Genomic DNA, 51,602 nt, shown 5'->3' with positions numbered 1-51,602 from the left:
GCGGTGGTGAAGCGGCCCAGCACCTCGGTGGCATGCTGCAGCACCGCGGCGCGGGAGAAATCCGGCGGGCCGTCGGGCTGGCCGGTCAGCCAGGCCAATCCCGACGCACCCCAGGCGGCCCTGCCCATCAGGGCCTCCCGACCTCGTCGACGAGCCCCCACCGCAGCGCGGTCGACGCGTCGACGGTGCGCCCCGACAGGATCAGATAGCCGGTGCGCCATCGTCCGATTCGGCGGGTGACGCTGACGGTGCCCCCGGCGCCCGGAATCAGCCCGAGGTTGAGTTCGGGCAGGCCCAGCACCGCCTCGGGGTGTGCGCGCACCCGGCCGCAGAAGGCCGCCATCTCCAGTCCGCTGCCCAGCACCTGGCCGTGCACGTCGGCGCGGCAGCGCGCCCCGAGCCGGGCGGTCAGCGCGTCCAGCGCCAGCGCCGGGCTGTGACGGGTGCGGGCCAGGTGCGCGCTGGCCACATCGGTGAAGCCGCCGAACTCGGCCAGGTCGCCGCCGCTGCAGAAGGAGCGGCCGGCCCCCGACAGCACCACTTCGTCGATCGAGGTGTCGGCTTCGGCCACGGCCAGGCCGTCGAGCAGCGCGGCGCGCATCGCATTGCTGAAGGCGTTGTGGCGCTGCGGCCGGTTGAACCGAAGCAGCAGCGTGTCGCCGTCCCGGTCGATCAGCACCGGGTCGCTGGTGTCGGGCACGGTGGCCGGGCCGCGCTCGGCCAGCCAGCCGGCGAACTCCGGGCCGGCCTGCAGCACCGAGTAGGCCAGCGATTCGGTGAGCACCCCGTGTCGTGCGGGCGCGTTCGGGTCCACCGCGCGCAGCACGTCGTCGCAGATCGCGGCCGCATGCGGCCGGCGCCGGCAGTGATCGGCGATGTCGGCGAGTGCCTCGGCCACCGATCCGACGGTGATGATCCGGCGATCCGTGGCCTCGGCCTCCGAGAGGGTGAAGGTGGCGCGCTGCAGCCAGTGTTGCGCGTGCGCGGTGTCGAAGCGGCTGCCCGTCGCGATGATGATCCCGGCGCCGGGCTCGGCGTCGGGGTTGCCATCGAGGTCGACCACGCTGATCATGACGCACGTCAGCGTACCGATAGCGGTCCCCGGACCGACTCCGGCCGGTAGCGCAACTACCACAAAATGATAATGTCGTTCTCATCCACGACGGATTACGGGGAGCCGAGCGGTGAGCATTTCGTTATTGCTGGAAATGGCGGTTTCGGCCGACCCAGACCGGGTCGCTGTCGTCTCGGAGACCACCCGCTACACCACCGCCGAACTCAATGCCCTCGCCGACGCCGGCGCCGGGGTGATCAACGAGTCCGGCGCGAGCAGCGTGGCCTATATCGGGATGGGCGGCGACATGCTGCCGCTGCTGCTGTTCTCCGCGGCGCGGGCCGGGCGGCCCTTCGCCCCGCTCAACTACCGGCTCAGCGGTCCGGCGCTGCGCGAGCTGATCGGCCGGCTGCCGCAACCGCTCGTCGTCGTCGACAAGGAATACCTCGACCTGGTCGGCGACGTGGGTGACATCGGGATCGGCCCGATCGATTCGGCCACCTTCTGCGCCCGGGCCCGCACCACCACCCCGGAGGTGCAGTGGCCGGATCCCGACGACGTGGCAGTCGTACTGTTCACCTCGGGCACCACCTCGGCGCCCAAAGCCGTTGAGCTGACCCACAACAACCTGACCAGTTACATCACGCAGACCGTCGAGTTCGGTTCGGCGGCCCCGGCGGACGCGGCACTGATCTGCGTACCGCCGTATCACATCGCCGGTGTCGGAGCGGCGCTGAGCAACCTCTACGCCGGACGCAAGGCGGTCTATCTGCGTCGCTTCAGCCCCGCCGAGTGGATCCGGTTGGTCAAAGACGAGGCGGTGACCACCGCGACCGTCGTCCCGACGATGCTGGAGCGCATCGTGTCGGAACTGGAAGCCCACCCGGCCCCGCTGCCGACGCTGCGCAACCTGGCCTACGGTGGCTCCAAAGTAGCGCTGCCGCTGGTGCGCCGCGCGCTGGACCTGCTGCCCGACGTCGGCTTCGTCAACGCCTACGGCCTGACCGAGACCAGTTCGACGGTCGCGGTGCTCACCCCCGACGACCACCGCACGGCGTACGCGGCCACCGACGAAGCCGTCCGCAAGCGACTGGGGTCGGTCGGCCGCCCGGTCCCGGGCATCGAGGTGGTCATCCGCGACGACGAGGGCCGGCCGGTTGCGGCAGGAGAGCCGGGCGAGTTGTTCCTCCGGGGCGAGCAGGTCTCCGGCACCTACACCGGCATGGGGTCGGTGCTCGACGCCGACGGCTGGTTCCCGACCCGTGATCTCGCCGTGCTGGACGACGAGGGCTACCTGTTCATCGTCGGCCGCTCCGACGACACCATCATCCGCGGCGGCGAGAACATCGCGCCCGCCGAGATCGAGGACGTGCTGGTCGAGCACCCGCAGGTCCGCGAGGTCGCCGTCGTCGGCGCCCCGGATCCGGAGTGGGGCCAGATCATCGTCGCGTGCGTGGTTGCGGCGCCCGGTGCGTCACCGGAGCCGGAGGCGCTGCGCGAGTATGTTCGAGGACAGCTGCGAGGATCGCGCACCCCGGACCGGATCGTCTTCCGCTCGGAGCTGCCGACCACGCCGACCGGCAAGGTGCTGCGCCGAGAGCTCCTCGACGACCTGCAAGCCGCGAAGTAGTCCACATCGTTTCCCCCAAGCCGAAGGAACGCAATGATCAAGTCCGGTACCCGTCTGAAGAGCCAGGTGTGCGACACCCAGGTCATCGTGGTGAAGACCGCCGACAGCCTCGATGACCTGCGCGCCGGTGGGGCCCCGATGGTGCCCCTGGAGGACAGCGCGTCACCGGAGGCGACCCTGGATCCCGATTTCGCCGGCGGCGCGGTGATGGGTAAGCGCTACGTCGACGACGCCGGCGCCGAGGTGTTGGTGACCAAGGCCGGCGCCGGTGCCCTGAGCGTCGGCACCGTGCCGTTGGCCCTGAAGGAAGCCAAGCCGCTACCGGCCAGCGACTGACCGAGGGCGGTCAGGCCCGCTCGCGCACCGGCCGGTAGAACACCAGCAGTTGGCCGATGCCACCGGCGAGCCCGAGCCCGGCCGCGATCAGCAGCCCGGTCCACCCGTCGCACCAGTTCTGCCCGAACAGCAGGTGGTCCAGGCTGAGCGGCCCGGCGCCGAGCATGGCGATACCCACCGCGACGGCGGCCAGCACCAGGTTGTACTCCCAGCCGCTCTTGACGATGAAGAAGCCGTTGTCGCGGTGTACCGTCCAGGCCGCCACCAGCATCAGGGCGACGAAGCCCGCCGCGGGAATCGGCGTGAGCAGGCCGGCGGCCAGACCCAGCCCGGCGGCGATCTCGGTTCCGGCGGCCACCCGGGCGTGGAAGAGGCCGGGCCGCATACCGATGCTGTCGAACCACCGTGCGGTGCCGGGGATCCGGCCCCCGGAGAAAATCTTGTTGTAGCCGTGCGCGGCCATGGTCAGGCCCAGGCAGAGCCGCACGATCAACAGTCCCACGCCGTAAGCGGTCATCGAATGGGTTCTCCTTCTGCTCGATCTTCTTGGTCCTCTTGCTGATCCGCCACGCGCATCAGGTGCGCCAGCCGGCCGACGAAAACCGGCGGGTAGACGCCGACGCCGGCCCGGGTGACCCACTCGGCGGCGAACTCGGGCTGGCTGATCCACTGCCCGGCGCCGGCCTCGCCCACTTCTTCAGCGGCCTCCTGCAGCATGAACACCTCGCGCGGATTGTCGAAGGCTTGGAATATCAAGACCTTCCGGATTCCGGCCGCAGCAAAGGCGCCCGCGGTGTCGTGGACGTGGTCGATGAGCGCCTCGGCGTCCACGACTTCGGCCACCGCCGCGACCACTACCCCCGGCGGTTCGGCGAGGCTCGCCGGAGTCGGCCCCCGGGCCGGCGGTTCGGCGAGGCTCGCACTGTCGGCCAGCTCGATGCGCTCCACCAGCGAACCGGCGAAGACGGCGGGAATGTCGTCGACGCCGACCGCGTCGAACCAGGCCATGAACGCCTCGTCGCGGAGCAGATCGGTCACCGGCTGCGCGGCGCGGATCGACATCAGTGCCAGCACCCGGCCGGGATCGACCGACGAGGTGTAGACCAGCACGTGGCTGGCGCCCAGGTGAGCCAGGCTGTCGCGGTGGCGCTGCAATAGCGGCCAGACCCTGGCCGGATCCGGGACCCGATAATCCGTGACCAGCACCAGCGAACGCGACAGCGGCACGTTCTCGGTCAACGTGCGATCGCGCCGCTCAACTCGCCGGGCTCAGGTCTGCCGCGACCGACGCACACGCCGGCCCACAGCGGAACATCTCGATGTGACCCGATCCGGCGACACCCTTCGGGTCGAGGCCCGCCGCTCGCAGCGCCTGGGCCTTGAACGCGCGGGCTGCCGCGCTGAGCCGGTGCTGGCGGATGTCGACGTCGCGATCCAGCTCGGCCGGCACGTCGCCCCACAGCGTCACCTCGGTGCTGCTGTGTTCCAGCGCGTCGAGCACGCCCTGTCGCACGCGGGCGTGGCCGTCGAACATCTCGGCGCAGACGGCGATGGTCTGCGGGTTCGGCCACTGCTCCCATTGCGCGAGCACCGACTCCAGCTCCAGCACCTGCGCCCCGAGGATCTGCAGCGGCCGGGTGTCCTGCTCGTCCAGGATCATCACGGTGACGTCCCAGCCCGCCGTGGCGCGGTCGTAGAGCCAGCCACCGGCGGCCCTGACGACGTCTAGGACACCGCGGCCGACGATGTCGAACCGGTACCGCATGTCGGGGTCGGGGGTCATTGCAGGACGTCCTTTTCCAGTGGAGCGAAGTCGCGGGCCAGTGTTTCCGTGTAGGCCGTGAACACCTCGGCCAGCGGTATCGAGGGATCCAGTAGCCATGACATCTCCATTCCGTTGATAAAGGCGAGAATTTCCGCGGCCTTGATGGCCGCGTCGAAGTCGGTGCGGTAGCGGCCCGCGTCCTGCCCGCGCCGGATCAGGTCGGCGACGATGTCGACCGCGGCGTGGTAGCGCTTCAGCATCCGATCGTGCAGCGGCGCCTCGGGCAGTACGTTCTCGGCGAGCAGCACGGTGAAGGTTCCGACCAACTCGGGTGCCCGGGTGAATCGGTCGGCCACCCGCTGGATCTCCTCGATGAGGTCGCCGCTGCGGTCGGCGTGCGTGTCATCGTCGGCGTCGCGGGCGTCGAGCACCGCGTGCAGCAGCTGTTCCTTGGACGCGAAGTGGTGCAGCAGGCCCGCCGCGCTGACCCCGGCGTTGCGGGCGATCTGCGCCAGCGAGGTGTTGCGCCAGCCGTTGCGGGCCAACAGGTGCTCGGCTGCCAACAGAATCCGCTGCCTGCGGTCCTCGCCTTTGGCGAGCAGTGTGGCGTACGGCCGGGGTGAGGTCACCGGTCTCCTTCGATCAACCAACCAAGTGAACACACAGTAGGTTGGTTTGCGCGCTGTGACAAGGGTCTCATCGAAGAATCTTTGGTTACGGACTCACAACCGCGGCCGAGACCGCCTCACAGCCCCAGCGACTTGGCGATGATCATCTTCATCACCTCACTGGTCCCGGCATAGATCCGGGCCACCCGCGCGTCGGTGTAGAGCCGCGCGATCGGGTATTCCATCATGTAGCCGTAGCCACCGAACAACTGCAGACAGCGATCGATGACCCGGGCCTGCATCTCGGTGCAGAACAGTTTCACCCGAGCGGCGTCGGCGCCCGAGAGCGTGCCGTCGACGTGCTCGATGACCGCCCGGTCGAGCATGCATTGGGCGGCCTCGATCTCGGTGGAGACCGCCGCCAGCTCGAACTTGGTGTTCTGGAACGAGGCGACCGGTGAGCCGAACACGTTCCGGTTCTTCACATAATCGATGGTGGCGGCCAGCGCCGAGCGGGACTGCGCCACCGAGCCGACCGCCACGGTGAGCCGTTCCTGGGCCAGGTTGTGGCCCAGGTAGCTGAAGGCCTGGCCCTCGTCCCCCAGCCGGTTGGCCATCGGAACCCGCACATCGGTGAAGGACAACTCGGCGGTGTCCTGAACCTTGCAGCCCATCTTGTCCAGTTCGCGGCCCCGGGCGAAGCCGGGCATGCCGTCCTCGACCACCAGCAGCGTCAGCCCGGCGCGGCGGTTGTCGGGGTCGGTGGCGGTGCGGGCCACCACGATCACCAGATCCGCCTGAATGCCGCCGGTGATGAACGTCTTCGCCCCATTGAGGACGTAGTCGTCGCCGTCGCGCACTGCGGTGGTGCGCATCCCGGCCAGATCCGATCCGGTGCCCGGTTCGGTCATCGCGATCGCCGTCAGCAGCTTGCCGGCCGCCAGCCCGGGGAACCAGCGCGCCCGCTGTTCGTCGTTGGCGTAGTGCAGGAAGTACGGCAGGATCACTTCGAGCTGGGTGCGCACCGTGGAGAGCGTCACCAAAGCGCGCGCCGCCTCCTCCTGCAGCACCACGTTGTAGCGGTAGTCGTCGATGCCCGCGCCGCCGTACTCCTCGGGGATCGCCATGCCGAGCATCCCCAGCGAGCCCAGCTGCTCGAACACCTCGCGGGGCATCCGGCCGGCCTTCTCCCAGTTGGGGTACTCGGGCACCACGTGCTTCTCGACGAAGTCGCGGGCCAGAGCCCGGAACGCCTCGTGGTCTTCGGTGAACAGCACGCGCTGCATGACGGTGTCTCCTTAGCCGACCCGGCCGGCCTAGCCGACGAGTTCGACGATCGTGGCGTTGGCGGTTCCGCCGCCTTCACACATGGTCTGCAATCCGTAACGAATCCCGTTGTCGCGCATGTGGTTGATCATCCGGGTCATCAATACCGCGCCGGAGGCGCCGAGCGGATGGCCCAGTGCGATCGCCCCGCCCACCGGGTTGAGCAGCTTCTCGTCGGCGCCGGTCTCGGCCAGCCACGCCAGCGGCACCGGCGCGAACGCCTCGTTGACCTCGAACACACCGATGTCGTCGATGCCCAGCCCCGCGCGCTTGAGCACCTTCTCGGTGGCCGGAATGGGTCCGGTGAGCATCAGCACCGGGTCGGCGCCGGTCACCGCGCCGGCGGTGTAGCGCACCAGCGGGGTCAGCCCCCGGCGGGCAGCATCGTCCTCGCTCATCACCAAAAGTGCTGCGGCGCCGTCAGATATCTGCGAGGAGTTGCCGGCGTGGATCATTCCGTCGTCCCGGAAGGCCGGTTTGAGTCCGGCCAGTTTCTCGACGGTGGTGCCGCGGCGGATTCCTTCGTCGGCGTCCACCACCCCGCCTTCGGTGGTGACCGGAACAATCTGGTCGCGAAACGCCCCGGCGTCCTGCGCGGCGGCGGCCCGCTCATGCGAGCGCGCCGAGTACTCGTCGACCCGGGCGCGGTCGAACCCCCACCGCTGGCAGATCATCTCCGCGCCGATGCCCTGGTTGAACTGAAAACCGTCATAGCGCGCAAGAGCTTTGGGGCCGTAGGGCTCTCCGGTGGCCCGGGCCGCGCCGAGCGGGACCCGACTCATGACCTCGACACCGCCGGCGACGACGACGTCCTGCTGCCCCGACATCACCGCCTGTACGGCGAAGTCCAGCGCCTGCTGACTCGAGCCGCAGGCCCGGTTGACCGTGGTGCCCGGGATGGTCTCGGGCCAGCCCGCGGCCAGCACCGCGTACCGGCCGATGTTGGAGGACTGGTCGCCCACCTGCGACACACACCCCCACACCACGTCGTCGACGACGTCCGGGTCGACCCCGGTGCGGGTCATCAGCTCGTTGAGCACGATCGCGGACAGGTCCGCGGCGTGCGTGCCGGCCAGGCCGCCGTTGCGTTTGCCGACCGGGGTGCGCACCGCCCCGACGATCACTGTTGGTCGCATCTCTACTCCGATCTCACTTGGCGGGCCACCCGCCGGTGAAGCGCGGTGTGCGCTTCTCGGCGAAGGCCGCATAGGCTTCCGCGGCATCGGTGCCCGCGAAATTGACTAGCTGGGCTCGGGATTCGTTGAGCAGTGCCTCGGGCAGGGTGTAGTCGGCACCCTGATTGAGCAGCATCTTGGTCTGCGCCAGCGCCCGCGGCGGGCCGGCAGCCAGCCGGTCGGCGAGATCGTCGACGAACCCGTCGACCTCACCGGCGCCGATCACCCACGTCACCAGGTTCAGCGCCTGGGCCTCGGTGGCGTCGATGGTCTCGGCCAGCAGCGCCAACCGCTTGGCCTGCTGCAGGCCGACGATCTTGGGCAATAACCACGAGCCGGCCAGGTCGACCGACAGGCCTCGCTTCGAGAAGATCTGGCAGAACGTCGATTCCGGGGTGGCGACCACCAGATCGCAGCCCAGCGCCAGATTCCAGCCCGCCCCGACCGCCACCCCGGTCACCTTGGCGATGGTGGGCACTGACAGCTCGTGCAGCGCCAGCGCGACATCGGTGAGCCGCTGCAGCTTGTGCACCGGGTGGGTGTCGTCACCGGTGCCGATGTCCGCACCCGAACAGAACGCGCCGCCCGCGCCGGTGATGATCAGCGCGCGCAGGTCGCGGTCGTCGGCGGCATCGCGCAGCGCATCGCGCAGCGCCCGCCACAGCTGCGGGTTGATCGCGTTCTTGCGGGCGGGCCGGTTCAGGATGAGGGTCCGCACCCCGTCGCGATCGGTGCGCAGCAGAACGTCGGTCTCGGGCGCCATCAGCTGCCAGCCTGCCCGATCGCTCCCTGGCCGCGCAGCTCGGCGATCTCGGTGTCGGTGAAACCCAGTTCGCCCAGCACCACCTCGGTGTGCTCGCCGAGCGCGGGCACCGACCCCATCGGCGGCTCGAAGCCGGCGATCACCGGTGGCGGCAGCAACGACGGGATCGGCCCGGCCGGGGTGTCGATCGAGCGCCACCGGTCGCGCTCGGCCAGCTGCGGGTGTGCCAGCACGTCGCCGGCGGTGTTGTAGCGGGCGTTGCCGATTCCGGCGGCATCGGCCGCGTCCTGGATCTTGGCCAGGTCGTGCCGGGCGCACCACTGGCCGATCGCCTCGTCCAGGATCGCCCGGTTCGCCACCCGGTCGGCGTTGCCGGTGAAACGCGGATCGTCGGCCAGGTCGTCGCGGCCCAGTAACTCGCGGGCCAGCCGCTGCCACTCCCGGTCGTTGGTGGTGCCCAGCACCACGGTGTGGCCGTCGCCGGTCGCATACGCGCCGTAGGGCGCCACGGCCGGTGAGCTCATGCCCAGCGGCTGCTGTTCGATGCCGGAGTGTCGCGCATAGGTGAGGTGATAGCCCATCATCTCGGCCATGGTGTCGAACAGGCTGACGGTCACCGACGGCGCCGGCTCATCGCTGCCCGCACCCTTGCGGCCGATCAGCAGCGCCATGATCGACAACGCCGAGTACAGGCCGCTGGTCACATCGGCCACCGGCGGGCCGGGCTTGGCCGGCTCCCCAGCCCGGCCGGTCACCGAACACACCCCGGACTCGGCCTGCACCAGCAGGTCGTAGGCCCGCTTGTGCGACAGCGGTCCGCCACTGCCGTAGCCGTCGATCTCCACGGCGATCACGTTCGGGTGCCGGGCGGCCATGTCCTGCGCGGACAACCCCAGCCGCGCGGTGGCGCCGGGTGCGAGATTGGAGACCAGCACGTCGGCGGTGTCCAGCAGCCGGTGCAGAACCTCGCGTCCCGCCTCGCTTTTGAGATCCAGGGTGACCGACTGTTTGCCGCGGTTGACCCAGACGAAGTGCGCCGCCTGGCCGTTGACCACGTCGTCGTAGTAGCGGGCGAAATCGCCGCCGTCGGGGTTCTCCACCTTGATCACCCGCGCACCGAAGTCGGCCAGCGCGCGGGTGCACACCGGGGCGGACACCGCCTGCTCCAGGGCCACCACCGTGACACCGGCCAGCGGTGCGGTCATCAGTAGCTCCTCGGCATCCCGAGCACATGCGAGCCCAGGAAGTTCAGGATCATCTCCTGGCTGACCGGGGCGATCTTCATCAGCCGGGACTCCCGGAAGAACCGGGAGATGTGGTACTCCTCCGAGTAGCCCATCCCGCCGTGGGTCTGCAAAGCGCGGTCCGCCGCCGCGAAACCGGCGTCCGCGCACAGATACTTGGCCATGTTGGCTTCACGACCGCAGGACTTGCCGTTGTCATAGAGCCAGGTGGCCTTGCGCAGGATCAACTCGGCGGCGTCCAGCCGGGCCAGCGAGTCGGCGAGCGGGAACTGGATGCCCTGGTTCATGCCGATCGGCCGGTCGAACACCACGCGCTCGTTGGCGTAGCGGACCGCGCGGTCCAGCGCGACCCGGCCGATGCCGAGCGCCTCGGCGGCGATCAGCATGCGCTCCGGGTTGAGCCCGTGCAGGATGTAGGAGAAACCCTTGCCCTCTTCGCCGATCCGGTGCGCGGCCGGGACTCGCAGGTCATCGATGAAGACCTCGTTGGAGGACACCGCATTTCGGCCCATCTTGGGGATCGGCCGGATGTCGACGCGGTCGCGGTCGATGTCGGTGAGGAACAGCGTGAGGCCTTCGGTCGGCTTGCCTCCTCGCTTCTCCACGTCGTCGCGGGACTCGGTGCGGGTCAGCAGCAGGATCTTCTCGGACTCGAGGGCCTTGGAGATCCACACCTTGCGGCCGTTGACCAGGTAATCGCTGCCGTCCCGCTTGGCGAACGTGGTGATACGCGACGTGTCGAGTCCCGCGGTCGGTTCGGTGACGCCGAAGCACACGTGCAGGTCGCCATGGGCGATGCGGGGCAGGGTCTCGGCCTTCATCTCGTCGGAGCCGAACACCACCACCGGCTGCATCCCGAAGATCGACATGTGGATGGCGCTGGCGGCATTCATGCCGCCGCCGGAACGCGCCACCTCCTCGGCCAGGATGGTGGCCTCGGTGATGCCCAGCCCGTGGCCGCCGTAGGCCTCGGGGATGGTCATGCCCAGCCAGCCGCCGCCGGCGATGGCGTCGTAGAACTCCTGCGGGAACTCGTGCGCCAGGTCCTTGGACATCCAGTAGTGGTCGTCGAACTTGGACGCCAGCTCGGCGACCGACTGCCGGATCAGCTGCTGGTCCTCGGTCAGCTCGAAGCTCATTCCTTCGGGCATGGTCTCCTCCAGCTCGTCGCTGCACTCAGGGATAGGCGTTAGCCGAAAATGAGAATAACATTCTCACTCATTGGGTTCCCTCGGCGTACCAGGTGCGGAACTCGGCGTAATTGGGCATCTCCTCCGAGTTGGCCTTGGGGTCGATGCACACGTGGATCACCGCGGTCCCGCCCGCAGCATAGGCCCGCTTGATCGCCGGTCCGATCTCCGCCTCGTCCTGGACGTACTCGCCGTGGCAGCCCATGCCCTCGGCGATCTTGTCGAACCGGACGTCCTTGCTCCAGTGCACGCCCGGCTGCGGCGAGGGCTGGGAGAACGTGCGCTTGTACACCCCGACCTCCAGGCCCCACTGGTAGTCCACCCCGACCACGCAGACCAGCGGCAGCTTCAGCCGGGCGGCGGTCTCCAGCTCGGCGATGTGGAACAGGAACGCCGAGTCGCTGGTCAGCAGCATCACCGGCCGCTTGCCGCCCTCGGCGACCGAGGCGCCCACCGCGTACGGCAGGCCGGTGCCCAGGTGGCCGAAGTTCTGGTTCCACATCACGTCGTGCGGCTTGGCCTGCGAATAGGTCCAGCCGAAGATGACGGTGGCGCCGCCGTCGCGCACCATGATGCCGTCGGCGGGAAAAGCCCGAGTGGCCTCGACGACGAAGCGCGCCGGGTGCACCGGGCTGCGTCCGGCCGGCGCGGTCTCGGCCAGCTCGGCGAGCTGCTCGGCGTCTTGGCGGATCCAGCGGTCCAGCTCGGCCGACGGGGTGCGCGGTGTGTCTTTCAGAGCTTCGACCAACTGCGGGACGATGCCCCGCAGATCACCCACCAGCGGCACGTCGACGGGCCGGTTCACCCCGATCGCCATCGGGTCCTGTTCGACGTAGATCCATTTGCGCTCGGCGTTGCGCTCCGCCCAGTGCCGGGTGGTGCCGTAGTGCACCGGCTCGCCCAGTTCGGTGCCCAGCGCCACACAGACATCCGAGGCCACCACCGCCTCGACCGCCGATTGGGAGAACCCGTAGGGGAAGGTGCGGTCTTCCAGACCGGGGATGAACGCGGTGCCGCCGGAGGTCTGGATCACCGGGCATGCCATCAGTTCGGCCAGCTCACGCACCGCGGCCGCGCTGCGCGAGGTGTGTACGCCGTGACCCACCAGCAGAATCGGGCTGGCCGCGTTGCGGATGATCTCGGCGGCTTCGGCGACCTCGGCCGCCCCGGCCCGCTGGTTGACCAGCCGATAACGGTGCGGCTCCGGCGCACCGGCGACATCGAGCTCTTCGAGGATCACGTGCGACGGGTATTCGATGTAGGCCGGGCCGGGGGTGCCGGACATGGCCCGGCGGATCGCCTCGTGCACGATCTCATCGGTCTGGTCGGCGTACTCGATCGACGCGCTGTACTTCACCGACGGCGCGAAAAGTTCTTCCTGGCGGACGAATTGGATACGCCCGCGCCGCACTCGCCGCTCGGTGATGCGGGCCCGCTGCCCACCCAGGAACACCACCGGGGAGTTCTCCACCTTGGCGCACATCATCGCCCCGGCGATGTTGGCCACGCCGGGCCCCAGGGTGCCGATGCACAGCCCGGGCGCCCCGGTCATCCGCGACGCCGCCTCGGCCATGAACCCGGCGCTCTCCTCGTGGTGCGGTGCCACCACCGACCAACCGCGCTGTTCGGCCTCGACGAACATGTGCACGAAGTTGGGGTCGGGGATACCGAACAGCGTGTTGACGCCCTCGGCCTCGAACAATTCCAGGATCCGGCGATATACGGGAACACCCACTTCTCGAAACTCCTTGCTTGACTTGTTAATACCGTTGAGCGAGATGTCGGCGGTGCGCTGCCGGTGACCCGAACAGCGACCGGTTGAATACGGCGCGTTTCAGATAGACGTGGATGCCGCTCTCCCACGTGTAGCCGATCCCGCCGTGTAACTGCAGCGCCTTGCCGACCACGTCGACGGCGGCAGCGCAGGTGTAGGACTTCGCCATCGCGACCGCAGTATCGGCGTCTTCGGGGCCGCCGGCCACCAGCGCGTCGACAGCCTCGCGCACCAGGGCGCGAGCCACCGAGACCGTCACCAGCATGTCCGCGCAGGCGTGTTTGACGGCCTGGAAGGAGCCGATGGGACGGCCGAACTGGTGGCGGGTCTGCGCATACGACACGGTGGCGGCCAGCATTGCCTCGGCCAAACCGAGGCTGTCGCAGGCCACCGCGACGGCCGCCCGGTGCTGCACCGACCGGGGATTGCCGGTGAACCGCAACGGCTCGGCCACCTGCACCCCCTCGGCGAGCACGGTGGCGACCCGGCGAGTCTGGTCGAGCACCGGCTGCGCAGTGACGGCGAGCATGTCGGTGTCCACGGCGACCTCGGCGCCGGTGTGGTCGGTGGCCAGCACCAGCAGCCGATCGGCGCCGTCGGCGTCGGGAACGAAGTCGGCACGTCCGGACAGCCGCCCGTCGGCGGCCAGGGTGAAGTCACCCATCACCGTGGCGAGCCGTGTCGTGCCGGCGGCGACATCGGTCAGCAACCGGTCACGAACCGCACTGTGCTGCAGTGCGTTCAGCACGCCCACCGTCAGCACCGCGCTGCCCAGGTAGTCGGTCGCCGCGGCAGCCCTTCCCAGTTCTTCGCAGACCACGGCGACCTCGGCGAACGTCGCACCGGCCCCGCCGAAGGCCTCGGGTACCTCCAGCCCGACCCAGCCGGCGTCGGCCATGGTCGGCCAGTCGACGACGCGGCCGCGGGACAGCACGTCGGCGGCGACGGCCCGAAGGTCGTCGTGCAGTTCGGCGAAATCGGTTGTGGTCACCGCAGGCTCGGTTCTCGCGGCAATCCCAGGCCGCGTTCGCCGATGATGGTGCGCTGGATCTCGCTGGAGCCGCCGGGGATGGTCCACTCCCAGGAGCCGATGAAATCCAGCACCCAGGATCCCGACTCCCAGCCGCTGGACAGGGGTTTGGCCAGCGCCGTGTGCGCGGCCAAACCGCCGATCTCGGCGCCGAAGTCGGTGAGCCGCTGCAACAGCTCGCTGTAGTAGAGCTTCACGATCGAGGCGTCGGCGGGCCCGGCCGTGCCGGCCTCGACGTCTTCCACGAGTCGGCGGCACATCGCCCGCAGGCCGGTGATCTCGGTTTCCAGCTGCGCCAACCTGTCGGCCACCACCGGGTCGTCGGTCGGCGCGGCCTGCACCAGCCAGCGGAAACCCGCGCAGCCCAGCCGCTCGGCCAGCTCAAGCATGGTCATGCCGCGTTCGGCCCCGAGCGTCGCCTGCGCCACCTGCCAGCCGGTGTTCTCGGCCCCGATCAGGTTGGCCGCCGGGATCACCACGTCATCGAGGAAGATCTCGCAGAAATGCTCATCGCCGACGGCGTTGCGGATCGGCCGCACCTGCACCCCGGGGGTGGCCATGTCCAGCAGGAAGTACGAGATCCCTTTGCGCTTGGGGGCATCCGGGTCGGTGCGGGCCAGCAGCAGACACCATTGGGCGTGGCTCGCGCCGCTGGCCCACAGCTTCTGGCCATTGATCACATAGGTGTCGCCCACCCGGCGCGCGGTGGTGCGCAGCGACGCCAGGTCCGAGCCGGCCTCGGGTTCGGAGAAGCCCTGCACCCAGATCTCGCCGTCGAGGATCCCCGGCAGGTGCCGGCGGCGCTGCTCCTCGGTGCCGGCGGCCAGCAGGGTGGCCGCCGCGTGGTGGATGCCGACGAAGGCCAGCACCAGCCGCGGCGCGTCGTGGGCGGCCAGCTCCTGATACAGCACGGCCTGTTCGGCCACCGACATGCCGCCGCCCCATTCGCGCGGCCAGTGCGGCACGGCGAACCCGGCACTGTGCAGCGTGGCGAACCAGCGGCGCTGGAAGTCGACGAACTCGGCCTCGCTGATCCCGGTCTGGGTGCGGCGCCAGTCTGCCGGGATGTTGTCGGCGCACCACTGGCGTACCTGGGCGCGGAAATCACCGGTGCCGGTCATCCTGCGTAGAGTCCCGTCAGCCCGGTGCGGCCGGCGCGCTCGACCAGCAGCCCGCGGGTCGCCGAGAGCCCCCACGGCAGCCGGCGCAGCGGTTGGCTGTAACGCGACAGCCAGGACAGGGCCGTCTCGTCGCAGAACCCGACGGCGCCGTGCAGTTGGTGGCAGACCCGGAATACCACGTCGGCGGCTTCTAGCGCCGCCGCGCGCAGCGCCAGCGCGTCGTCGACCGCTTCGGGGCGTGCGGTCGCGATGCTCCACAGCGCGTACTTGGCCAGTATGTCCAGCCCGGCGCGTTCCACTTCGGCATCGGTCAGCTGGAACTGCACGCCCTGGAACTTCGCCAGCGGCTGGCCGAACTGTTCACGCAGCCGCACATGGTCTTTCGTGAGGTCCAGCGCCCGGTCCAGCATCCCCAGCAATGTCCAGCATCCCAGCGCCAGCGCCAGTGCCACGTCATCGGCGCCGGCGGTGTCGAGCTCGGTCAGCGTCAGCTCGGCAACCAGCCCCGGTCCGGCCGCCGGTTGCGTCACCGCCGTGCTGCGCACCCCGGCCAGCGTGACCGCGGCCCACCGTTTCGACAACCCCGCCACCGCCCCGGCGGGCTCGTGCTCGGCGACCACGATGAGGCCGTCAACATCGAGACCGGCGGGCGCCGAAAGGCATTCGGCCACCGGGTAAGGCAGCGCCCAGTAGCCGGCGCTGCGGCACAGCGCGGCGGCGGCTTCGAGTTCGTCGGCGTCGGCACGGGGCTTGAGGTCGAATGCGCCGAGGCCACGCAGCACCGGGGAGACCAGCTCGTCGCGCACGGCCGGGTCGGCGTCGGCGCGCACCACCAGCTCGTCGCCACCGGCCGCGTCGAACGCCCGCAGTGCCGCCCGCCCGTATTCTTCGGCGTCCGCGCCGAGTTCGAGGATCATCGCGACCCCGCCAACAGCGCGCGGGAGAGCAGGATGCGCTGCATCTCGATGCTGCCCGACGAGACGGTGGCGGCCTGCGAATAGCGCCAGTGGTCGTCGACCTCGGCACGGAACCACTGCCCCCGCGGTCCGCCCGGGGCTTCGGCGGCGATCTCCATCAGGACCTCGGCGCTCTCCTGGTCCAGCCGGGTGACCGCGATCCGGTAGGCGGCCGCGTCCCCCGGCGCAATCCGCCCGCTGGCCTGCAGCGAGACCACCCGGTAGGCCATCAGCCGGGCGCGCCGGCAGTGCGTGAGCATCCGCACCCACCGCGCCGTCAATTCGGCGGGCAACGTCTCCCAGCGATCGCCGAGCGCGTCCGGCGCGGCGGCAAGCAGGCGTTCGCAGCGCGCGTAGCGGGCGATGCCCACCCGTTCGTAGGACATCACGTCGGCCACGATCGACCAGCCGGCGTCGACCTCGCCCAGCACGTCGGCGTCGGTCACCCGCAGGTCGTCGAAGAACACCTCGTTGAGATGGTGCGGGCCCATCATGGTGCGGATCGGCCGGACTTGGATCGCCGGGTTGTCCATCGGCACCAGGAACACCGTCAGGCCCTGCTGCTTCTTGGTCGCCACCCCTTCTTTGAGGTCTTCACCGAGGCGGGTGGTGCGGGCCAGCAGAAAACACCACTGCGCCATGGTCGCGTAGGAGGTCCAGATCTTCTGGCCGTTGATCAGCCAGCCGTCGCCATCGCGGCGGGCGTGGGTGCGCAGCGACGCCAGGTCGGAACCGGCCTCGGGCTCGGAGAAGCCCTGGCACCAGATCACCTCGCCGGCGGCGATCGGCGGCAGGTGCCGGCGCTGCTGTTCGGGGGTGCCGTGCCGCATGATGATCGGCCCGACCCAGTTGACCCCCATGTACTGCGCCCCGCGCGGTTCGTGGTGGGCCCACATCTCCTCGCGGACCACGGTCTGCTCCCACACCGAGGCGTCCGCTCCGCCGAACTGCTGCGGCCAGGACAGGCACAGCAAGTCGCGCTCGGCGAGCACCCGGCAGAACCGTTGTGCGGCAGCCAGATCGGCCGGATCGTCGGTGAACGCGCCCGGGAAGTGCTCCGGCAGCTCGTGTTCGATCAGCTCGCGCAGCTGGCCTCGTAGTGCGCCGGCGCGTGGCCCCATGTCGAAGTCGAGGCTCACGCGCGCGCTCCGTCGAGCCCGAGTTCGGCGAGCACCACCGCGGTGTGGGCTCCCAGCTCCGGCGCGGGGCCGGCAACCCGGCCGGGGGTGCGCGACAGCCAGGTGGGCACGCCGGGAAAGCGCACCGGTCCGGCCGGGGTGTCGACGGTCTCGAACAGGCCGACCGCGTTGAGGTGCGGATCGTCGAAGAGGTCACCCGGGGCGTTCAGCGGGGCGGCTGGAATCTCCAACTCGTGCAACAGCTTCAGCCATTGCGCGGTGGTGCGTTCTGTCATGGTCTCGGCCAGCAGTCCATACACGGTGTCGATCTGCTGGGCGCGCTGCGCCAGGGTGGCGTACTGCTCGGAGGCCCAGGGCGGCTGCACGGCATCGATGAAGGCGTTCCAGTGCTTGTCGTTGTAGATCAGCGCGGCGATATGTCCGTCGCTGGTCTGATACGGGCGCCGGTTGGGCGCCACCGTGCGCGGGTAGACCGCCGGCCCCAGCGGCGGGTCGAACATCGCGCCGTTGGCGTGTTCGACGAGCATGAACGAGGCCATGGTCTCGAACATCGCGACCTCGACCTCCTGGCCCTGCCCGGTGCGCTCCCGGTGGAACAGCGCCATCATCGTGGCGTACAGCGCGGTCAGCCCGGCGATCTTGTCGGCCATGATGGTGCCCACGTAGTCGGCCCGGCCGGTGAGTTGCTGTTGCACCGCGGGCAGTCCGCATTCGGCCTGGATGGTGTCGTCGTAGGCCGGGCGGTCGCCCTCGGGGCCGCGCCGGGAATAGCCGTAGCAGTTGGTGTAGACGATCGCGGGGTTGATCGCGGCCACCGCGCCGTAGTCCAGGCCCAGCTTGGTGATCGCCTTGGCGCGCATCGAATGGATGAACACGTCGGCGCCGGCGATCAGCGCGGTCATCGCCGCCTTGCCTTCGTCGGTGCGCAGGTCCAGCACGATGCCGCGTTTGCCGCGGTTGACGTTGACGAACACCCCGCTCATGTCCGGCGCCGGGCCCGCCGAGATGTAGCGGGTGGCATCGCCTTCGGGCGGCTCGACCTTGATGACATCGGCGCCCATGTCGGCCATGATCTGCGTGCAGTAGGGGCCCATCACCATGGTCGTCAGGTCGACCACGCGGACACCATGCAGTGGTCCGCTCGCCGGAGCGCCCCCAGCGACGTCCACCGTGATTTGTTCGGACAAAATACTCCGTTCTGCGTATTGCAGAACACTATTCCGCAGCGCTTATTCGCGCGTCAAGGCCCAGACGCGCATCACTGACGGCTATTGTCTGGACTAACTGCGCTTGGTAGCGTCCGAAGGTATGACGGCACCCTCCCCGCTTCTTCCGCGCGATGGGCGGACCGACCCGACGGTCGCACCCGGCTGGCGGTTGGAGCGGGTGACCGCCCCGAGCCGGCTGTTCGGCGCCAACGGCCTGCGGACCGGCCCCGACGGCCGGGTCTACGTCGCCCAGGTCACCGGAAGCCAGATCAGCGCGCTGGACGTGTCCACCGGCGAGCTGGCCGTCATCAGCGCACGCGGCGGGGACGTCGTGGCCCCCGACGACGTCGCCTTCGACTCCGCCGGCACGCTGTATGCCACCGAGGTGATGGACGCCCGGGTCAGTGCGCTCGACAACGGACGCGCCCGGGTACTGCGCGACGATCTACCGTGCGCCAACGGGATCACGGTGCATCAAGACCGGCTGTTCGTCGGGGAGTGCCGCGACGGCGGCCGGCTGATGGAGCTGGACCGTGCCACCGGGGCGCAGCGCATCCTGGCCGAGAACCTGCCGTCGCCCAACGCCATGGCGGTGGGGCCCGACGGGCTGCTGTACTTCCCGGTGATGACCGCCAACGAGATCTGGCGCATCGACCCGTTGGCGACCGAAGCCCTGCCGCAGCGGGTTGCAGGCGATCTCGGTGTTCCCGACTCGGTGAAGTTCGACGCGGACGGATTCATCGTCTCGACCCAAGCGGCCAGCGGCCAGGTGTTGCGCATCGACCCGCGCACCGGCGATCAGACCGTGCTGGCACAGCTGAGTCCCGGCTTGGACAACTGCACATTCGTCGGCGAGCGGCTGTTCGTCTCCAACTTCAGCGGCGAGATCGCCGAGATCACCGGCGGTGCGGTGACCACGGTGCTGCCCGGCGGACTGAACTGGCCGCTGGACCTCACCGTCGACGCCACCGGCACGCTCTACGTCGCCGACGGCACCTACTTCTATGCGGTCGGCGACGACAACCGACTGCAGACGCTGGGCATGCTGTTCAGTCCCGGCTATCCCGGCTTCATCCGCGGGGTGACCGCGGTCGGCGCCGGCGAGTTCGTCGTCACCACCTCCGGTGGACAGGTCAGCCGCTACCTGCCGGCGCAATCGGCCGGCGAGGTGCTCGCCGACGGCTTCGACCAGCTCTACGGGGTCACCGCCGGACCCGCCGGGGTGGTGGTCACCGAGTTCGGCACCGGCCGGGTGCTGCGCGTGGACGCCGGAACCGTCGAGGTACTCGCCGCCGGGCTGGCGGGCCCGGTCGGGATCGTCCGTGCCGATGACGGGACCTACCTGGTCGCCGAATCCGGCGCCGGGCGGGTGGTGCGGGTCGGCGCGTCCGGCACCGAGACGGTCGTCGACGGCCTGGCCCGGCCGCAGGGCATTCTGCCGGCCGACGGCCGGCTCTACATCGTGGACGCGGGCAATCGCGAGGTGCTCGCCGTCGACCTGGCCACCGGGTCGCGGCACACCGTCGCCGCCGGCCTGCCGATCGGACCGCCGCCGGGCGTGGTGCCTAAACCGCTGAAGGGCATGCCGCCGTTCTCCGGTCCGCAGGGCCCGTTCGCCGGCATCGCACGCGGCCGGGACGGCACGCTGTTCGTCGCGGCCGACGGGGAGGGCAGCGTGCTGGCACTGCACCCGGTCGACCCGTGACCGACCACCGCTACCTCAAGGTTGCGCGGGCCCTGCGCAAGGAGATCGCCGACGGGGTCTATCCGGTGGGTTCCCAGCTGCCCACCGAACACGAACTGTGCGAACGGTTCTCGGTCAGCCGGTACACCGTCCGCGAAGCGCTGCGGCGGCTGCGGGAGGACAACCTGGTGGTGTCCCGGCCCCGCGCGGGCACCGTGGTGATTCCCCGCACGGCGACGAACTGCTATGCCCAGGACGTGGTGTCGATCGATGACCTGGTCGCCTTCGCGGCCGGCGCCTCCTTCGAGATCGACGCCAATGCCATGGTCACCGTCGACGACGAAATCGCCGCGCGCACCGGGCTGCCGGCGGGCACCGACTGGCTGGCGGTGCGCGGCTACCGGCGAGCCGACGGCCAGCGCGCGCCGATCTGCCGGACCGAGTACTACATCAACCGCGCGTTCGCGCGCGTCGGCCGATTGCTGCAGCGGCACACCGGTCCGATCTTCCCGCTGATCGAGGACGTGTTCGGCGTCAGCGTCGTTGAGGTGCGCCAGCACATCCGCGCGGTGATCGTCACCGCCGAACTCGCCGGCGAACTGGCCGTCGAACCCGGAACCGCCGCACTGCAGATGCAGCGCAGCTACACCACCTCCGAGGGCGAGATCGCGCAGGTGACGGTGAACACCCACGCCGGCGACGACTACCGGTATTCGATGACGCTGCACCGGGTGATGGGACAGCCCGGCCCATGAGGCTGCACACGCTGGCCGACGCCCTGGCGCAGGAAACCGATCGGGCTCCCAACCGTGTTCTGCTCGTCGACGGCGAGACCCGGCTGACCTGCCGGGAGTTGCATTCCGCTGCCCACGCGCTGGCCGGCGCGATGTCGCAGAAGATGCCGGCGGGCAGCGTGGTGTCGTTCATGCTGCCGAACTGGCACGAGGCCGCCGTGGTCTACCTGGCCGCGGCACTGGCTCAGATGGTGGTCAACCCGATCCTGCCGTCGCTGCGGGATGCGGAGCTGACGTTCATCCTGTCGGATTCGGGCAGCCGAATGTTGTTCGCCCCGCAGCGCTTCCGCGGTCACGACTACGCCGCCATGCTGACCCGGGTGACCGCTGCCCTCGCCGAGCCGCCGGAGGTGGTGTTGGTGCGCGCATCCGGCCCGGCCGCCGGCACCGACTACCGTGCGCTGACCGACCACCCGCGCGCGGTGTCGCTGCCGCCGGTGGACCCGGACGCGGTGCTGTTGCTGCTGTACACCTCTGGTACCACCGGCCGAGCGAAAGGCGTGCTGCACAGCCATAACTCGATCAACGCGCTGATCGCTCAGCTCGGGCGGCACTGGCTGATGGAGAGCGGCGCCACGTTCCTGGTGCCGTCTCCGATCGCCCATATCGGCGGGTCGATCTATGCGTTCGAGGCACCGCTGCTGCTGGGCACGACCGCGGTGCTGATGGACAGCTGGGATGCCGAGGCGGCGGTGGCGCTGATGCGGGCCGAACACTGCACCCACGTGGCCGGGGCGACGCCGTTTCTGGCCCAATTGCTGGCCGCCGCCCGTCGCGCCGGCACCCGGTTGCCCGACCTGAAGCTCTTCGTCTGCGGCGGGGCAGCCGTGCCGGCGTCGTTGATCCGCGAGGCGGCCGACTACTTCGACGGCGCCGCCGTCACCCGGGTGTACGGGTCCAGCGAGGTTCCGGTGACCACGGTCGGCGCGGTCGGTGCCCACGAGCGCGCCTACGCCGCGGACACCGACGGCCGGGCCGGGATCGCCGATATCAAGTTGGTCGCCCACCGCGGCGCCCCGGACGGCGAGGGCGAGATCTACGTCCGGGGGCCGCAGATGCTGGTGGGTTACCGGCGCAGCGAGGACGCGCGGGGCTGCTTCGACGCCGAAGGCTACTTCGCCACCGGCGATCTGGGCCGCTGGGTCGACGACGAGTACCTGCTGGTCACCGGCCGACTCAAGGACGTCATCATCCGCAACGGGGAGAACATCTCCGCGCGAGAGGTGGAGGACATCCTGATCGGCCATCCCGGCATCGCCGAGATCGCCGTGGTGGGTGTGCCCGACGAGCGCACCGGGGAACGCGCCTGCGCCGTGATCGTCCCAGCCGGCGGCACCGCGCCCGACGTGGCCGAGTTGCGCGAGCTGCTGACCGCGCAGGGTGTGGCGGTGTTCAAGGCGCCCGAGCAGGTGGAGATCTGGGACGAGCTGCCGAAGAACGATGCCGGAAAGGTTGTCAAGCAGCGCATCCGGGCGGTGCTGGCCCGGTCGAAGGTAGGTGAGTGAGCATGCAGGTGGCGATCGTGACGGGTGCCAGCAGCGGAATCGGATTCGGCTGCGCCACAAAGCTTGCCGCGGACGGGCTGGCCGTGCTGGGGACCGGCCGCGACGCCGATCGGCTGGCCGGGCTCACCGCCGAGATCGGCGATCCGGATCGGGTCGCCACGCTGGCCGTCGACCTCACCGCGGCCGACGCGCCGCAGCAGATCGTCGATGCCGCGCTGGCCCGGTGGGGCCGGGTGGACTTTCTGATCAACAATGCCGGCGTCGGCAGCCCGAAACCGCTGCACGACACCGACGACGACACCCTCGACCACTTCCTGAACCTGATGCTGCGGGCACCGTTCCGGCTGGCGCGTGAGGTGCTGCCGCACCTGCGGCCCGGGTCGGCGATCATCAACGTCACCTCCACCTTCGCGGTGGTCGGCGGCCTGCGCGGCGGGGCGTACTCCGCCGCCAAGGGCGGGATGACCGCGCTGACCACCCACATCGCCTGCCAGTACGGAGCCCAGGGCATCCGGTGCAACGCGGTGGCCCCCGGGGTCACCGTCACGCCGATGGTCGAACAACGCCTCGACGACCCGCGCTTCCGCAAGATCAACACCGAGATGACGCCGTATCCGCGACTGGGCCGGGTGGACGACATCGCCAACACCGTCGCCTTCTTGTGCTCGGAGGCCGGCGAGTTCATCAACGGCCAGACCATCGTGGTGGACGGCGGTTGGAGTTCGACCAAGTACCTCTCGGACTTCGGGCTCGACTCGCACTGGGTGCAGCCGTGAACCTGTTCTCGCTGCTCGATCAGGCCGCGGCCCGATTCGGCGAGCGCGGCGCGGTGTATCACGGTGAGCGCCAACTGCACACCTGGCGCGAGCTGGCCGACCGCGTGCTGCGCTTGGCGGCATCACTGCGCGCAGCGGTTGCGCCCGGGGCACGGATCGTGATCGCCAGCGAGAACCGGCCCGAGATCATCGAGCTGATGTTCGCCACCTGGGCGGCCGACGGCGTCGTCGTCCCGCTCAACTACAAGCTGCACCCACGCGAGATGGCCCAGATCATTTCCGACGCCGGCGCTGATCTGATCTTCGCGTCCCCGACGCTCGCCGCCGGGCTGAGCGGTGCGGTACCCATCCCGATCGAGATCATCGGCAGCGCAGCATATCTGGAGCGGTTCCAGATCGAACCGGCGGCGCCGCCGGATCCGGATCCCTCCCGGCTGGCGTGGCTGTTCTACACCAGCGGCACCACCGGGCGCTCGAAGGGGGCGATGCTGACCCACCGCAACCTGATGGCGATGACGGTGGCGCATCTGGCCGATCTCGACGATCCCGACGCCGATTGCAGCCTGATCCACGGCGCCCCGATGTCGCACGGCTCCGGGCTGTACATCGCGCCCTACGTGTTGCGCGGGGCGCGGCAGGTGGTGCCGGCCTCCGGCGCGTTCGACGCCGACGAATTCCTCGACCTGTGCGGGCATCATCCGGGTGCCACCGCGTTTCTGGCGCCGACGATGATCGCACGCCTGGTCGCCACCGGCCGTGAGCGTCCGGCGAATCTGCGCACCATCATCTACGGCGGCGGCCCGATGTATCTCGGGGACCTCAAGCGCGCACTGGCCGCGTTCGGGCCGGTGTTCGCCCAGCTCTACGGCCAGGGCGAGGCCCCGATGACGATCACCGGCCTGAGCCGTGCCGACCACGGCGGCGGCGACAACGCGATGCTGGCCTCGGTGGGCTATCCGCGCTCCGGAGTGCAAGTCTCGGTGCTGCGCGACGACGGCACCCCCGCGCCGGTCGGCGAGGTCGGCGAGATCGTCTGCCGCGGCGACGTGGTGATGGCCGGCTACTGGAAGGACCCGGACGCCACCGCCGCGACCATCAGGGACGGCTGGTTGTTCACCGGCGACAAGGGCTGCTTCGACGAGCGCGGGTTTCTCACGTTGCGGGACCGCTCCAAGGACGTGGTGATCAGCGGCGGCAGCAACATCTATCCCCGCGAAGTCGAAGAGGCGCTGCTGGACCACCCCGGGGTCGTCGAGGCCGGCGTGGTAGGCGCACCGGATGCCGAATGGGGCGAGGTCGTGGTCGCGTTCATCGTCGGCGATGCGTCAGCGGCCGAACTGGACGCCCATCTGCTGGAACGCATCGCCCGGTTCAAGCGCCCGAAACGCTACGAGTTCGTCGACGCGCTGCCCAAGAACAGCTACGGCAAGGTGCTCAAACGCGAGCTGCGGTCGTTGGCCCGCGCGACTACTTGACCTGTGACTTCATCTCGTCGAGGTTGACCAGCACCGGCCAGCCGCAGACCGAGAGCGCGTTGCCGTGGCCGGTCTCGTGGATGTCGAAGGCGGACTGGACCGCCGAGTAGAAGCCCTGCACATCCAGGGTCTGGTTGACCGCCCGCTTGGCCTGCCGCAGCGCGAAGGACGGCATGGTGGCGATGTGCTCGGCGAGCCGGCGGGTCTCGGCGTCGAGCTCATCGCGCGGCACCACCTTGTTGACCATCCCGGTCTGCTCGACTTCCTGGGCGGTCATCGCGCGGCCGGTGAACAGGATCTCCTTGGCTTTGCGCGGGCCCAGTTCCCAGGTGTGCCCGTGGTACTCGACGCCGCCGATGCCCATCAGCACCACCGGGTCGGAGAACTGGGCGTCGTCGGCGGCGATGATCAGGTCGCACGGCCAGCACAACATCAACCCACCGGAGATGCACCGGCCCTGCACCGCGGCGATCGACGGCTTGGGCAGGTTGCGCCACCGCAGCGTGTACTCCAGGTACCGCTTGCACTCGTGTTTGTAGATGAACTCCAGGGTGATCTTGTCCGGCACCGGGCCGCCGCCCTTGAGGTCGTGGCCGGCCGAGAAGTGTTTGCCGTTGGCCCGCAGCACGATGACGGCAACATCGTCGTCGTCGGCGGCGCGCGTCCAGGCCGCGTCGAGCTCGTCGAGCAGCTCGGGATTCTGGGCGTTGGCGGCCTCGGGCCGGTTCAGCGTGATCGTCGCGATCCGGTCGGCGACCTCGTAATCGATGTACATGGGTGTCCTTCAGTTGCGGGATCGGCAATCGATGAGAAGCCGCTTCTCATTCTCGGAAAGTTACCATCTTCGCCGCCGGGACGGCACCGCCGCGATCGGCCACGCCGACATGACCGCATTCTCCGGTAAGGTGCATTCGTGTTCTCCCAAAAAGGCAACGGTCGGAGCCGCTGGTGAGCAACCCCGAAGAGGAGCCCGTCTGGAAGCAGCGGGCGGTTGAGCGATCGATCAAGACCGCACGGCTGCGCGCCGCCCAGCGCGTTCAGCGATTTCTGGACGCCGCCCAGGCCATCATCATCGAGAAGGGCAGCACGGACTTCACCGTCCAGGAGGTGGTGGAGCGCTCACGGCAGTCGCTGCGCAGCTTCTACCTGCAGTTCAACGGCAAGCACGAGTTGCTGCTGGCGCTGTTCGAGGACGCCCTGAGCCGGACCGCCGACCAGATCCGCGCCGCCACCGAGGACCAGAGCAAGCCACTGCAGCGGTTGAAGGTCGCCGTCGAGTTGCTCTTCGAGCTGTCCCGGCCGGACCCGTCGGCCAAGCGCCCGCTGTTCACCGATTTCGCACCGCGGCTGCTGGTTTCGCATCCCACCGAGGTCCGGGTCGCTTTCACCCCGCTGCTGAGTCTGCTCACCGAGTTGATGGAGGCCGCCGAGCAGGCCGGCGAGTTGCGCAACGGCGTCAACGCGCGGCGCATGGCAGCGATGACCATGCAGACCGTGATGTTTGTGGCGCAGTCCAGCGGCGAATCCGACGACCCGGCCGTCCATCCCATCACCGCCGACGAGGTGTGGGACTTCTGCGCCCACGGCCTGGCCAACTGATCGGACTTTCTTGCGCGAGCGGGCGTGTTTCCGGTCGACACGCCGCCGAAATTCCCGGGTTTGCGCACGCTCGCACCCCGGCACTATCGCCAGCGCGACGCCCGAAGCCGGCATCGGCTTCCCTCCCAGATGGTCATATGCTCTAATTGAGAATGTGATTTCCACATCGTGCGGTCACCCGGCGGGTGCCGCCCATGCGTAAAGTCCTGGCTCCCGAGGTCACCAACTGGCCCGACGAGAACCTCGCCCTGGTCGGCAGTCAATGCGACGACTGCGAGGCGACGGTGTGGCCGCGGCAGGATCACTGCCCGCGCTGCAGCGGCCCGCGGATGCAGGATCTGCTGCTGCCCCGCCAGGGCACGCTGGAAGCCTGGACCACCCAGGGCTTCGTGCCGAAGCTGCCCTACGCCGGCGGCGAGACCGCCGAGAGCTTCACCCCCTTCGGCATCGGATTGATCCGCCTCGGCGACGTGATCCAGGTCGAGGCCCGCCTGACCGAATCCGATCCCGCCAAGCTGAAATTCGGGATGGACGTCGAACTGACCATGGTGCCGTTCTATGTCGACGACGACGGAACCGAGATTCTCACCTGGGCCTTCCAGCCCGTCTAAGGAGACCTGCGACATGACGGTAACCAACAACGATGTGGCGATCATCGGCGTCGGCCTGCACCCGTTCGGCCGGTTCGACAAGTCCGCGATGCAGATGGGCGCCGAGGCGATCCACACCGCGCTGGCCGACGCCGGTGTCGAGTGGAAGGACATCCAGTTCGGGGTCGGCGGCAGCTACGAGATCTCCAACCCCGACGCGGTGACCCGACTGGTCGGGCTCACCGGCATCCCGTTCACCAACGTGTTCAACGCCTGCGCGACGGCGGCCACGGCCACCCAGGTCTGCGCCGACAACATCGCATCCGGCAAGTACGACATCGGCATCGCGATCGGCATGGACAAGCACCCCCGCGGGGCGTTCACCGATGACCCGGCCAAGCTGGCGCTGCCGGCCTGGTACGCCGAGAACGGGCAGTTCGTCACCACCAAGTTCTTCGGCATGAAGGCCAACCGCTACCTGCACAAGCACAACATCTCGCAGCAGACGCTGGCCAAAGTCGCCGCCAAGAACTTCCGCAACGGCGCGCTGAACCCGAATGCCTTCCGGCGCAAGCCGATGTCCGAGGACGCCATCCTCAACTCGACGGTGCTGAACTACCCGCTGACGCAGTACATGTTCTGCGCGCCGGACGAGGGCGCCGCCGCGGTGGTGATGTGCCGTGCCGACATCGCCCACCGCTACACCGACAAGCCGGTGTATCTGAAGGCCACCGAGATCCGCACCCGCACCTATGGCGCCTACGAGGTGCACGGCACGTCGGCTCCGATCGAAGAGGACGTCGCGCCGACGGTGTATGCCGCCCGCGCCGCGTTCGAAAAGGCCGGTGTGGCACCCGAAGACGTCGATGTGATCCAGCTGCAGGACACCGACGCCGGCGCCGAGGTCATCCACATGGCCGAATGCGGTTTCTGCGCCGACGGCGACCAGGAGAAGCTACTCGCCGACGGCGCCACCGAGATCTCCGGGTCACTGCCGGTCAACACCGACGGCGGCCTGATCGCCAACGGCGAGCCGATCGGGGCGTCCGGGCTTCGCCAGCTGCACGAGCTGGTGTTGCAGCTGCGCGGCCGGGCCGGTGACCGTCAGGTGCCGGGCGAGCCGAAGGTGGGCTTCGCGCAGGTCTACGGTGCGCCCGGGACGGCGTCGGCGACCATCGTCACGGTCTGAGCGTCCGGCCACTGTGCGACGGCCGGTTACAGCCCCGGCGGCGGCCGGTAGTCGGGTTCGTACCCCGCGACGCGAATCGGGCTGCCCACCAACCGAAAATCGCCGGCCGTGACGATGGCGTGGTGATATTCCTTCAGCGCTTCGGGCATGGTCCGAACGGCGGCCGCGGGGATCCCCAGCGGACGCAGGCGGCGCTCCCAGCCGGCCGCGGTGTCAGCCGCCAGCGCGGCGGTGACCACGGCCAGCACTTCCGCACGGCGGGCTGCGCGCTCCTCCATGGTCGCAAAGCCGTCGATACCCGCTTCGGTGGCAAAGCTCTTCCAGAATCCGTCATGGGTGACGAACAGCGCCAGATAGCCCGCTGCGGTCGGAAACAGCTGGGCCGGCACGTAATAGGAGTGTGCGCCGTGCGGATGCCGCTGCGGCTCGACGCCGTCGTTGAGGTAGGCCGACGCCCGGTAGTTCAGCTGGGACAACATCACGTCCAGCAGCGACACTTCAACCTGGCCGCCGCGGCCGCTGACGATCTGGGCCAGCAGACCCAGGGCGGCCGCCAGGCCGGTGGAGTTGTCCGCCGATGAGTAGCCCGGCAGCGTCGGCGGGCCGTTCGGGTCGCCGGTCATCGCGGCGATCCCGGTGGCCGCCTGGATCACGTAGTCGAACGCCGGCTCGTCGCCGCCGTCCAGCCCGAACCCGGTCAGCGCGACGCACACGATCTTCTCGTTGTGCCGCCGCAGCGCATCGTAAGTGAGTCCCAGCCGGCGGATCACCGACGGCTTCATATTCACCAGCAGCGCATGGGATTCCGCGACCAGCTCGGCCAGCCGCGCCTGCCCGGCGTCGGTGGTCAGATCCAGCCGGACGCTGCGCTTGTTGCGGTTGAGGCTGGCGAAGTAGCTCGGGCCGACCTGGCGGGAGATCTCCCCGCTCGGCGGTTCTATCTTGATGACCTCGGCCCCGAGATCGGCCAGCAGCATCGTCGCGTACGGACCGGCCAGCATCACTCCCACTTCGAGGATGCGGATCCCCGACAGCGGTCCGCTCACGAAATATCCTTGGCCAGCTCGGCGATCACCTCGCGGGTGCGGTACTTGGAGGCGATCAGCTCATCGCGGTTGTCGCCGATCGGCAGCAGCCGCACCGACAGGTCGGTCACCCCGGCGTCGGCGAACTGCTTGAACCGCTTCAGGATCGACTCCTCGTCGCCGGCCGCGCACAGGTCGCCGACATCGCGGGCCGAGCCGCGGTCGAGCAGGCGCTGATAGTTCGGCGAGGTCTCGGCCTCCGCCAGGATCCGGTTGGCGCGCTCTTTGGCGGTCTCGATCTCGGAATTGGCGCACAGCGTGACCGGGATGCCGGCGACGATACGCGGTGCGGGTCTGCCCGCTTCCGCGGCGGCCTTGTTGATCTTCGGCGCGATGTGCTCGGCGATCGCCTTCTCGTCGGCCATCCACAGCGACGTGCCGTCAGCGTGCTCGCCGGCGATCTGCAACATCACCGGACCGAGCGCGGCCACCAGCACCGGCATCTTGGTCTCGGCGCCCAGTGCGGTCGGATTGTGCACGGTGAAGTGGTCGTTCTCGACGTCCACCGGTCCCGGGCCGGCCAGCGCGGCGTTGAGCACCTGCAGGTAGTCGCGGGTGTAGGCGGCCGGCTTGTCATACGGCAGGCCGAGCATGTCCCGGATGATCCAGTGGTGCGACGGCCCGACGCCCAGGGCCAGCCGGCCACCGGAGACGGCGTGCACCGAAAGCGCCTGGCGCGCCAACGCAATCGGGTGCTGAGCCTGCAACGGCACCACGGCGGTGCCGAGTTCGATCCGGGTGCTGTGGCAGGCCATCAGCGTCACCATGGTCAGCAGATCGAAATCGTCGGGCACCTGCGGCATCCACGCGGTGGACAGCCCCGCCGAGTCGGCCCATTCGATATCGGAGATCAGTTTTTTGACCTTGCGCGCCATGTCGCCGCGCTCGGCGCCGATCATCACCCCAAGTCGCATGTCAGGAGGCCTCCACGTGGCCGATGACCCGGCGAACACCGGTCACCAAGTCGTCCAATGATGTTCCGGTGGGAAAGACCGCGGCCGCCCCCAGCGACAACAGCTTGTCCACGTCGGACTGCGGGATGGTTCCGCCGACCACCACCGCGATGTCACCGCCGTCGGCGGCCCGCAGCGCCTCGACGATGCGGGCGGTCAGCGCAACGTGCGCGCCGGACAGAATGCTCAAGCCCACCACCGCGACGTCCTCCTGCAGCGCGGTCGAGACGATGTCCTCGACACGCTGCCGGATGCCGGTGTAGATGACCTCGAAGCCGGCGTCGCGCAGCGTCCGCGCGACGATCTTGGCGCCGCGGTCGTGGCCGTCGAGGCCGGGCTTGGCGACCAGAACCCGCTGGGGCACAGCCGAAGGGAGCGCAGAAGTCATCAGTACACCACCGGTTGCTGGAACTCGCCCCAGACCGCCTTGAGCGCCGAGACCATCTCACCCACCGTGCAGTAGGCGTTGGCGCAATCGATCAGGGAATGCATCAGGTTGTCATCGCCTTCCGCGGCGCGCGACAGCGCTGCCAGCTCGGCGGCGACGTCACCGGCGTCCCGCTCGGCTTTGACCCGGGCCAGTCGCTTGAGTTGGACGTCGCGACCCTCGGCGTCGAGCTCGTAGGTGGCGATCTCCGGTGGCGGTTCGTCGGAGGTGAACTTGTTGACGCCGACGACCGGCCGCTCCCCCGACTCGATCTCGTGATGGATCTTGAACGCCTCGTCGGCGATCAGCCCCTGCAGATAGCCGTCCTCGATGGCGCGCACCATCCCGCCGTGGCGCTCCAGGTCGTCCATGATCTCGATGATGCGCTCCTCGGTGGCGTCGGTGAGCGCTTCGACGAAGTAGGAGCCGCCGAGCGGATCGGCCACCCGGGTCACGCCCGTCTCGTAGGCCAGGATCTGCTGGGTGCGCAGGGCCAGCGTGGCGGACTCCTCGCTGGGCAGCGCGAACGGCTCGTCCCAGGCCGCGGTGAACATCGACTGCACTCCGCCCAGCACCGCCGCCATCGACTCATACGCCACCCGCACCAGGTTGTTCTGGGCCTGCGGGGCGAACAGCGATGCCCCGCCGGCGACACAGCCGAACCGGAACATCGACGCCTTGTCGGTGCCGGCGCCGTAGCGCTCGCGGACGATGGTGGCCCAGCGGCGCCGTCCCGCCCGGTATTTGGCGACCTCCTCGAAGAAGTCGCCGTGGGTGTAGAAGAAGAACGACACCTGCGGGGCGAACTGGTCGATGGTCATCCGACCGCGCTCCACCACGGTGTCGCAGTAGGTGACGCCGTCGGCCAGTGTGAACGCCATCTCCTGGACGGCGTTGGCGCCGGCGTCGCGGAAGTGCGCACCGGCCACCGAGATCGCGTTGAAGCGGGGCACCTCGGCGGCGCAGAACTCGATGGTGTCGGCGATCAGCCGCAGCGACGGCTCCGGTGGCCAGATCCAGGTGCCGCGGGAGGCGTACTCCTTGAGGATGTCGTTCTGGATGGTGCCGGTGAGCTTGGCCCGCGGGACGCCCTTGCGCTCGGCGGCGGCCACGTAGAACGCGAGCAGGATGGCGGCGGTCCCGTTGATGGTGAAGCTGGTGCTGATCTTGTCCAACGGGATCGAGTCGAACAGGATCTCGGCGTCGGCGAGGGTGTCGACGGCCACGCCGACGCGGCCGACCTCCTCGCCGACCTCGGGGTCATCGGAGTCATACCCGCACTGGGTGGGCAGGTCCAACGCGACGGACAGCCCGGTGCCGCCCTGGTCGAGCAGGTAGCGGTAGCGCCGGTTGGACTCCTCGGCGGTGCCGAAACCCGAGTATTGCCGGAAAGTCCACAGCCGGCCGCGGTAGCCGGACTCGAAGTTGCCCCGGGTGAACGGGTAGGTCCCCGGTGCGGCCGGTTCGACGCGACGGTCGTCCGGCCCGTACACCGGTTTCAGCGGGATTCCCGAGGAGGTTTGCACTGGGTCGTTCATCATTGGATACGGTACTTGCAAAAAATGAGAATGCCAATACCACTAGTTGTGACGTGCGTCGATGCCGCCGGACTAGCCCGCCAGATTGAAATTGCCGCTGGCGCCGTAGACCGACAGCGACACCAGCAGCGTCACCGACACGACGACGACCAGTGACGTCCGCACCGCGTTGCCCACCGCGACACCGACGCCGGCCGGGCCGCCCGCGGCGAAATAGCCGAAATAGGTGTGGATCAACAAGATGGTGACCGCCATCAGGAAGGCCTGCAGGAACGACCACAGCAGGTCGATGGGGTTCAGGAAGGTCCGGAAGTAGTGGTCGTAGAGGCCGGCCGACTGCCCGAACAGAAAGACCGTGGTGAAGCGGCTGGCAATGAACGACAGGATCACCGCGATGGAGTACAGCGGTGTGATGGCGACCAGTCCGGCAACGATGCGGGTGCTGACCAGGTAGGCGATCGGGCGGATCGCCATCGCCTCCAGCGCGTCGATCTCCTCGTTGATGCGCATCGCGCCCAACTGCGCCGTCACCCCGGCGCCGAAGGTGGCCGCCAGTCCGATGCCGGCGACCACCGGTGCCGAGATGCGGACGTTGATGAACGCCGCCAGGAACCCGGTCAGTGCCTCGATGCCGATGTTGCCCAGCGAGCTGTAGCCCTGCACCGCCAGGGTGCCGCCGGCCGCCAGGGTCAAGAACCCGACGATCACCACCGTGCCGCCGATCATCGCCAGCGTCCCGGTGCCCATGCTGATCTCGGCGATCAGCCGGATGACCTCCCGGCGGTAATGGGTGAACGCGAACGGCGCCGTGGTGATCGCCCTGCCGTAGAACAGCGTGTGGTCACCGAGCCGGCCCAGTGCGGCGATGGGTCGGCGAACCTGCCGGGTCACCCCCGGATAGACCGCCTGCAGAGCCCGTAGCGCCATGGCTCAGCGCGCCGTCATCTTGATGCCGATCGCGGTGACGACCACGTTGACGACGAACAACGACATGAACGCGTACACCACCGTCTCGTTGACGGCGTTGCCGACGGCTTTGGCGCCGCCGCCGGAGATCGTCAGGCCGCGGTAGCAGGCGACCATGCCGGCGATCAGGCCGAACAGCGCCGCCTTGATGCAGGAGATGATCAGCTCGGGCACCCCGGTCAGCAAGGTGATGCCGGCCGCGAACGCGCCCGGGTTGACGTCTTGGACGAAGACCGAGAACACGTAGCCGCCGAGGATGCCGATGATCACCACCAGGCTGTTGAGCAGCAGCGCCACCAGCCCGGCGGCCAGCATGCGCGGTGTGACCAGCCGCTGCACCGGGTTGATGCCCAGCACTTCCATGGCGTCGATCTCTTCGCGGATGGTGCGCGAGCCCAGGTCGGCGCACATGGCGGTGGCACCGGCGCCGGCCACGATCAACACCGTCACCATCGGCCCGACCTGGGTGACCGCCCCGAACGCCGCGCCGGCACCGGAGAGGTCCGCCGCGCCGAGCTCCCGCAGCAGGATGTTCAGGATGAAGCTGACCAGCACCGTGAAGGGAATCGCCACCAGCAAGGTGGGCGCCAGCGACACCCGCGCGACGAACCAGGACTGCTCGAGGAACTCCCGCGCCTGAAACGGGCGCTTGAACAAGAAGCGCACTGCGTCCACGGTCATGGCGAAAAGCCCCCCGACGGCCTGCATCGGCTCCGCCAGCCGCCCGATCGCCAGCTGCGGGGACCACGAGGTCAGGTCCTTGATCCCCATAACGGCAGGCTCCTTTAAGAACACTCGTGGCACGCGCGAGTGGATACTATCCGATTCAAGGTTTGTGCGATAGCTGCTTCTAGTTTTTTTGCACACTCATTCTCATTTCGAGCAAACGCCTCATCTATAGTCGTCCGTCGATCCGCAAGTCGGGATGCACCCAGTCCGAAGACCGGCGCTCTTTGAACGACCGGAAGCCCTCGACGGCCTCCGGTGCGCGCAGGCTGGTGCTCATCCCGATCCGGTCGAACAACCCGATGTAGGAGTCCAGGCTGGCCTTGACCACCGCGCGCGCGGCCGGCGCCGTCCGGCAGCACTGCGCCAGCACGTCACGCGCCGTGGCGAGCAGGTCGTCATGCGGGACCACCCGGGCCACCATGCCCCAGTCCAGTGCCTCCTGGGCGCCGAACGTGCGACCGGTGAACATCAGGTCGCGGGTCCGGACCGGCCCGATGACCCGCGCCAGCATCTGGCTGTAATAGGTGTCGGCGATACCGCGGAACAGCTCGGGCACCCGGAACGTCGCCCGATCGCTGACGACCGCGACGTCGCTGCACAACGCGATCTGCAGCCCGCCGCCCTGACACAGGCCGTTGACCGCGGCGACGACCGGTTTGACCGAGGTGCGGACGGCATCGAACGGGGTGACGTCCATGCCGAGCGCGGCGCCGAAGGTGATCCAGTCATCCGCCCCGCCGCCGCCCATGTCACCACCCGGCGCGAACACGTCGCCGGTGCCGGTGATCAGCAACCCGGCCAGCTCGGGGTCCTCGTTGACCCGGCCGACCGCGTAACGAATCCCGAAGTACATCGCGGGCGTCATCGCGTTGCGGGCCTCGGGGCGGTCCAGCGTGCACACCGCGATCGGCCCCTCGCGCCGAAACGACAGGAACGGCGTTCCCAGCCAGTCACCCTCGGGCGGCCGCGGTGATTCAGCATTCATTTGCACAGACCTCTCGCACCAACTCCAGCGAGCCCAGCTCGCGGATCGCCTGACAGGCCCGTCGCAACATGGTGACGAACATGTCGTCGCCGCGGTCGGTGCCGGTCGCGAAGACCAGCCCGAACGCGCAGATCAGCGGGGCCTGCAACATCCCGAACCGGTAGTCCTGCCAACAGGTTTCCCGGTCATAATCGGTCACCCCGTGGCCCAGCAGCGCGTCGTGGTAGGCCGCGACCAGATCAGCCTCGATCGCCGACCGCAGCTCGGGCCGCAGGCTCGTCGCGGTGAAGTACGCCAGATCCCGGGCCGGCAGCCCGACACCCAGCGTCTGCCAATCGACCACCCAGATCTGCTTTTCGTCCGGGCTGAACAGCATGTTGTCCAGCCGGTAATCCCCGTGGATCAGCGAGAACCGGCCGAGCGGCGCCGACACCCACGGCGTGATCAGACCCAGTGCGGCCGTCAACGTCTCACAGTCGGCGTCGCCGAGTTGGCCGCCGAGCCGCTCGACGGTGGTGTCGGCGCACATCCGGGCGATGTCGCCCATGCCCTTGGCGCCGGCCTCGTCCAACTGGGTCATCGCCAGGCCGGGGAACGTCAGCCACTTTTCGCCGCACCAGGTGGGCGCGTGCAGTCCGGCCAGCGCGGTCACCGCCAGTCGCGCCTGTTGCTCATCGCATCCCGCGATCTGATCGCCCTGTGCCGCGGGCGCGCGATCGGCGAGCAGCAACGCGTACTCGGTTGCATCGGCATTGATTTCGCAGTGGAAGCACTCCGGGATCGGTATCCGGACGCGGTCGGCGACATCTTGGTAGAAGGCGCACTCACTGCGGTAGCCCAGCACGACACGATCGCGGACGGCATCGTCACCGGCCGGCAGTTTGATCACGAAGGTGCCGGGCAGCTCGCCGGGGTTGTCGGTGTAGCGGGCCGTCACCCGGTAGGTGGCCCCGGTCTGGCCGGTGCCGACCGGGACGACGTCGACAGAAGCCACCTCGACCGGTTGTCCCCGGGCACTCAATACCGCCGAAAGCCACTCGCTGGTCACGTCGTGCGGATACCGCGGAACCGAACTACCCGAAGTCACCGGCCACACTCCGGCGCAACGGAACTCATCCCCGAAGTCCCGACCGGCAACCACTTCCAACCATGCCGGGAGACGTTACAGTAAGAATTTCAGTATGGTCAACGAATGGAGACTCCGCAGATGACGAACGCCCAGGGCTGGCAGGAGACGCTGGAGGATCTGGACCGGCGGCGGCAGCACACGCAGGCCATGGGCGGCGCCGAGCGGGTGGCCAAGCACCGCGGCAAGGGCAAGCTCGACGCACGAGCCCGGATCGCTCACCTGCTCGACCCGGGAACCTTCCGCGAGCTGGGCACCATGGTGGGCGCCGAGATCGCCGCCGACGGGATCGTGGTCGGGTCCGGGGAGATCAACGGCTCCCCGGTGATGGTCGGCGCGGAGGATTTCACCACGCTGGCGGGCAGCATCGGGCCCGGCGGCAACGCCAAGCGGTACCGCATCGCCGAACTGGCCCTGCGCGACAAGATTCCGCTGGTGATGCTGCTGGAGGGCGCCGGATTCCGCCCCACCGGTGAGCATTACGGCCGCACCCCGACCGACCTGCTGGCCCAGGCGCAGTGCTCGGGCAAGGTGCCGACCGTCGCCGCGGTACTGGGCCCGTCGGCCGGGCATGGCGCTCTGGTCGGCCCGGTCTGCGATTTCCGGATCATGAGCCGCCACGGCGCGATCTTCACCGCCGGGCCGCCGGTGGTGAAAGAGTCGACGGGCGAAGAGATCTCGAAGGAGGACCTGGGCGGTCCCGAGGTCGCCCTGAACAGCGGCGTGATCCACAACCTCGCCGACGACGACGCCGCGGTGCTCGACGACATCCGCCGGTATCTGTCCTACTTCCCGCCGAGCGCCTGGTCGTATCCGGCGGCGCTGCCCGCCGACCCGGCCGGCGAATCGAGGCCCACACCCGAACTACTCGACATCGTGTCGCGGGACAATCGTCGGGTCTACGACATGCGGTCGGTGCTCGACGTCGTCTTCGACCGGCCCGACTGGTTCGAGGTGCAGCCCCGGTTCGGCCGCGCGATCATCTGCGCGCTGGCCCACCTGGGTGGCCATCCGGTGGCAGTGGTCGCCAATCAGCCGCAGGTGCTGGCCGGCTCCATCGACACCGACGCCGCGGACAAGGCCGCCCACTTCATCACCGTCGCCGATTCGTTCCACCTGCCGATCGTGTTCCTGGCCGATAACCCCGGCATGCTGCCCGGCAGCCGTTCGGAGCGCAGCGGCGTGCTGCGGGCCGGCGCCCGGATGTTCGCCGCCCAGACCGCGGCGACCACCCTGAAACTGCATCTGACGCTGCGCAAGGCCTACGGTTTCGGCTCGATGGTGATGTCGCTGCTCGGGTTCGACTCGCAGGTGGCGACATTCGCCTACCCGGGGGCGACGATGGGAGCGATGAGCGCGGCCGCTTTGAGCGCCGCCTCGCACGCCGGCGAGGATCTGGCGGCCAAGCTGCGCGACACCGAACTGCAGGCGTCGTATCACTCGGCCAAGCAGCTCGGCTTCGACGAGCTGATCGACCCGCGGGAAACCCGCGATGCGCTGCTGAGCGCCCTGCGGCGCGGTCTTTCCAGCCGGCAGGCCGCCGCCGAACCGGTGACCCGAACCGTCATCATGCCCTGATGGCCACCTTGCGCGACGCGATCCTGGGCGGCTGGGAATTGTCGTCGATGGAATCCCGCGACGTCGACACCGGGGCGGTGTCGCACCCGCTGGGCTCAGCACCGCGCGGCCTGATCCTCTACACCGGTGACGGCTACATGTCCGCGCAGCTCGCTTCGGGCGACGATGCGGCGCTGCGCCAGTACATCGCCTACGGCGGGCGGTTCCGGGTCGACGAGGACACCGCAACCGTGCACCATCTGGTGAGTGTGTCGATGCTGCCGGAGTTGCTCACGGCGCCGCAGTTGCGTCAGGCCACCGTCGACGGCGACCGGCTCACCTTGTCGGCGACCACCACCAGCGACGGTGTGACGAGCCACAACACGCTGGTCTGGGTCAGACGTCGATGATGATCTTGCCGATGGCCTTACGGTCGGCCACGTAACGCAGCGCCGCCGCGGTCTCGGCCAACGGGAAGCGGGCACCGATGTAGGGGCTGACTCTGCCCTCGGCGAACAGTCGCTGCAGTTCGGTCAGGTCGCGCTCGTTGTATTCCGGGTGGTCGTCGGCGAATGTCCGGATCTCCATGCCCTGCACCGTGATCCCCTTGAGCATCACCAGGTTCAGCGGGATCGCCGGGATCGAACCGGCGGCGTAACCGAGCGTGACGAAGCGGCCGCCGCGGGCCAGGCTGCGCAACGCCGGTTCGGCATAGCGCCCGCCGACCGGGTCGAGCACCGCCTGCGCGCCGTCGCCGGTGATCTCACGGATCCGGACCTTGAGATCCTCCCGGTCATAGTCGATCACAGCCTCCGCGCCACGTTCGGTGCATACCGCGAGCTTCTCCGGGCTGGACGCGGCGGCCAGCACCCGCGCGCCCATCGCCACTCCCAGGTCGACCGCAGCCAGCCCGACACCGCCGGCCGCGCCGAGCACCACCACCCAATCCCCTTGCACCACTTGGGCGACCGAACGCAGCGCGTGATACGCGGTGCGGTACGTGACGCCGAATCCGGCCGCGGCCGCGTAGTCGACGCCGTCGGGAATCGCGCTCGCGGCCGCCGCCGGCAGCAGCGCCTGCTCGGCGAATCCGCCCACGAACGAGGTGCCGGCCACCCGGTCACCGGGGGCGAACGGCACCCCGTCGCCGACTGCGATCACATCGCCGGACAGTTCGCTGCCGGGAGTGAACGGCGTCGGGATCTTCAGCTGGTACTTGCCGTCGATCATCAGCACGTCGGGGAAGTTGACCGCCGCGGCCCGCACCCGCACCACCATCGTGCCGGGCCCGGGTGTGGGGTCCGGAAGCTCCTGCAACACCAGGTCTTCCGGCGGTCCGTACTGTTGGCAAACGATCGCGCGCATCAAACTCCCAGTCCACGTAGACAGAACGCCACCAGATGGTCGACATCGGTCCGCTTGGGCTGGGCGGTGCCGCCCAGGTAGCGGCGCATGGCGGCCAGTGTGCAGGTGAAAACGATATCCGCGTCCCGGCTCGGGTCGCGACCCCCGAGTGCCGCCACCGGTTCGGTGAGCAGATCGCGCAGCGGCGCCAGGATCTCATCATCGGAGACCCCGGTGGCCGTCAGCTGGGAACTGGCCGCGCGGCTCAGGCTCAGCAGATGCGGGTCGGACACCTGCGCCACCGTACCGCGGATCCATCGGGCCACCTTGCCGGCCGGCGTGGCCTCCTTGGCCAATTGGTGCTCCAGATAGGAGACGACGATCGCGACGCCGCGCTCCATCACCGCCTGGAAGAGTTCGTCCTTGCCGGTGAAGTAGCGGTAGAACGCCTTGTTCGACGATCCGGCCTCCGCGACGATGTCGGAGACCCGCGGCTCTTCGGGCGCCACCCGCGCCAGCACCGTCACCGCGGCGGCCAGGATGCGTTCCACCTCGGCGGTCGCCTGCTGCTCGCGCAGGTCGAGCGCGCGGTGCACCGCGGCATCGACACGTGTGGTCATGGCAGCGCGGGGACCCGGTCGACCAGGTCGCCGTACTTGGCGCGGGCGGCCTCAATGCGGTTGTCCAGGAATTCGCTGGGCCACTCCGGGTCCTCGGCCTCATAGCCTTTGAGCAGTAGCCGCGCCAGGTTGACCTTGTGCGCCTCGGTGGGCCCGTCGGCCAGCCCGAGTGCCACCCCGCCCAGCAGCACGTTCACCAGCGGGAGCTGCTCGGTCAGCCCCATCGCGCCGTGAACCTGGATGGCGCGCAACCCGATCGACTTCAGTACCTGTGATGCCAGGATCTTGCACACCCCGATCTCGGCGCGGGCGGCATGCTCGCCGGCGGTGTCGATCAGCCAGGCGGCGTGCAGCACCGTCAACCGGAAGGGCACCAGCTCGGCGTAGGAGTCGGCGATAAATTCCTGCACCAGCTGCTTGTCGGCCAGTGAACTGCCCTGGGTGAAGCGGCTCTTGGCGCGGCGGGCCATCATGTCGATGGCGCGTTGCGCCACCCCGATCGAGCGCATGGCATGATGCAGCCGCCCGCCGGCCAGCCGGTTCTGCAGAATCAGGAACCCTTGACCCGGCTCGCCGAGGATCGCCTCGGCCGGCACCCGCACGTCGTCGTAACGCACCAGCGAATGCCCGGCCTCATGCGGATGTGAACCCACCAGGTGGTGGGTGGCCTCGACGACCAGCCCCGGCGTGCCGGCCGGGATCAGGAACGTCGACGCGCCGCGGTGCACCGGCACGTCCGGGTCGGTGATGGCGACCACGATGAAGAACGATGCCACCGAGGCGTTGGAGGAGAAGTACTTTCGGCCGGTGATCACCCACTCGTCGCCGTCGCGCACCGCCTTGGTGGTGAACACCCGCGGGTCGGCGCCGCCCTGCGGTTCAGTCATCGAGAAGCAGGAGAAGATCTCGCCGGACAGCAGCCCGGCCAGATACTTGTCCTTTTGGTCGGCGGTGCCGAACCGGGCCAGGATCTCGGCGTTGCCGGTGTCGGGGGCCTGGGTGCCGAACACGATCGGCGCCCAGCTCGACCGGCCCAGGATCTCGTTGATCAGGGTCAGTTTGACCGCGCCGAAGCCCTGCCCGCCGAGTTCGGGACCCAGATGCGGGGCCCACAGTCCCTGCTCGCGCACCCGGTCTTTGAGTGGGTCGACGATGCGGCGCCGTTCGTCGTTCAGCGGCAGATATTCGCAGCCCGGGAACAGCACCTCGAGTGGTTCGACCTCGTCGCGCACGAACTCCCGGATCCAGTCGAGTTTCGCCTCGAACTCCGGTTCGGTGGAGAAATCCCACGCCATGTCCGCTCCTTTCGTCGCTCGATCAGGGCGGGCCGCCGTCGGCCCGCAGTATCGAGGCAGTGGTGTAGCTGGATGCATCCGACATCAAAAACAGTGCTGCGCCGACGATCTCGTTCGGCCGGCCGGCACGTTGCAGGGCGAAGTGACCGAACGGGTTGGCCTCGCCGAAGTTCCATGCCTTGGAGATGTCGGTCAGGAACGGCCCCGGCATCAAGGTGTTGACCCGCACGGCCGGCCCGTACGCCTGGGCCAGCGCTTCGGTCATGACGTTGAGTCCGGCTTTGGCTGCGGCGTAGGGGATGAACGACGGATGCGGGCGCAGCGAGCCGTGGGTGCTGACGTTGATGATCGAGCCCCGGCCGGCGGCCAGCATGCGTTCACCGACCAGGGCCGAGAGCCGGAACGGCCCCTTGAGGTTGAGGTTGACCACCGCGTCGAACATCTTCTCGGTGACGTCGGTCTGCTTGTCGTACACCGGCGACATGCCGGCGTTGTTGACCAGCACGTCGATCCGGCCGAACCGCTCATAGGCCGCGTCGACCAAGCCGTCGAGCTGATCCCAGCGCCCGACGTGCACCGCGTACGGTAGTGCGGCGCGCCCCGTCGCCGCCTCGATCTCGGCGGCAGTGGCCTGGCAGGCGTCGAGTTTGCGGCTGGCGATCACCACGTTCGCGCCGCAGTGGGCGGCCGCCAGCGCCATCTCGCGGCCCAGACCGCGGCTGCCACCGGTGACCAGTACCACCCGGTCGGTCAGGTCGAACAATCCGTCGGCATATCCCATGTCAGGCTCCCGTCGACGAGCGGGCCAGTTCGGCCGCGCTGGCGATCAACTGCGGGATCATCGGCCCCATGGCCGCGGCGATCTTCGGGTCGACCCGGTCGCCGGTGACCGAGGCGGCGTAGGTCTTCTCCAGCACGATCCCGAGTTTCCAGTTGGCCAGCACCAGGTAGTAGTCGATGTGCTCCGTCGACAGTCCGCTGATCTTCTCGTAATGCTCGAGCAATTCGCTGCGGGTGGGCATGCCGGCCAGGTCGGCGTAATAGCCTTGGGTGCGAGGGTTTTCGCCGTCATAGCCCAGCAGCGCCCAAGCCAGGTCCAGTAGTGGATCGCCGATGGTGGTCATCTCCCAATCGATGATCGCGACGAGTCTCGCCGGTGCTCCGTGGGCATACATCACGTTGGCGAACTGGTAGTCGCCGTGCATGATGCCCGGGGTGTAATGAGTGGGGCGATTGCGGCGCAACCAGTCCGATGCCTCGTCGAGGCCCGGCAGGTCGCGCACCCGGTAGCTGTCCAGGAAGGCCAGCCAGCGATCGACCTGGCGCTCGTGAAATCCGTCTGGACGCCCGAACCCTTCCAGCCCCTGCGCCCGCCAGTCCACCCGCCCGAGCCGGGCGGCGCCCTCGACCAGTTCGAAGGCCAGGCCGCGTCGCGCGGTCAGGTCGGCGTCGAACGGAGCCGGCCACGCGTTGCCGGTCGAGTTCCAGCCGTCCACCTCGGCCATGACGTAGAACGGTACGCCGAGCAGTTCGCCGGTGTCGTCGGCGGCGATCAGTTCCGCGTGCGGGACGTCGGTGCCCGACAGGGCGCGCACCAGCCGGATCTCGCGCCGCAGCCCGTCGATACGGGCCGCGTCGGCCCGCGCGCCCGGCATCCGCAGCACCATCGCGGCACCGCCCCGGCACAGCCGGTAGAGGGTGTTCTGCGAGCCGCCGCTGAGCGGTTCCAGCGTGGGGGTCTCGCCATCTCCGGGGGCGCCGTTGGCGTCGAGCCAGCGGCCCAGCGCCACCGCGTCGAGCCGGGTTCCTTGTCCGTCATCCATCGGCCGCACCCCTCAATCTCCAAATGGAGAATACCGTTCTCCGCGGAAAACGGAAGGGCTGCCCGCGATTGCGCGGGGACTGCTGCCGCGGTCAGGAGTTGAGGACCTCGGCGATCGGGGCGCCGCCGGCGATCTTGGCCCGCACCCCCATCACCTTGCCGGGCCGGCCCGCGCCGACGACACCGACCAGCACGCCGTCCCGCTCGTAGTAAGCCAAGAACTTGTGGCCGTCGTCCTCGACCAGGTGCACGGTGTCGGTGGCCTTCGGCTCGCCCAGGCACTGGATCTTGACGTCGTACTGGTCGCTCCAGAAGTACGGCGGGACCAGCACGTCGTGCAACGACTCCCGGCCCAGCATCGTCGGCACCATCACCCGCACCTGGGTGACCACGTTGCTCCAGTGCTCGACCCGGACTTCATGTCCGCCACCGCGCCAGAACGCCACGTCGCCGACGGCCCACACGTTCGGCGCGCTGGTGCGCCCGGTCAGGTCGCAGAGCACCCCGTTCTCGACCTCGATGCCGCTGCCGTCCAGCCAGCCGGTCGCCGGGTGCGAGCCGACGCCGAGTACCACCAGGTCGGCGGCCAGCTCGGTGCCGTCGGTGAGCACAACGGTCTCGACGCGCCCGGCGCCGCGGACCTCCGCGACCCCGATGCCGCCGCGGACCTCGACACCGTTGGCACGGTGCAGTCGCGCCACCAGTTCACCGATCTGCTCCCCGAGCACCCCGGCCAGCGGGGTGGGCTGCGGCTCGACCAGCACCACGTCGACTCCCAGCTTGCGCAGGCTGGCCGCCGCCTCGCAGCCGATGAAACCGGCGCCGATCACCACCGCGCGCCGTGCCGCGGCCGCATCGCCGCGCAACACCAGGCTGTCCTCGAAGGAGCGGACCACCCGGATGCCGTCCACGTCACCCAGGCTCGGAATGCGCCGCGGCACCAGGCCGGTGGCGATGACGAGCTGGTCATAGCCGAGCACGGTGCCGTCGGCCAGGGTTACCGTCTGCGCCGCGGGGTCCACGCCGCGGGCGCCACATCCCAGCCGCAGGTCGATATCGCGGTCGGCGTAGAACTCCGGCGGTTCCAAGGTGGTGTCGTCGCGTTCGCCGCGCAGCACGTCCTTGGTCAGCGGTGGCCGGTCATACGGCAATCGGGTCTCATCGGAGACGATCGTGATCGGCCCGGTGTACTCCTCGCGTCGGAGCTCCTCGGCGGTACGCACGGCGGCCAGGCCGCCGCCGACGATGACGATCCCGTGTTCGGGCACGTCGATCCCCCTAGTTGTGGTCCCAGCAGAGCGCTCAGTATTTCAAAGCGCCCTTGTCGACCGGGATCTGCACACCCGTCAGGACTCCCGAACCCTCACCGGCCAGCCAGACGACCACCTCGGCGACCTCTTCGGAGCTCATGAAACCGTTGGGACGCAACGGCATCGGGGGGAAGGCGTGCAGGAAGTCGGGGTGCTCGCCGAAGATCTTGGCCATCACCTGCGGCTCGATCATCGGGGTGTCCACCGAGTAGGGGTGAATGGAGTTGACCCGGATCCCGTGCTCGCCGACCTCCAGCGCCAGGGTGTTGGTCAAAGCCACCAGGCCGTACTTGGACGCCGCGTAGTGGCCGTTGCCGGGCGTGGCCTTCAACCCGGCCGAGGAGCTGACGATCACGATCGACCCGCCGTTGCCGGCCTCGATCATCGCCGGCACCGCGGCGCGGATGGTGCGCCAGGTGCCGGTCAGGTTGACGTCGATGACGGTGTTCCACTGCTCGTCGGTGAGCTCCCAGAGCCGGCCCCAGCTCAACACCCCGGCGTTGGCCACCACGACGTCGAGCCGGCCGAACTGCTCCACCCCGTCGGCGACCAGGGCACGCAGCGCGCCGTCGTCGCGGACGTCGAGCGAGCGGGCCAGCACCTTGCGGCCCTGCGCCTCGACCCCGCGGACCATCTCGGCGAGGTCGTCGGGCGTGGCGGCCGGATAGGTGATGCACTCCGATGCCGGCGCGCAGATGTCCGCGGCGATGATGTCGGCACCCTCGGCCGCCAACCGGATCGCGTGCGCCCGGCCCTGACCGCGCGCCGCGCCGGTGACCAATGCCACCTTGCCCTGCAAAGTCCCGTTAGCGTTCACGGGCTTCAGGCTAGCAGCAATTAGAACGTGTTCTACCGTCTGCGGACCTCACAGTTCGGCGATGATCTGTCGGCGCTTCTGTGCGTATTCGTCGTCGGTCACCGCGCCGGTGCGCCGCAGCGCGTCCAGTTCCAGTAGCCGTTCGGACGCTGACCGCGGCTCCGGGGCGGCCGGCCCCGACCGCTGCGCAGCGGCCCGCCTGACCACGGCCGACACCTGTTGACGCAGCACCGGGTTCGACCGGATGTCGGTCATACCCCGGGCCTCGACGCCGTTGGCCCGCAGCAGCTGCAGGATCTCCATCAGCGGCCCGGCCTGACCGGTGAGGTCGTAGGTCGTGTCGTCCTCGGCCACGGTGAATCGGGCCGGGACCGCACCGGAGAGCAACGCGCTGCGCTGCCAGTCGATTCGGTGGTCGCGGGTGGCCGGGTCGACAAGCACCGCCAGTGTGCGGCTGGAGATCATGGGCAGCCGCGTCACCGACGCCAGCACCCGGTCCTGGGCGTCGAACGGGCTCAGCCCGGGCCCCTCGATGTGCAGGTCGAGTTTGACCAGCGGTTGCTCGTTGATCCGCGTCCCGGTCTCGTGCACGCCGGTCACCTGCGCCAGGGCGAGCACACCGTGCTGCTCCAGGAAATGGCTCGTGGCGCCCGACTTCGCGCCGTAGGAGGTCAGCGCCAGTGCGACGAGCACGTCGGCGAAGCTGACCAGCAACCCGGTGTAGAACATCCACTTCAGATCGGCCTGTCGTCCGGTCGCGAAAAAGACCGCGAGGAAGATCGGGCCCACCAGTCCCCCGCACAACAGCACCGCGGCCTGCGCCTTCACATAGCGCCACAACATGAGCGTCACAGTAGCGCCGGCCGGCCACCACGGCGAGCAGTCCCCCGCAAGCGGGAGGTGCCCCCAGCAAAAACCCCCTTTCCACGCGGGAAAAGGGGGCCTTTACGTCTGCTCGCGCAGGGATGAACTACTTGATGATCTTGGTGACCCGGCCGGCGCCGACGGTGCGGCCACCCTCACGGATGGCGAACCGCAGACCCTCGTCCATGGCGACGGGCTGGATCAGCTTCACGCTCATCTCGGTGTTGTCACCGGGCATCACCATCTCGGTGCCCTCCGGCAGGCTCACCACACCGGTCACGTCGGTGGTGCGGAAGTAGAACTGCGGACGGTAGTTGGTGAAGAACGGCGTGTGACGGCCGCCCTCGTCCTTGCTCAGGATGTAGGCCTGGCCCTCGAACTCGGTGTGCGGGGTGGTGGTGCCGGGCTTGACCACAACCTGGCCACGCTCGACGTCCTCACGCTTGATACCACGGATCAGCAGACCGACGTTGTCACCGGCCTGACCCTGGTCCAGCAGCTTGCGGAACATCTCCACACCGGTGACGGTGGTCTTGGTGACGTCGGGACGGATGCCGACGATCTCGACGTCCTCGTTGACGTTGATCACGCCACGCTCGACACGACCGGTGACGACCGTGCCACGACCGGTGATGGTGAAGACGTCCTCAACCGGCATCAGGAACGGCTTGTCGGTGTCGCGGACCGGGTCCGGGATGGACTCGTCGACGGCCTCCATCAGGTCCTCGACGGACTTGACCCACTTCTCGTCGCCCTCGAGCGCCTTGAGCGCCGACACGCGGACCACCGGGGCCTCCTCGTCGAAATCCTGGGCGGCCAGCAGTTCGCGGACCTCCAGCTCGACGAGCTCCAGGAGCTCCTCGTCGTCGACCATGTCGGACTTGTTCAGCGCCACCAGGATGTAGGGCACGCCGACCTGACGGGCCAGCAGCACGTGCTCGCGGGTCTGCGGCATCGGGCCGTCGGTGGCCGCGACCACCAGGATCGCACCGTCCATCTGGGCGGCACCGGTGATCATGTTCTTGATGTAGTCGGCGTGGCCCGGGGCGTCGACGTGGGCGTAATGCCGCTTCTCGGTCTGGTACTCCACGTGGGAGATGTTGATCGTGATGCCGCGCTGCCGCTCCTCGGGAGCGTTGTCGATCTGGTCGAACGCACGCGACTCGTTCAGTTCCGGGTACTTGTCGTGCAGAACCTTGGTGATAGCCGCGGTCAGCGTGGTCTTGCCGTGGTCAACGTGACCGATGGTCCCGATGTTGACGTGCGGCTTCGTCCGCTCGAACTTCGCCTTCGCCACTTCATGTCCTCCTGGACTTGTTGGTGCTGGATTACAGCAGGTTTGATCTTTTCTAGTTTGTGCCACCGTAGCGGCACGGGCGGATGGTGCTTATTCGCCCGTCGCCTTGGCGATAATCTCCTTCGCCACCTGCGCCGGCACTTCGGCGTAGGAGTCGAACACCATGGAGTAGTTCGCCCGGCCCTGGGTCTTCGACCGGAGGTCTCCGACGTAGCCGAACATCTCCGACAACGGCACCTGCGCCTTGACGACACGCGCACCGCTGCGCTCCTCCATGGCCTGGATCTGACCACGGCGGGAGTTCAGGTCCCCGATCACATCGCCCATGTAGTCCTCGGGCGTGGTGACCTCGACGGCCATGATCGGTTCCAGGATCACCGGCTGCGCCGCTGCGGCAGCCTTTTTCAGCGCCTGCGAGCCGGCCACCTTGAAGGCCATCTCGGAGGAGTCGACGTCGTGGTACTGACCGTCGAGCAGCGTGACCTTCAGGTTGACCAGCGGGTAGCCGGCCAGCACGCCGTACTGCATGGCGTCCTGGGCGCCGGCGTCGACCGCGGGGATGTACTCGCGCGGGACGCGGCCACCGGTGACCTTGTTCTCGAACTCGTAGGTCGCACCGTCTTCGCCGGTGAACGGCTCGAGGTCGATGATGACCTTCGCGAACTGGCCCGACCCACCCGTCTGCTTCTTGTGGGTGTATTCGACCTTCTCCACCTTGCGGCGGATGGTCTCCTTGTAGGCCACCTGCGGCTTGCCGACGTTGGCCTCGACCTTGAACTCGCGGCGCATCCGGTCCACCAGGATGTCCAGGTGCAGCTCGCCCATGCCGCCGATCACGGTCTGACCGGTCTCCTGGTCGAGGTGCACCTTGAAGGTCGGGTCCTCTTCGGCCAGCTTCTGGATCGCCAGGCCCAACTTCTCCTGGTCGCTCTTGGTCTTGGGCTCGATGGCGACCTCGATGACCGGCGCCGGGAACGTCATCGACTCCAGCACGATCTGGTTGTTCGGGTCGCACAGCGTGTCGCCGGTGGTGGTGTCCTTCAGCCCGATCACCGCGTAGATGTGGCCGGCCGAAACCGAGTCGACCGGGTTCTCCTTGTTGGAGTGCATCTGGAACAGCTTGCCCAGCCGCTCCTTCTTGCCCTTGGTCGAGTTGATCACCTGGGCGCCGGACTCCACCTTGCCGGAGTACACCCGCACGTAGGTCAGCTTGCCGAAGAACGGGTGCACCGCGATCTTGAACGCCAGCGCCGAGAACGGCTCGTCGATGCTGGGCTTGCGGCTGATGACCTCGTCTTCCTTGCCGGGCACGTGACCCTGCACCGACTCGACGTCCAACGGCGACGGCAGGTAGTCGACCACCGCGTCCAGCATCGGCTGGACGCCCTTGTTCTTGAACGCGCTGCCGCACAGCACCGGGTAGAGCTCCGAGGAGACCGTCAGCTTGCGGATGCCGCCCTTGATCTCCTCGACCGAGAGCTCCTCACCGCCGAGGTATTTCTCCAGCAGCGCCTCGTCGGTCTCGGCGACGGCCTCCAGCAGCGCGGTCCGGTATTCGTCGGCCTTGTCGGCCAGGTCGGCCGGGATCTCGACGGTCTCGTAGGTCTCGCCGAGCTTGGTCTCACCGCGCCACACCTTGGCGTTCATCTCGACCAGGTCGACGATGCCCTCGAAGTCGTTCTCCGCGCCGATCGGCAGCTGGATCACCAACGGAGTCGCGCCGAGGCGCTCCTTGATGGTGCGCACGGTGAAGTAGAAGTCCGCGCCCAGCTTGTCCATCTTGTTGACAAAGCAGATCCGCGGCACGTCGTACTTGTCGGCCTGCCGCCACACCTGCTCGGACTGCGGCTCCACACCTTCCTTGCCGTCGAAGACCGCAACGGCGCCGTCAAGCACGCGCAGCGACCGCTCCACCTCAACGGTGAAGTCGACGTGGCCCGGGGTGTCGATGATGTTGATCTGGTTGTTGTTCCAGAAGCAGGTCACCGCGGCCGAGGTGATGGTGATGCCGCGCTCCTGCTCCTGTTCCATCCAGTCGGTGGTCGAGGCGCCGTCGTGCGTCTCACCGATCTTGTAGTTGACACCGGTGTAGTACAGGATCCGCTCGGTGGTCGTCGTCTTGCCGGCATCGATGTGCGCCATGATGCCGATGTTGCGGACCTTGTTCAGGTCGGTGAGCACGTCCTGTGCCACAGCTGTCTTCCCACTCTTTCGATAACTTCTATTGCTTGTTGTCGCCGGGCCTGCCCCGTCGATCGGGGTGCCGGCCGCCGTCTACCAGCGGTAGTGCGCGAAGGCCCGGTTCGCCTCGGCCATCTTGTGGGTGTCCTCCCGGCGCTTGACCGAAGCGCCGAGCCCGTTGCTGGCGTCGAGGATCTCGTTGGCCAGTCGCTCGACCATCGTCTTCTCCCGGCGCGCCCGCGAGAAGCTCACCAGCCAGCGCAGCGCCAGCGTGGTGGAGCGCTCGGCCCGGACCTCGACCGGCACCTGGTAGGTGGCGCCACCGACGCGGCGGCTGCGCACCTCGAGGGCCGGCTTGACGTTGTCCAGCGCGCGCTTGAGCGTGACCACCGGGTCGGTGCCGGTCTTGTCACGCGCCTGCTCCAGCGCGCCGTAGACGATGCGCTCGGCCAGTGACTTCTTGCCGGCCACCAGCACCTTGTTGACCAACTGGGTGACCAGCTGGGACCCGTAGACCGGGTCGGAAACCAGCGGACGCTTGGGAGCGGGACCCTTGCGCGGCATCAGCTCTTCTCCTTCTTGGCGCCGTAGCGGCTGCGGGCCTGCTTGCGGTTCTTGACCCCCTGGGTGTCCAGCGAGCCGCGGATGATCTTGTAGCGCACACCCGGCAGGTCCTTCACCCGGCCACCACGCACCAGCACCATCGAGTGCTCCTGCAGGTTGTGGCCCTCGCCCGGGATGTAGGCGGTCACCTCGACCTGGCTGGTCAGCCTGACGCGAGCCACCTTGCGAAGCGCCGAGTTCGGCTTCTTCGGGGTGGTGGTGTACACGCGGGTGCACACGCCACGCCGCTGCGGGCTGCCCTTGAGGGCCGCGGTCTTGACCTTGCCGAGCTTGTCGCGGCGGCCCTTGCGGACCAGCTGCTGAATGGTTGGCATCTACCGGCTTCCTGTATCGCTGTTCAAACTCTGTAAATCCTGCTGTCCTGCGCCCTACCGCTACCCCGCGGTCGGGCGTGTCGCACGGGCCGGCCTCGGATTTCTCCGCTGCATAATGGACATGCGAATTGGGCCAGGCGCGCGCGTTATGTCACCAAACGCGCCTCAGTGGCCAGGCACGAGCTACCACAATACCCGCCAGCACTCCGGCAGGTCAAAGCGCGTCCCCAGCCTTCCCTGCAGCCCCCGCCGCGGCTATCCGGTGCGGCTGTCCATCCCCGCGGCCAACCGGCGCACCATGTCGGCGAAGACCGCGTCGGTGTCGACATTGTCCATCACCCCGGTCATCTCCAGCAGCACGAAACCGTGCATGGCCGCCCAGAACTCCAGGGCGGCGTGAAACGCCCGGTCGCCGTCGAGCCCGTAGGAGGTCAACACCTCGATCACCGGGGCCGCGGCGCGGGTGGCCGCCGCGGTGTACTCCGGGTCATCACCGCCCAGCGGCATCCGGGTGAACGCCGAATAGCGGCCCGGGTGGTGGTGGGCGTAGCTGCGGTAGGCGCCGGCCATCACCAGCACCGCGTCGTCGCGGGCGCGGCCCTGGCCGACCTGGGTCAGCATCTCGAGGATGTCGTCGATGACTCGCATCCGCATCGCGCGGCGCAGGTCACCCAGGCTGTGCACATGGTTGTAGAGCGACGGGCCCTTGGTGCCCAGCTGGGTGGCCAGCGCGTTGATGGTCAGCGCGTCCCAGCCCTCGCGGTCCAGGAAGTTCAGTGCGGCGTTGACGATTATGTCCCGGCTCAGCTTGACCGGGCGCGCCCCCGATCTGCCGTTGCCGCGCGAGCGACCACCCGCCGACGGCGGGTCTGGCCGAGCTGACATGGTGTTCGCCCTTCTTAGCGCGGGTGCCGGACGGGAGACGGACGCGCGATCAGCACAAAACTCTAATCGACGGGCAGTTGGGGAACCCGCCTACGGCCGAGCCGGCGCGACGTAAGCTTTGCCGGGATCGCGTCCGTCGAGAGGGGCCGCAGATGAAACGGACCACACTGGGTGCTGCGCTGCTGTGCGTCGCGGCCGGCTTCGCGGGCGGCTTGGCGAGCGGGGCCCCGGCCGCGCACGCCGTGCCCGGCGACATCCACGTCTACGGGGTGCACGAGACGCGCACGCTGGACTGCAACGGCGGCACGCTGTTCATCAACGGGGTCAACAACACCGTCCACGCGATGGGCAACTGTTGGGCGGTGACCATGCAGGGCTCGCAGAACACCGTCATCGCGGAGACCATCATCAACGACGTCACCGTTTACGGCTACGACCAGACCGTGTACTACCACAACGGCGACCCGCTGCTGTTCGACCGCGGGCGTGAGCTGGGGATGACCAACCGGCTCCAACGCGTAGCGGCGTGACCCGCGGGTCGCCGCCGCTGGGCTGCGCCGCGATCACCACCTTGATGCTCGGCCTGGTTCTCGGTCTGGCCGGCTGCGACGATGCCACCGATGCGGCCCCGGCCAAGCGGCTGTCGATGAGCGCGAATATCGACACCATCGATTACGGCTCGTTCGGGACCACCTCGGCGGTGGACTGTGCCGACGGCAAATCGCTCAATGTGGCCGGGTCCAACAACCGGTTGACGGTCCGGGGTCGCTGCGAGGCGGTGAACGTCGCGGGGGCTGACAACCGGATCACCGTCGAGCGGGTGGACAAATCACTGACGATCACCGGGCTCAACAACTCCGTCACCTACCGCGCCGGCGAGCCGAGCGTGGACGATCGCGGATCGGGCAACACCATCGCCGGCAGCCGCTGAC

The 51,602-nt window shown here is 68.7% G+C and carries 52 protein-coding genes; 14 read left to right on the top strand and 38 right to left on the bottom strand.

The features are described 5' to 3' along the window. Window positions 1-127 precede the first annotated feature (127 nt). Window positions 128-1,072 carry an enoyl-CoA hydratase/isomerase family protein gene (locus DQP56_RS07580; protein WP_112684345.1) on the bottom strand — a complete coding sequence of 315 codons (945 nt, stop codon included), beginning with the start codon at window positions 1,070-1,072 and terminating at the stop codon, window positions 128-130. 112 nt (window positions 1,073-1,184) lie between these two features. On the opposite strand from DQP56_RS07580, the gene DQP56_RS07575 reads away from it, so the two are divergent. Further along, on the top strand, window positions 1,185-2,684 hold the full coding sequence (locus tag DQP56_RS07575; protein ID WP_112684344.1) for a class I adenylate-forming enzyme family protein: 1,500 nt from the start codon (window positions 1,185-1,187) through the stop codon (window positions 2,682-2,684). A 33-nt stretch (window positions 2,685-2,717) separates the two neighbouring features. After that, a complete protein-coding gene (locus DQP56_RS07570; protein WP_083037238.1) occupies window positions 2,718-3,020 on the top strand; it encodes a hypothetical protein in 303 nt (100 codons plus the stop codon). A 10-nt stretch (window positions 3,021-3,030) separates the two neighbouring features. Here DQP56_RS07570 and DQP56_RS07565 read toward each other — a convergent pair whose 3' ends face one another. From DQP56_RS07565 to DQP56_RS07495, 15 genes are all read right to left on the bottom strand, one after another. After that, a complete protein-coding gene (locus DQP56_RS07565) occupies window positions 3,031-3,537 on the bottom strand; it encodes a DoxX family protein (RefSeq protein WP_013827685.1) in 507 nt (168 codons plus the stop codon). Continuing rightward, entirely contained in the window at window positions 3,534-4,259 is a 726-nt protein-coding gene (locus DQP56_RS07560; RefSeq protein WP_112684343.1) for a fatty-acid--CoA ligase, read from the bottom strand. The genes DQP56_RS07565 and DQP56_RS07560 overlap by 4 nt, the downstream gene beginning before the upstream one ends. A gap of 16 nt (window positions 4,260-4,275) precedes the next feature. Beyond that, entirely contained in the window at window positions 4,276-4,803 is a 528-nt protein-coding gene (locus DQP56_RS07555; RefSeq protein ID WP_205868817.1) for a hypothetical protein, read from the bottom strand. Further along, the gene (locus tag DQP56_RS07550; RefSeq protein WP_112684342.1) at window positions 4,800-5,414 is read right to left on the bottom strand and encodes a TetR/AcrR family transcriptional regulator; all 615 of its coding nucleotides are present in this window, start codon (window positions 5,412-5,414) and stop codon (window positions 4,800-4,802) included. The genes DQP56_RS07555 and DQP56_RS07550 overlap by 4 nt, the downstream gene beginning before the upstream one ends. Before the next feature lie 116 nt (window positions 5,415-5,530). Continuing rightward, on the bottom strand, window positions 5,531-6,679 hold the full coding sequence (locus tag DQP56_RS07545; RefSeq protein ID WP_112684341.1) for an acyl-CoA dehydrogenase family protein: 1,149 nt from the start codon (window positions 6,677-6,679) through the stop codon (window positions 5,531-5,533). A gap of 30 nt (window positions 6,680-6,709) precedes the next feature. Beyond that, a complete protein-coding gene (locus DQP56_RS07540; RefSeq protein ID WP_112684340.1) occupies window positions 6,710-7,855 on the bottom strand; it encodes a thiolase family protein in 1,146 nt (381 codons plus the stop codon). A gap of 13 nt (window positions 7,856-7,868) precedes the next feature. After that, window positions 7,869-8,657 (bottom strand): enoyl-CoA hydratase/isomerase family protein, encoded by a 789-nt coding sequence (locus tag DQP56_RS07535; RefSeq protein WP_112684339.1) that lies wholly within the window; start codon window positions 8,655-8,657, stop codon window positions 7,869-7,871. After that, window positions 8,657-9,862, bottom strand: a complete 1,206-nt coding sequence (locus DQP56_RS07530; RefSeq protein WP_112684338.1) for a CaiB/BaiF CoA transferase family protein — start codon at window positions 9,860-9,862, stop codon at window positions 8,657-8,659. Before DQP56_RS07530 ends, DQP56_RS07535 begins: the two co-directional genes overlap by 1 nt. Further along, on the bottom strand, window positions 9,862-11,052 hold the full coding sequence (locus DQP56_RS07525) for an acyl-CoA dehydrogenase family protein (protein ID WP_112684337.1): 1,191 nt from the start codon (window positions 11,050-11,052) through the stop codon (window positions 9,862-9,864). The genes DQP56_RS07530 and DQP56_RS07525 overlap by 1 nt, the downstream gene beginning before the upstream one ends. Before the next feature lie 67 nt (window positions 11,053-11,119). Then, entirely contained in the window at window positions 11,120-12,826 is a 1,707-nt protein-coding gene (locus DQP56_RS07520) for a thiamine pyrophosphate-binding protein (protein ID WP_112684336.1), read from the bottom strand. 25 nt (window positions 12,827-12,851) lie between these two features. Further along, entirely contained in the window at window positions 12,852-13,856 is a 1,005-nt protein-coding gene (locus tag DQP56_RS07515) for an acyl-CoA dehydrogenase family protein (RefSeq protein WP_112684335.1), read from the bottom strand. Then, window positions 13,853-15,016: an acyl-CoA dehydrogenase family protein gene (locus DQP56_RS07510; RefSeq protein WP_112684334.1), complete on the bottom strand. Its 1,164-nt coding sequence runs from the start codon at window positions 15,014-15,016 to the stop codon at window positions 13,853-13,855. The genes DQP56_RS07515 and DQP56_RS07510 overlap by 4 nt, the downstream gene beginning before the upstream one ends. Beyond that, window positions 15,013-15,933, bottom strand: coding sequence for an acyl-CoA dehydrogenase family protein (locus DQP56_RS07505; RefSeq protein ID WP_112684333.1), 921 nt, complete (start codon window positions 15,931-15,933; stop codon window positions 15,013-15,015). Before DQP56_RS07505 ends, DQP56_RS07510 begins: the two co-directional genes overlap by 4 nt. After that, window positions 15,930-17,093 carry an acyl-CoA dehydrogenase family protein gene (locus DQP56_RS07500; RefSeq protein WP_205868818.1) on the bottom strand — a complete coding sequence of 388 codons (1,164 nt, stop codon included), beginning with the start codon at window positions 17,091-17,093 and terminating at the stop codon, window positions 15,930-15,932. Before DQP56_RS07500 ends, DQP56_RS07505 begins: the two co-directional genes overlap by 4 nt. A gap of 14 nt (window positions 17,094-17,107) precedes the next feature. Beyond that, window positions 17,108-18,244 carry a CaiB/BaiF CoA transferase family protein gene (locus tag DQP56_RS07495; protein WP_112684349.1) on the bottom strand — a complete coding sequence of 379 codons (1,137 nt, stop codon included), beginning with the start codon at window positions 18,242-18,244 and terminating at the stop codon, window positions 17,108-17,110. A gap of 175 nt (window positions 18,245-18,419) precedes the next feature. Here DQP56_RS07495 and DQP56_RS07490 point away from each other — a divergent pair, with 175 nt between their 5' ends. Genes DQP56_RS07490 through DQP56_RS07470 form a run of 5 tightly spaced genes read left to right on the top strand, consistent with a single transcriptional unit; the run spans window position 18,420 to window position 24,553 of the window. Then, the gene (locus tag DQP56_RS07490) at window positions 18,420-20,024 is read left to right on the top strand and encodes an SMP-30/gluconolactonase/LRE family protein (RefSeq protein ID WP_112684331.1); all 1,605 of its coding nucleotides are present in this window, start codon (window positions 18,420-18,422) and stop codon (window positions 20,022-20,024) included. Then, a complete protein-coding gene (locus DQP56_RS07485; RefSeq protein ID WP_112684330.1) occupies window positions 20,021-20,758 on the top strand; it encodes a GntR family transcriptional regulator in 738 nt (245 codons plus the stop codon). The genes DQP56_RS07490 and DQP56_RS07485 overlap by 4 nt, the downstream gene beginning before the upstream one ends. Next, window positions 20,755-22,302, top strand: coding sequence for an AMP-binding protein (locus tag DQP56_RS07480; protein WP_112684329.1), 1,548 nt, complete (start codon window positions 20,755-20,757; stop codon window positions 22,300-22,302). Before DQP56_RS07485 ends, DQP56_RS07480 begins: the two co-directional genes overlap by 4 nt. A 2-nt stretch (window positions 22,303-22,304) precedes the next feature. Further along, complete coding sequence (locus DQP56_RS07475; RefSeq protein ID WP_112684328.1) at window positions 22,305-23,078, top strand: SDR family NAD(P)-dependent oxidoreductase; 774 nt, start codon at window positions 22,305-22,307, stop codon at window positions 23,076-23,078. Next, window positions 23,075-24,553 (top strand): AMP-binding protein, encoded by a 1,479-nt coding sequence (locus DQP56_RS07470; RefSeq protein ID WP_112684327.1) that lies wholly within the window; start codon window positions 23,075-23,077, stop codon window positions 24,551-24,553. Before DQP56_RS07475 ends, DQP56_RS07470 begins: the two co-directional genes overlap by 4 nt. Here the strand turns inward: DQP56_RS07470 and DQP56_RS07465 are convergent. Beyond that, window positions 24,546-25,328, bottom strand: coding sequence for an enoyl-CoA hydratase (locus DQP56_RS07465; protein ID WP_112684326.1), 783 nt, complete (start codon window positions 25,326-25,328; stop codon window positions 24,546-24,548). The two genes, DQP56_RS07470 and DQP56_RS07465, sit on opposite strands and share 8 nt — an antisense overlap. 173 nt (window positions 25,329-25,501) lie before the next feature. Here DQP56_RS07465 and DQP56_RS07460 point away from each other — a divergent pair, with 173 nt between their 5' ends. From DQP56_RS07460 to DQP56_RS07450, 3 genes are all read left to right on the top strand, one after another. Continuing rightward, a complete protein-coding gene (locus DQP56_RS07460; RefSeq protein WP_205868816.1) occupies window positions 25,502-26,152 on the top strand; it encodes a TetR/AcrR family transcriptional regulator in 651 nt (216 codons plus the stop codon). 194 nt (window positions 26,153-26,346) lie between these two features. Beyond that, window positions 26,347-26,763: a Zn-ribbon domain-containing OB-fold protein gene (locus tag DQP56_RS07455; protein ID WP_112684324.1), complete on the top strand. Its 417-nt coding sequence runs from the start codon at window positions 26,347-26,349 to the stop codon at window positions 26,761-26,763. A 13-nt stretch (window positions 26,764-26,776) separates the two neighbouring features. After that, entirely contained in the window at window positions 26,777-27,931 is a 1,155-nt protein-coding gene (locus DQP56_RS07450) for a thiolase family protein (RefSeq protein ID WP_112684323.1), read from the top strand. Window positions 27,932-27,957: 26 nt separating this feature from the next. On the opposite strand, the gene DQP56_RS07445 is transcribed toward DQP56_RS07450, so the two are convergent. The 8 genes from DQP56_RS07445 to DQP56_RS07410 form a co-directional block, all read right to left on the bottom strand. Next, entirely contained in the window at window positions 27,958-28,977 is a 1,020-nt protein-coding gene (locus DQP56_RS07445) for a CaiB/BaiF CoA transferase family protein (RefSeq protein ID WP_112684322.1), read from the bottom strand. Next, window positions 28,974-29,930, bottom strand: coding sequence for an LLM class F420-dependent oxidoreductase (locus tag DQP56_RS07440; RefSeq protein WP_112684321.1), 957 nt, complete (start codon window positions 29,928-29,930; stop codon window positions 28,974-28,976). The genes DQP56_RS07445 and DQP56_RS07440 overlap by 4 nt, the downstream gene beginning before the upstream one ends. 1 nt (window position 29,931) lies before the next feature. Continuing rightward, complete coding sequence (locus tag DQP56_RS07435) at window positions 29,932-30,333, bottom strand: cobalamin B12-binding domain-containing protein (RefSeq protein ID WP_112684320.1); 402 nt, start codon at window positions 30,331-30,333, stop codon at window positions 29,932-29,934. Window positions 30,334-30,356: 23 nt separating this feature from the next. After that, window positions 30,357-31,934, bottom strand: coding sequence for a methylmalonyl-CoA mutase family protein (locus DQP56_RS07430; protein ID WP_112684348.1), 1,578 nt, complete (start codon window positions 31,932-31,934; stop codon window positions 30,357-30,359). A 72-nt stretch (window positions 31,935-32,006) separates the two neighbouring features. Further along, window positions 32,007-32,861, bottom strand: coding sequence for an MlaE family ABC transporter permease (locus DQP56_RS07425; RefSeq protein ID WP_112684319.1), 855 nt, complete (start codon window positions 32,859-32,861; stop codon window positions 32,007-32,009). A gap of 3 nt (window positions 32,862-32,864) precedes the next feature. Further along, window positions 32,865-33,671 carry an MlaE family ABC transporter permease gene (locus DQP56_RS07420; protein ID WP_112684318.1) on the bottom strand — a complete coding sequence of 269 codons (807 nt, stop codon included), beginning with the start codon at window positions 33,669-33,671 and terminating at the stop codon, window positions 32,865-32,867. Window positions 33,672-33,795: 124 nt separating this feature from the next. Then, a complete protein-coding gene (locus DQP56_RS07415) occupies window positions 33,796-34,614 on the bottom strand; it encodes an enoyl-CoA hydratase/isomerase family protein (protein ID WP_112684317.1) in 819 nt (272 codons plus the stop codon). Continuing rightward, window positions 34,604-35,701 carry a phosphotransferase family protein gene (locus DQP56_RS07410; protein WP_112684347.1) on the bottom strand — a complete coding sequence of 366 codons (1,098 nt, stop codon included), beginning with the start codon at window positions 35,699-35,701 and terminating at the stop codon, window positions 34,604-34,606. The genes DQP56_RS07415 and DQP56_RS07410 overlap by 11 nt, the downstream gene beginning before the upstream one ends. A 120-nt stretch (window positions 35,702-35,821) precedes the next feature. Here DQP56_RS07410 and DQP56_RS07405 point away from each other — a divergent pair, with 120 nt between their 5' ends. Both DQP56_RS07405 and DQP56_RS07400 read left to right on the top strand, forming a co-directional pair. Further along, window positions 35,822-37,318 (top strand): acyl-CoA carboxylase subunit beta, encoded by a 1,497-nt coding sequence (locus DQP56_RS07405; RefSeq protein WP_112684346.1) that lies wholly within the window; start codon window positions 35,822-35,824, stop codon window positions 37,316-37,318. Continuing rightward, window positions 37,318-37,707, top strand: a complete 390-nt coding sequence (locus DQP56_RS07400; protein WP_112684316.1) for a lipocalin-like domain-containing protein — start codon at window positions 37,318-37,320, stop codon at window positions 37,705-37,707. The genes DQP56_RS07405 and DQP56_RS07400 overlap by 1 nt, the downstream gene beginning before the upstream one ends. On the opposite strand, the gene DQP56_RS07395 is transcribed toward DQP56_RS07400, so the two are convergent. The 13 genes from DQP56_RS07395 to DQP56_RS07335 all read right to left on the bottom strand — a co-directional run bounded on the left by DQP56_RS07395 (window position 37,694) and on the right by DQP56_RS07335 (window position 50,670). Continuing rightward, window positions 37,694-38,662 (bottom strand): NADPH:quinone oxidoreductase family protein, encoded by a 969-nt coding sequence (locus DQP56_RS07395; RefSeq protein WP_112684315.1) that lies wholly within the window; start codon window positions 38,660-38,662, stop codon window positions 37,694-37,696. The genes DQP56_RS07400 and DQP56_RS07395 overlap by 14 nt on opposite strands. Continuing rightward, window positions 38,662-39,261, bottom strand: coding sequence for a TetR/AcrR family transcriptional regulator (locus DQP56_RS07390; RefSeq protein ID WP_112684314.1), 600 nt, complete (start codon window positions 39,259-39,261; stop codon window positions 38,662-38,664). The genes DQP56_RS07395 and DQP56_RS07390 overlap by 1 nt, the downstream gene beginning before the upstream one ends. Then, the gene (locus DQP56_RS07385) at window positions 39,258-40,556 is read right to left on the bottom strand and encodes an acyl-CoA dehydrogenase family protein (protein WP_112684313.1); all 1,299 of its coding nucleotides are present in this window, start codon (window positions 40,554-40,556) and stop codon (window positions 39,258-39,260) included. Before DQP56_RS07385 ends, DQP56_RS07390 begins: the two co-directional genes overlap by 4 nt. 22 nt (window positions 40,557-40,578) lie before the next feature. Beyond that, entirely contained in the window at window positions 40,579-41,337 is a 759-nt protein-coding gene (locus DQP56_RS07380) for an SDR family NAD(P)-dependent oxidoreductase (protein WP_112684312.1), read from the bottom strand. A gap of 1 nt (window position 41,338) precedes the next feature. Continuing rightward, window positions 41,339-42,379, bottom strand: a complete 1,041-nt coding sequence (locus DQP56_RS07375) for a phosphotransferase family protein (protein WP_112684311.1) — start codon at window positions 42,377-42,379, stop codon at window positions 41,339-41,341. 91 nt (window positions 42,380-42,470) lie between these two features. Then, on the bottom strand, window positions 42,471-43,646 hold the full coding sequence (locus DQP56_RS07370; RefSeq protein ID WP_112684310.1) for an NAD(P)/FAD-dependent oxidoreductase: 1,176 nt from the start codon (window positions 43,644-43,646) through the stop codon (window positions 42,471-42,473). Between the two features lie 34 nt (window positions 43,647-43,680). Continuing rightward, window positions 43,681-44,505, bottom strand: coding sequence for a mycofactocin-coupled SDR family oxidoreductase (locus DQP56_RS07365; RefSeq protein ID WP_083037212.1), 825 nt, complete (start codon window positions 44,503-44,505; stop codon window positions 43,681-43,683). A gap of 48 nt (window positions 44,506-44,553) precedes the next feature. Further along, window positions 44,554-45,348: an SHOCT domain-containing protein gene (locus tag DQP56_RS07360; protein ID WP_112684309.1), complete on the bottom strand. Its 795-nt coding sequence runs from the start codon at window positions 45,346-45,348 to the stop codon at window positions 44,554-44,556. Window positions 45,349-45,475: 127 nt separating this feature from the next. Continuing rightward, entirely contained in the window at window positions 45,476-46,666 is a 1,191-nt protein-coding gene (gene tuf / locus DQP56_RS07355; protein WP_112684308.1) for an elongation factor Tu, read from the bottom strand. 90 nt (window positions 46,667-46,756) lie between these two features. Then, window positions 46,757-48,859, bottom strand: coding sequence for an elongation factor G (gene fusA, locus DQP56_RS07350; protein WP_112684307.1), 2,103 nt, complete (start codon window positions 48,857-48,859; stop codon window positions 46,757-46,759). A gap of 81 nt (window positions 48,860-48,940) precedes the next feature. Next, complete coding sequence (gene rpsG / locus DQP56_RS07345) at window positions 48,941-49,411, bottom strand: 30S ribosomal protein S7 (RefSeq protein WP_112684306.1); 471 nt, start codon at window positions 49,409-49,411, stop codon at window positions 48,941-48,943. After that, the gene (gene rpsL, locus DQP56_RS07340) at window positions 49,411-49,785 is read right to left on the bottom strand and encodes a 30S ribosomal protein S12 (RefSeq protein ID WP_112684305.1); all 375 of its coding nucleotides are present in this window, start codon (window positions 49,783-49,785) and stop codon (window positions 49,411-49,413) included. Before rpsL ends, rpsG begins: the two co-directional genes overlap by 1 nt. Window positions 49,786-50,040: 255 nt before the next feature. Then, entirely contained in the window at window positions 50,041-50,670 is a 630-nt protein-coding gene (locus DQP56_RS07335; RefSeq protein ID WP_112684304.1) for a TetR/AcrR family transcriptional regulator, read from the bottom strand. 152 nt (window positions 50,671-50,822) lie between these two features. On the opposite strand from DQP56_RS07335, the gene DQP56_RS07330 reads away from it, so the two are divergent. Beyond that, window positions 50,823-51,200: a DUF3060 domain-containing protein gene (locus tag DQP56_RS07330; RefSeq protein WP_112684303.1), complete on the top strand. Its 378-nt coding sequence runs from the start codon at window positions 50,823-50,825 to the stop codon at window positions 51,198-51,200. Beyond that, a complete protein-coding gene (locus tag DQP56_RS07325; RefSeq protein ID WP_112684302.1) occupies window positions 51,197-51,601 on the top strand; it encodes a DUF3060 domain-containing protein in 405 nt (134 codons plus the stop codon). Before DQP56_RS07330 ends, DQP56_RS07325 begins: the two co-directional genes overlap by 4 nt. Window position 51,602: the final 1 nt, after the last annotated feature.

It is taken from the genome of Mycolicibacter senuensis, from assembly GCF_003284925.1.
GTDB classification, from domain to species: domain Bacteria; phylum Actinomycetota; class Actinomycetes; order Mycobacteriales; family Mycobacteriaceae; genus Mycobacterium; species Mycobacterium algericum_A.
The sequence above is the reverse complement of the archived record's forward strand: the minus strand, read 5'-3'. Positions and strand labels throughout refer to the sequence as shown.

Coding starts and splice junctions, on each gene's coding strand:
- DQP56_RS07555 (WP_205868817.1), bottom strand. CDS start 4,803: ATGACCCCCGACCCCGACATGCGGTACCGGTTCGACATCGTCGGCCGC.
- DQP56_RS07510 (WP_112684334.1), bottom strand. CDS start 15,016: ATGACCGGCACCGGTGATTTCCGCGCCCAGGTACGCCAGTGGTGCGCC.
- DQP56_RS07475 (WP_112684328.1), top strand. CDS start 22,305: ATGCAGGTGGCGATCGTGACGGGTGCCAGCAGCGGAATCGGATTCGGC.
- DQP56_RS07500 (WP_205868818.1), bottom strand. CDS start 17,093: ATGGGGCCACGCGCCGGCGCACTACGAGGCCAGCTGCGCGAGCTGATC.
- rpsL (WP_112684305.1), bottom strand. CDS start 49,785: ATGCCAACCATTCAGCAGCTGGTCCGCAAGGGCCGCCGCGACAAGCTC.
- DQP56_RS07570 (WP_083037238.1), top strand. CDS start 2,718: ATGATCAAGTCCGGTACCCGTCTGAAGAGCCAGGTGTGCGACACCCAG.
- DQP56_RS07385 (WP_112684313.1), bottom strand. CDS start 40,556: ATGGCGTGGGATTTCTCCACCGAACCGGAGTTCGAGGCGAAACTCGAC.
- DQP56_RS07390 (WP_112684314.1), bottom strand. CDS start 39,261: ATGACCACACGTGTCGATGCCGCGGTGCACCGCGCGCTCGACCTGCGC.
- rpsG (WP_112684306.1), bottom strand. CDS start 49,411: ATGCCGCGCAAGGGTCCCGCTCCCAAGCGTCCGCTGGTTTCCGACCCG.
- DQP56_RS07360 (WP_112684309.1), bottom strand. CDS start 45,348: ATGTTGTGGCGCTATGTGAAGGCGCAGGCCGCGGTGCTGTTGTGCGGG.
- DQP56_RS07395 (WP_112684315.1), bottom strand. CDS start 38,662: ATGCGCGCGATCGTTTGCCAACAGTACGGACCGCCGGAAGACCTGGTG.
- DQP56_RS07420 (WP_112684318.1), bottom strand. CDS start 33,671: ATGGGGATCAAGGACCTGACCTCGTGGTCCCCGCAGCTGGCGATCGGG.
- DQP56_RS07580 (WP_112684345.1), bottom strand. CDS start 1,072: ATGATCAGCGTGGTCGACCTCGATGGCAACCCCGACGCCGAGCCCGGC.
- DQP56_RS07400 (WP_112684316.1), top strand. CDS start 37,318: ATGGCCACCTTGCGCGACGCGATCCTGGGCGGCTGGGAATTGTCGTCG.
- DQP56_RS07530 (WP_112684338.1), bottom strand. CDS start 9,862: ATGACCGCACCGCTGGCCGGTGTCACGGTGGTGGCCCTGGAGCAGGCG.
- DQP56_RS07375 (WP_112684311.1), bottom strand. CDS start 42,379: ATGGATGACGGACAAGGAACCCGGCTCGACGCGGTGGCGCTGGGCCGC.
- DQP56_RS07540 (WP_112684340.1), bottom strand. CDS start 7,855: ATGCGACCAACAGTGATCGTCGGGGCGGTGCGCACCCCGGTCGGCAAA.
- DQP56_RS07490 (WP_112684331.1), top strand. CDS start 18,420: ATGACGGCACCCTCCCCGCTTCTTCCGCGCGATGGGCGGACCGACCCG.
- DQP56_RS07505 (WP_112684333.1), bottom strand. CDS start 15,933: ATGATCCTCGAACTCGGCGCGGACGCCGAAGAATACGGGCGGGCGGCA.
- DQP56_RS07480 (WP_112684329.1), top strand. CDS start 20,755: ATGAGGCTGCACACGCTGGCCGACGCCCTGGCGCAGGAAACCGATCGG.
- DQP56_RS07425 (WP_112684319.1), bottom strand. CDS start 32,861: ATGGCGCTACGGGCTCTGCAGGCGGTCTATCCGGGGGTGACCCGGCAG.
- DQP56_RS07440 (WP_112684321.1), bottom strand. CDS start 29,930: ATGCGACTTGGGGTGATGATCGGCGCCGAGCGCGGCGACATGGCGCGC.
- DQP56_RS07465 (WP_112684326.1), bottom strand. CDS start 25,328: ATGTACATCGATTACGAGGTCGCCGACCGGATCGCGACGATCACGCTG.
- DQP56_RS07415 (WP_112684317.1), bottom strand. CDS start 34,614: ATGAATGCTGAATCACCGCGGCCGCCCGAGGGTGACTGGCTGGGAACG.
- DQP56_RS07455 (WP_112684324.1), top strand. CDS start 26,347: ATGCGTAAAGTCCTGGCTCCCGAGGTCACCAACTGGCCCGACGAGAAC.
- DQP56_RS07405 (WP_112684346.1), top strand. CDS start 35,822: ATGACGAACGCCCAGGGCTGGCAGGAGACGCTGGAGGATCTGGACCGG.
- DQP56_RS07380 (WP_112684312.1), bottom strand. CDS start 41,337: ATGGGATATGCCGACGGATTGTTCGACCTGACCGACCGGGTGGTACTG.
- DQP56_RS07565 (WP_013827685.1), bottom strand. CDS start 3,537: ATGACCGCTTACGGCGTGGGACTGTTGATCGTGCGGCTCTGCCTGGGC.
- DQP56_RS07335 (WP_112684304.1), bottom strand. CDS start 50,670: ATGTCAGCTCGGCCAGACCCGCCGTCGGCGGGTGGTCGCTCGCGCGGC.
- DQP56_RS07330 (WP_112684303.1), top strand. CDS start 50,823: ATGAAACGGACCACACTGGGTGCTGCGCTGCTGTGCGTCGCGGCCGGC.
- DQP56_RS07430 (WP_112684348.1), bottom strand. CDS start 31,934: ATGAACGACCCAGTGCAAACCTCCTCGGGAATCCCGCTGAAACCGGTG.
- DQP56_RS07450 (WP_112684323.1), top strand. CDS start 26,777: ATGACGGTAACCAACAACGATGTGGCGATCATCGGCGTCGGCCTGCAC.
- DQP56_RS07525 (WP_112684337.1), bottom strand. CDS start 11,052: ATGCCCGAAGGAATGAGCTTCGAGCTGACCGAGGACCAGCAGCTGATC.
- DQP56_RS07535 (WP_112684339.1), bottom strand. CDS start 8,657: ATGGCGCCCGAGACCGACGTTCTGCTGCGCACCGATCGCGACGGGGTG.
- DQP56_RS07545 (WP_112684341.1), bottom strand. CDS start 6,679: ATGCAGCGCGTGCTGTTCACCGAAGACCACGAGGCGTTCCGGGCTCTG.